56 protein-coding genes (2 of these 56 only partly in view) are annotated in these 55,440 nt (G+C 73.9%); 36 read left to right on the top strand and 20 right to left on the bottom strand.

Going from position 1 to position 55,440, the window contains the following annotated elements; all coding sequences use genetic code 11:
- Nucleotides 1–252: the 5' portion of a cysteine hydrolase family protein gene (locus tag SM611_RS23485; RefSeq protein ID WP_371952049.1), read on the bottom strand. It extends 354 nt beyond the left edge of the window; 252 of the gene's 606 nt are visible here — the first part of the coding sequence; it begins with the start codon at nt 250–252; its stop codon lies beyond the left edge, outside the window.
- 14 nt (nt 253–266) lie between these two features.
- Entirely contained in the window at nt 267–1,433 is a 1,167-nt protein-coding gene (locus tag SM611_RS23490; RefSeq protein WP_371952050.1) for an acyl-CoA dehydrogenase family protein, read from the bottom strand.
- A gap of 103 nt (nt 1,434–1,536) precedes the next feature.
- On the opposite strand from SM611_RS23490, the gene SM611_RS23495 reads away from it, so the two are divergent.
- From SM611_RS23495 to SM611_RS23530, 8 genes are all read left to right on the top strand, one after another.
- The gene (locus tag SM611_RS23495) at nt 1,537–2,406 is read left to right on the top strand and encodes a cupin domain-containing protein (protein ID WP_371952051.1); all 870 of its coding nucleotides are present in this window, start codon (nt 1,537–1,539) and stop codon (nt 2,404–2,406) included.
- Complete coding sequence (locus SM611_RS23500) at nt 2,403–3,212, top strand: alpha/beta fold hydrolase (RefSeq protein WP_371952052.1); 810 nt, start codon at nt 2,403–2,405, stop codon at nt 3,210–3,212. Before SM611_RS23495 ends, SM611_RS23500 begins: the two co-directional genes overlap by 4 nt.
- Entirely contained in the window at nt 3,209–3,994 is a 786-nt protein-coding gene (locus tag SM611_RS23505) for an enoyl-CoA hydratase/isomerase family protein (RefSeq protein WP_371952053.1), read from the top strand. Before SM611_RS23500 ends, SM611_RS23505 begins: the two co-directional genes overlap by 4 nt.
- A complete protein-coding gene (locus SM611_RS23510) occupies nt 3,991–4,389 on the top strand; it encodes a hypothetical protein (protein WP_371952054.1) in 399 nt (132 codons plus the stop codon). Before SM611_RS23505 ends, SM611_RS23510 begins: the two co-directional genes overlap by 4 nt.
- 142 nt (nt 4,390–4,531) lie before the next feature.
- Complete coding sequence (locus tag SM611_RS23515; protein ID WP_371952055.1) at nt 4,532–5,704, top strand: LLM class flavin-dependent oxidoreductase; 1,173 nt, start codon at nt 4,532–4,534, stop codon at nt 5,702–5,704.
- Nucleotides 5,705–5,987: 283 nt separating this feature from the next.
- On the top strand, nt 5,988–6,431 hold the full coding sequence (locus SM611_RS23520) for a nuclear transport factor 2 family protein (protein ID WP_371952056.1): 444 nt from the start codon (nt 5,988–5,990) through the stop codon (nt 6,429–6,431).
- Between the two features lie 3 nt (nt 6,432–6,434).
- The gene (locus SM611_RS23525; RefSeq protein WP_371952057.1) at nt 6,435–7,565 is read left to right on the top strand and encodes an acyl-CoA dehydrogenase family protein; all 1,131 of its coding nucleotides are present in this window, start codon (nt 6,435–6,437) and stop codon (nt 7,563–7,565) included.
- Nucleotides 7,565–8,524, top strand: coding sequence for an acyl-CoA dehydrogenase family protein (locus SM611_RS23530; RefSeq protein WP_371952058.1), 960 nt, complete (start codon nt 7,565–7,567; stop codon nt 8,522–8,524). Before SM611_RS23525 ends, SM611_RS23530 begins: the two co-directional genes overlap by 1 nt.
- Before the next feature lie 63 nt (nt 8,525–8,587).
- On the opposite strand, the gene SM611_RS23535 is transcribed toward SM611_RS23530, so the two are convergent.
- The 3 genes from SM611_RS23535 to SM611_RS23545 are packed head-to-tail and all read right to left on the bottom strand — an operon-like array spanning nt 8,588 to nt 11,536.
- Nucleotides 8,588–9,373, bottom strand: a complete 786-nt coding sequence (locus SM611_RS23535; RefSeq protein WP_371952059.1) for an enoyl-CoA hydratase/isomerase family protein — start codon at nt 9,371–9,373, stop codon at nt 8,588–8,590.
- Nucleotides 9,370–10,500, bottom strand: coding sequence for an acyl-CoA dehydrogenase family protein (locus tag SM611_RS23540; RefSeq protein ID WP_371952060.1), 1,131 nt, complete (start codon nt 10,498–10,500; stop codon nt 9,370–9,372). Before SM611_RS23540 ends, SM611_RS23535 begins: the two co-directional genes overlap by 4 nt.
- Nucleotides 10,487–11,536: an acyl-CoA dehydrogenase family protein gene (locus SM611_RS23545; RefSeq protein ID WP_371952061.1), complete on the bottom strand. Its 1,050-nt coding sequence runs from the start codon at nt 11,534–11,536 to the stop codon at nt 10,487–10,489. Before SM611_RS23545 ends, SM611_RS23540 begins: the two co-directional genes overlap by 14 nt.
- Before the next feature lie 277 nt (nt 11,537–11,813).
- Between SM611_RS23545 and SM611_RS23550 the strand changes: the two genes are divergently transcribed.
- Both SM611_RS23550 and SM611_RS23555 read left to right on the top strand, forming a co-directional pair.
- Nucleotides 11,814–13,403 carry a FadD3 family acyl-CoA ligase gene (locus SM611_RS23550; RefSeq protein ID WP_371952062.1) on the top strand — a complete coding sequence of 530 codons (1,590 nt, stop codon included), beginning with the start codon at nt 11,814–11,816 and terminating at the stop codon, nt 13,401–13,403.
- Between the two features lie 139 nt (nt 13,404–13,542).
- Nucleotides 13,543–14,697: an acyl-CoA dehydrogenase family protein gene (locus SM611_RS23555; protein WP_371952063.1), complete on the top strand. Its 1,155-nt coding sequence runs from the start codon at nt 13,543–13,545 to the stop codon at nt 14,695–14,697.
- A gap of 38 nt (nt 14,698–14,735) precedes the next feature.
- Here SM611_RS23555 and SM611_RS23560 read toward each other — a convergent pair whose 3' ends face one another.
- Both SM611_RS23560 and SM611_RS23565 read right to left on the bottom strand, forming a co-directional pair.
- Nucleotides 14,736–15,887 carry a thiolase family protein gene (locus tag SM611_RS23560; RefSeq protein ID WP_371952064.1) on the bottom strand — a complete coding sequence of 384 codons (1,152 nt, stop codon included), beginning with the start codon at nt 15,885–15,887 and terminating at the stop codon, nt 14,736–14,738.
- Nucleotides 15,880–16,326, bottom strand: a complete 447-nt coding sequence (locus tag SM611_RS23565) for a Zn-ribbon domain-containing OB-fold protein (RefSeq protein ID WP_371952065.1) — start codon at nt 16,324–16,326, stop codon at nt 15,880–15,882. Before SM611_RS23565 ends, SM611_RS23560 begins: the two co-directional genes overlap by 8 nt.
- Nucleotides 16,327–16,551: 225 nt before the next feature.
- Here SM611_RS23565 and SM611_RS23570 point away from each other — a divergent pair, with 225 nt between their 5' ends.
- Entirely contained in the window at nt 16,552–16,938 is a 387-nt protein-coding gene (locus SM611_RS23570) for a nuclear transport factor 2 family protein (RefSeq protein ID WP_371952066.1), read from the top strand.
- A 141-nt stretch (nt 16,939–17,079) separates the two neighbouring features.
- Complete coding sequence (locus tag SM611_RS23575; protein ID WP_371952067.1) at nt 17,080–17,745, top strand: TetR/AcrR family transcriptional regulator; 666 nt, start codon at nt 17,080–17,082, stop codon at nt 17,743–17,745.
- Between the two features lie 42 nt (nt 17,746–17,787).
- On the opposite strand, the gene SM611_RS23580 is transcribed toward SM611_RS23575, so the two are convergent.
- On the bottom strand, nt 17,788–19,002 hold the full coding sequence (locus SM611_RS23580) for an acetyl-CoA C-acetyltransferase (RefSeq protein ID WP_371952068.1): 1,215 nt from the start codon (nt 19,000–19,002) through the stop codon (nt 17,788–17,790).
- Complete coding sequence (locus SM611_RS23585; protein WP_371952069.1) at nt 18,999–20,204, bottom strand: CaiB/BaiF CoA transferase family protein; 1,206 nt, start codon at nt 20,202–20,204, stop codon at nt 18,999–19,001. The genes SM611_RS23580 and SM611_RS23585 overlap by 4 nt, the downstream gene beginning before the upstream one ends.
- A gap of 153 nt (nt 20,205–20,357) precedes the next feature.
- Here SM611_RS23585 and SM611_RS23590 point away from each other — a divergent pair, with 153 nt between their 5' ends.
- The 4 genes from SM611_RS23590 to SM611_RS23605 all read left to right on the top strand — a co-directional run bounded on the left by SM611_RS23590 (nt 20,358) and on the right by SM611_RS23605 (nt 24,187).
- Nucleotides 20,358–21,236 carry an enoyl-CoA hydratase-related protein gene (locus SM611_RS23590; RefSeq protein WP_371952070.1) on the top strand — a complete coding sequence of 293 codons (879 nt, stop codon included), beginning with the start codon at nt 20,358–20,360 and terminating at the stop codon, nt 21,234–21,236.
- Nucleotides 21,233–21,997 carry a 3-oxoacyl-ACP reductase FabG gene (gene fabG, locus SM611_RS23595; RefSeq protein ID WP_371952071.1) on the top strand — a complete coding sequence of 255 codons (765 nt, stop codon included), beginning with the start codon at nt 21,233–21,235 and terminating at the stop codon, nt 21,995–21,997. The genes SM611_RS23590 and fabG overlap by 4 nt, the downstream gene beginning before the upstream one ends.
- A gap of 73 nt (nt 21,998–22,070) precedes the next feature.
- Nucleotides 22,071–23,273, top strand: coding sequence for an acyl-CoA dehydrogenase family protein (locus SM611_RS23600; RefSeq protein WP_371952072.1), 1,203 nt, complete (start codon nt 22,071–22,073; stop codon nt 23,271–23,273).
- Nucleotides 23,274–23,314: 41 nt separating this feature from the next.
- Nucleotides 23,315–24,187: an LLM class flavin-dependent oxidoreductase gene (locus tag SM611_RS23605; RefSeq protein ID WP_371952073.1), complete on the top strand. Its 873-nt coding sequence runs from the start codon at nt 23,315–23,317 to the stop codon at nt 24,185–24,187.
- Nucleotides 24,188–24,251: 64 nt separating this feature from the next.
- On the opposite strand, the gene SM611_RS23610 is transcribed toward SM611_RS23605, so the two are convergent.
- Nucleotides 24,252–24,710, bottom strand: a complete 459-nt coding sequence (locus SM611_RS23610) for a VOC family protein (protein ID WP_371952074.1) — start codon at nt 24,708–24,710, stop codon at nt 24,252–24,254.
- A 302-nt stretch (nt 24,711–25,012) separates the two neighbouring features.
- On the opposite strand from SM611_RS23610, the gene SM611_RS23615 reads away from it, so the two are divergent.
- The 3 genes from SM611_RS23615 to SM611_RS23625 are packed head-to-tail and all read left to right on the top strand — an operon-like array spanning nt 25,013 to nt 29,811.
- Nucleotides 25,013–26,233: an ABC transporter substrate-binding protein gene (locus SM611_RS23615; protein WP_371952075.1), complete on the top strand. Its 1,221-nt coding sequence runs from the start codon at nt 25,013–25,015 to the stop codon at nt 26,231–26,233.
- A 24-nt stretch (nt 26,234–26,257) separates the two neighbouring features.
- Nucleotides 26,258–29,101: an ABC transporter permease subunit gene (locus SM611_RS23620; RefSeq protein ID WP_371952076.1), complete on the top strand. Its 2,844-nt coding sequence runs from the start codon at nt 26,258–26,260 to the stop codon at nt 29,099–29,101.
- Nucleotides 29,102–29,106: 5 nt separating this feature from the next.
- Nucleotides 29,107–29,811 (top strand): ABC transporter ATP-binding protein, encoded by a 705-nt coding sequence (locus tag SM611_RS23625; RefSeq protein ID WP_371952162.1) that lies wholly within the window; start codon nt 29,107–29,109, stop codon nt 29,809–29,811.
- 73 nt (nt 29,812–29,884) lie between these two features.
- Here SM611_RS23625 and SM611_RS23630 read toward each other — a convergent pair whose 3' ends face one another.
- Genes SM611_RS23630 through SM611_RS23645 form a run of 4 tightly spaced genes read right to left on the bottom strand, consistent with a single transcriptional unit; the run spans nt 29,885 to nt 34,584 of the window.
- The gene (locus SM611_RS23630) at nt 29,885–31,045 is read right to left on the bottom strand and encodes an acyl-CoA dehydrogenase family protein (RefSeq protein WP_371952077.1); all 1,161 of its coding nucleotides are present in this window, start codon (nt 31,043–31,045) and stop codon (nt 29,885–29,887) included.
- The gene (locus SM611_RS23635) at nt 31,030–32,076 is read right to left on the bottom strand and encodes an acyl-CoA dehydrogenase family protein (RefSeq protein WP_371952078.1); all 1,047 of its coding nucleotides are present in this window, start codon (nt 32,074–32,076) and stop codon (nt 31,030–31,032) included. The genes SM611_RS23630 and SM611_RS23635 overlap by 16 nt, the downstream gene beginning before the upstream one ends.
- 16 nt (nt 32,077–32,092) lie before the next feature.
- Nucleotides 32,093–33,685 carry an AMP-binding protein gene (locus tag SM611_RS23640; protein ID WP_371952079.1) on the bottom strand — a complete coding sequence of 531 codons (1,593 nt, stop codon included), beginning with the start codon at nt 33,683–33,685 and terminating at the stop codon, nt 32,093–32,095.
- Nucleotides 33,682–34,584: a MaoC family dehydratase gene (locus tag SM611_RS23645; protein ID WP_371952080.1), complete on the bottom strand. Its 903-nt coding sequence runs from the start codon at nt 34,582–34,584 to the stop codon at nt 33,682–33,684. The genes SM611_RS23640 and SM611_RS23645 overlap by 4 nt, the downstream gene beginning before the upstream one ends.
- A gap of 159 nt (nt 34,585–34,743) precedes the next feature.
- Here SM611_RS23645 and SM611_RS23650 point away from each other — a divergent pair, with 159 nt between their 5' ends.
- The 6 genes from SM611_RS23650 to SM611_RS23675 all read left to right on the top strand — a co-directional run bounded on the left by SM611_RS23650 (nt 34,744) and on the right by SM611_RS23675 (nt 40,733).
- Nucleotides 34,744–35,619 carry an acyl-CoA thioesterase gene (locus SM611_RS23650; protein ID WP_371952081.1) on the top strand — a complete coding sequence of 292 codons (876 nt, stop codon included), beginning with the start codon at nt 34,744–34,746 and terminating at the stop codon, nt 35,617–35,619.
- Nucleotides 35,620–35,728: 109 nt separating this feature from the next.
- On the top strand, nt 35,729–37,360 hold the full coding sequence (locus SM611_RS23655; RefSeq protein ID WP_371952082.1) for an AMP-binding protein: 1,632 nt from the start codon (nt 35,729–35,731) through the stop codon (nt 37,358–37,360).
- 14 nt (nt 37,361–37,374) lie between these two features.
- Nucleotides 37,375–37,767: a DUF427 domain-containing protein gene (locus SM611_RS23660; RefSeq protein WP_371952083.1), complete on the top strand. Its 393-nt coding sequence runs from the start codon at nt 37,375–37,377 to the stop codon at nt 37,765–37,767.
- Between the two features lie 67 nt (nt 37,768–37,834).
- Nucleotides 37,835–39,013, top strand: coding sequence for an amidohydrolase family protein (locus SM611_RS23665; protein WP_371952084.1), 1,179 nt, complete (start codon nt 37,835–37,837; stop codon nt 39,011–39,013).
- Entirely contained in the window at nt 39,010–39,945 is a 936-nt protein-coding gene (locus SM611_RS23670) for an LLM class flavin-dependent oxidoreductase (RefSeq protein ID WP_371952085.1), read from the top strand. The genes SM611_RS23665 and SM611_RS23670 overlap by 4 nt, the downstream gene beginning before the upstream one ends.
- On the top strand, nt 39,942–40,733 hold the full coding sequence (locus SM611_RS23675) for a PaaI family thioesterase (RefSeq protein ID WP_371952086.1): 792 nt from the start codon (nt 39,942–39,944) through the stop codon (nt 40,731–40,733). The genes SM611_RS23670 and SM611_RS23675 overlap by 4 nt, the downstream gene beginning before the upstream one ends.
- A gap of 25 nt (nt 40,734–40,758) precedes the next feature.
- Here the strand turns inward: SM611_RS23675 and SM611_RS23680 are convergent, their stop codons facing one another.
- The 3 genes from SM611_RS23680 to SM611_RS23690 form a co-directional block, all read right to left on the bottom strand.
- Nucleotides 40,759–41,598 carry a TIGR03619 family F420-dependent LLM class oxidoreductase gene (locus SM611_RS23680; protein WP_371952087.1) on the bottom strand — a complete coding sequence of 280 codons (840 nt, stop codon included), beginning with the start codon at nt 41,596–41,598 and terminating at the stop codon, nt 40,759–40,761.
- A 57-nt stretch (nt 41,599–41,655) separates the two neighbouring features.
- Entirely contained in the window at nt 41,656–42,447 is a 792-nt protein-coding gene (locus SM611_RS23685; RefSeq protein WP_371952088.1) for an enoyl-CoA hydratase, read from the bottom strand.
- Between the two features lie 230 nt (nt 42,448–42,677).
- Nucleotides 42,678–43,889 (bottom strand): ammonium transporter, encoded by a 1,212-nt coding sequence (locus SM611_RS23690; RefSeq protein ID WP_371952089.1) that lies wholly within the window; start codon nt 43,887–43,889, stop codon nt 42,678–42,680.
- A 231-nt stretch (nt 43,890–44,120) separates the two neighbouring features.
- On the opposite strand from SM611_RS23690, the gene SM611_RS23695 reads away from it, so the two are divergent.
- The 11 genes from SM611_RS23695 (at nt 44,121) to SM611_RS23745 (ending at nt 52,583) form a co-directional block, all read left to right on the top strand.
- A complete protein-coding gene (locus SM611_RS23695; RefSeq protein WP_371952090.1) occupies nt 44,121–45,116 on the top strand; it encodes an urea transporter in 996 nt (331 codons plus the stop codon).
- Nucleotides 45,117–45,168: 52 nt separating this feature from the next.
- The gene (locus SM611_RS23700; RefSeq protein ID WP_371952091.1) at nt 45,169–45,480 is read left to right on the top strand and encodes an urease subunit gamma; all 312 of its coding nucleotides are present in this window, start codon (nt 45,169–45,171) and stop codon (nt 45,478–45,480) included.
- Nucleotides 45,477–46,292, top strand: a complete 816-nt coding sequence (locus SM611_RS23705; RefSeq protein WP_371952092.1) for a sirohydrochlorin chelatase family protein — start codon at nt 45,477–45,479, stop codon at nt 46,290–46,292. Before SM611_RS23700 ends, SM611_RS23705 begins: the two co-directional genes overlap by 4 nt.
- A complete protein-coding gene (ureB, locus tag SM611_RS23710; protein WP_443112139.1) occupies nt 46,282–46,737 on the top strand; it encodes an urease subunit beta in 456 nt (151 codons plus the stop codon). Before SM611_RS23705 ends, ureB begins: the two co-directional genes overlap by 11 nt.
- A 2-nt stretch (nt 46,738–46,739) precedes the next feature.
- Entirely contained in the window at nt 46,740–48,467 is a 1,728-nt protein-coding gene (gene ureC / locus SM611_RS23715) for an urease subunit alpha (protein WP_371952093.1), read from the top strand.
- Nucleotides 48,464–49,174: an urease accessory protein UreF gene (locus SM611_RS23720; RefSeq protein WP_371952094.1), complete on the top strand. Its 711-nt coding sequence runs from the start codon at nt 48,464–48,466 to the stop codon at nt 49,172–49,174. The genes ureC and SM611_RS23720 overlap by 4 nt, the downstream gene beginning before the upstream one ends.
- A 19-nt stretch (nt 49,175–49,193) precedes the next feature.
- A complete protein-coding gene (ureG, locus tag SM611_RS23725; RefSeq protein WP_371952095.1) occupies nt 49,194–49,826 on the top strand; it encodes an urease accessory protein UreG in 633 nt (210 codons plus the stop codon).
- Nucleotides 49,811–50,755, top strand: a complete 945-nt coding sequence (locus tag SM611_RS23730; RefSeq protein WP_371952096.1) for an urease accessory protein UreD — start codon at nt 49,811–49,813, stop codon at nt 50,753–50,755. The genes ureG and SM611_RS23730 overlap by 16 nt, the downstream gene beginning before the upstream one ends.
- Complete coding sequence (locus SM611_RS23735; protein WP_371952097.1) at nt 50,752–51,246, top strand: fluoride efflux transporter FluC; 495 nt, start codon at nt 50,752–50,754, stop codon at nt 51,244–51,246. Before SM611_RS23730 ends, SM611_RS23735 begins: the two co-directional genes overlap by 4 nt.
- Nucleotides 51,243–51,614: a fluoride efflux transporter FluC gene (locus SM611_RS23740; RefSeq protein WP_371952098.1), complete on the top strand. Its 372-nt coding sequence runs from the start codon at nt 51,243–51,245 to the stop codon at nt 51,612–51,614. The genes SM611_RS23735 and SM611_RS23740 overlap by 4 nt, the downstream gene beginning before the upstream one ends.
- A gap of 249 nt (nt 51,615–51,863) precedes the next feature.
- A complete protein-coding gene (locus SM611_RS23745; RefSeq protein ID WP_371952099.1) occupies nt 51,864–52,583 on the top strand; it encodes a hypothetical protein in 720 nt (239 codons plus the stop codon).
- A 116-nt stretch (nt 52,584–52,699) separates the two neighbouring features.
- Here the strand turns inward: SM611_RS23745 and SM611_RS23750 are convergent, their stop codons facing one another.
- The 3 genes in view from SM611_RS23750 to SM611_RS23760 are tightly spaced (each overlapping or abutting the next) and all read right to left on the bottom strand, a layout consistent with a single transcriptional unit that may run on beyond the window.
- Complete coding sequence (locus SM611_RS23750; RefSeq protein ID WP_371952100.1) at nt 52,700–53,425, bottom strand: ABC transporter ATP-binding protein; 726 nt, start codon at nt 53,423–53,425, stop codon at nt 52,700–52,702.
- Complete coding sequence (locus SM611_RS23755; protein WP_371952101.1) at nt 53,422–55,239, bottom strand: branched-chain amino acid ABC transporter ATP-binding protein/permease; 1,818 nt, start codon at nt 55,237–55,239, stop codon at nt 53,422–53,424. The genes SM611_RS23750 and SM611_RS23755 overlap by 4 nt, the downstream gene beginning before the upstream one ends.
- Nucleotides 55,239–55,440, bottom strand: partial view of a branched-chain amino acid ABC transporter permease gene (locus tag SM611_RS23760; protein WP_371952102.1) — the end only. 668 nt of this gene lie beyond the right edge of the window; only the last 202 of its 870 coding nucleotides appear in the window; its start codon lies off the right edge, out of view — the gene reads right to left on this strand; the stop codon is at nt 55,239–55,241. Before SM611_RS23760 ends, SM611_RS23755 begins: the two co-directional genes overlap by 1 nt.

The following is a 55,440-nucleotide window of genomic DNA, read 5'->3' on the forward strand; positions in this document are numbered from 1 at the left end:
CTCCTTCATCGCCGGGACGATGTGGTTCGGCAGCACGCCGCCGTCCGCGTAGTCGGGCTGGAAGACGTACCGGGTGTAGATCACCGGCACCCCGGCCGCGCGGGCGGCGTCGACCAGCGTGCGGCAGCCCGCGATCGCCGGGCGGAGCTCCCGGTGCGGCAGCCCCACCGCGGCCATGGAGCCCTTGTCGTCGAGGAAGCCGTTCTGCATGTCGATGACCAGCAGTGCGGTGCTCTCTCGCGTGATGTCCACCGGGACCTCCGGGCTCAGTAGCTTCTCGGCAGGCCGAGCGACTCGCCGAGGATGTTGCGGATCATGTCGTTGCTCACGGGACTGAACAGTTGGAGCCGGGCGTCCCGGAAGTACATCTGCATCGCCGACTCCTCGGCGAGGCCCTGCGCCGCCATCGCGCGCATGCCGCGGTCGACGACGCGGGCGGTCGACTCCGCCGCGACGAGCTTGGCCATGCCCGTCAGCGCGGTCGACGGCCGGCCGTCCTCGATGGCGCGGACGGCGGTGCCGACCAGCGCGCGGGCCGCCGACAGGTCGGCGATCGAGTCGGCGGCGGCGTGCTGGAGGGCCTGGAACCGGCCGATCGCGCCGCCGAACGCCTCGCGCTCGCGCAGGTGGGCGAGATGCAGGTCGAGGGCGGCGCGCCCGATGCCGAGGCTGAGGCCCGCGGCGAGGACGCGCTCGGCGTCCAGCGTCCGGCCGAGCAGCGCCATCGCCCGGCCGCGCTCGCCGACGAGGTTCTCCAGCGGCGCGGCCGCGTCGTCGAAGTAGATCTCGCAGGTGCCGGCGGCGCGCATCCCGGCGAGGCGGACCCGGCGGACGGTGACGCCCGGCTGGTCGAGCGGGACGGCGATCAGGCTGAGGCCGCGCCCGCGCCGACCGCCCTCGGGCGGGTCGGTGCGGCACACCGTGAACGCGACCCGGGCCTCGTGCGCGAGGGAGATCCAGAGCTTCTGCCCGCGCAGCACCCAGCGGCCGTCCGCGACCCGCGCGGACGTGCGGAGGTTCAGCAGGTCGGTGCCGACGTCGGGCTCGCTCATCCCGAACGAGCAGATCATCGCGCCGGACGCGATCTCGGGCAGCCAGGCGCCGGCGGCCGTGCCGGGCGCGTCGGCCAGCAGCCGCATGGCCATGCCGCAGAGGACGTAGTCGACGGCGAGACTGGGCAGGACGCGGGCGATCTCCTCCACGACGGCGACGGCGTCGCCCACCGTCCCGCCGGTGCCGCCGGCCGGCTCCGCGCCGCCGAGGCCGAGCAGCCCGGCGGCGCCGAGCGCCGACCAGGTGCTCGCCGGGAACGCGCCCTCCCGGTCCAGGGCGAGCGCTCGCTCGCGGGGCAGCTCCCGGGCGAGCAGCGACTCGACCATCGCGCGCAGGTCGCCGCGCTCGGCGCCCTCCTCGAACGGCCTCGTACTGAGCACGCCCCCTCCTTCTCCGTCCCGATAAATCTGAGGTATGACCTCCTTGGATGTCAAGCACCAGGTAGAAGCCGTTGACAGGCTCTTGCCCGGCAAGGTTATCCTTATGTCTGATGTATTCGAACCCGTGGGAGGCGCGGTGCCGGGCGAGGTGACGATCATCGACGGCGGGGCCGTGCCCTGGGTCAGCGGCCGGGAGGTCTACGACTCGATGGAACCGGCCTTCCGGGAGAACCTCGGCGACCCCGAGCGGGTCGGGGACCTGCTCTCCCGGTACTGGATGAGGTCCCTCTGGCACGACCCGGCGACGTCCCGGCGCATCGACCACGTCCGCACGGACCCGGGCTACCGGGACCTGTGCGAGGCCTACCACGACAGCGTGGAGGAGGCCCTGTTCCTCGGCGGCCGGGTGACGCTCACCGCCGAAGGGGACTTCGAGGCCGGGGACTACTTCTGGCGCCCGCCCGGCTGGGTGCACTCGGCCGCCACCGACGAGGGCTTCGAATGCGTCCTGATGATGGAGGGTGAGTCCGCGTCGGACGCGAGCGGCCGCGTCTCCCGGGTCGTGCGCCCGGACGAGGACGCGGGACGGCACGCCCGGCCCGGCGGCGGCGACCCGATCGGGCCGCGCGGCTACGTACGCAGGAAGGAAGCCCGATTCATGGTGTGGCACGAGCACGACGACACGGTGACCCAGCTCGCGGGGCCCGGCGTCCCGGGCCTGCGGTCGAAGACGCTGAGCAGGAACGCCTCCGCGGTGGGCCTGTCCGTGCTCGTCGACATGCCGCCGGGGTGGTCGCAGCCCGTCCCGGCGACCGGGCGCGAGCGGTTCCTCGTCCTGACGGAGGGCGCGCTCACGGCCGGCGGCGTCGACCTCGAACCCTGCTCCCTGATCGAGATCCCCGCCGGAGTGGACGGCCCCCCGCTCGCGACCGCCGCGGGCGCGCGCCTGCTGGTGAAGGTGGCGGAGCGATGAGGACCCGGGGCGGATACGCCGACACCGACTGGGGCCAGGTCCACTACCGGGTCAACGGCGACTCCGGCCCGTGGATCGGCCTTTTCCACGAATCGCCGCTCTCCTGCCGGGTCTACGAGGACGTCCTGCCCCTGCTCGGCCGGCACGCCCGCGCGGTCGCGTTCGACACCCCCGGGTACGGCGCGTCCGACCCCCCGCCCGGGCCCGGCTTCGAGATCCCCGACTACGGCCGCGTGCTCGCCCAGGCCGCGGCAGGCATCGGGATGGAGCGCCCCGTCCTCGGCGGGGTGCACAGCGGAGCGTCCCTGGCGCTCGCGGCGGCCGCCCACCTGCCCGCCGCCGGGCTCGTGCTGAGCGGCGTCCCGCTGTTCGACCCGGACGAGCGGGCCGCCTTCCTCGCGAACTGGACGCCCGACGCGCCCGTCGACGGCGCGGGCGCGCAGTTCGGCTGGGCCGTCGCGCGCTACCTGCGCAGCTGGGGGCCGGACCTTCCGCCCACGATGCTGCACCTGGCCGTGGTGGAGATGATGCGGGTCGCGGACCGCTACGCGTGGGGCTACCAGGCGGCGTTCCGGTACGACCCGTCCGGCGCGCTCGCCGCGGCGGACGTGCCGGTCCTGCTCCTCGACGCCGAGTCCGACCTGCTCGCGCCCAAGGACGCGATCGCGATGGAGCTGGCGCGCGACGCCCGCCTCGTCGTCCTGCCCGGCCTGCCGGGTCAGCCGCACCTGCGCGCCCCGGAGGACTACGCCGCCGCCCTGCTGGCGTTCGCCCGGGAGGCCGCCGGCCCGGAAGGCGGCTCATGACGGAGGTCCGCACGGCGGTGACCGGCACGGTCATGACCATCACGCTGGACGGTCCTGACCGCATGAACAGCCTCTCGCCGGACACCCTCGACGGCCTGGAGGCCGCCCTGGACGCCGCCGAGCGGGACGCCTCGCTGTCCTCCCTGGTGATCACCGGGACGGGCCGGGCGTTCTGCGTCGGGATGGACATCGGCTTCCTCGGCGCGTGCTTCGCCGACCCGCCCGGGGTGTTCCTGCCCTTCATCCGCCGCTACCACGAGTTCCTCGACCGGCTGGAGGCGTGCCCGCTGCCGAGCGTCGCCGCCGTCAACGGCCTCGCCCGCGCGGGCGGCTTCGAACTGCTGCTGGCGTGCGACTTCGTCATCGCGGCCGACGAGGCGAAGGTCGGCGACACCCACAGCGACTTCGGGATCGTGCCGGGCGCGGGCGCGTCCCAGCGCGCGCCGCGCAAGATCGGGGACCAGCGCGCCCGCGCGCTGCTGCTCGCCGGCCGCTGGCTGAGCGGCCCCGAGATGGCCGACTGGGGCCTCGCCCTCGCCAGCGTCCCCCGGGCGGACCTCGCCGGCGAGGTGGCCCGGCTCACCGGTGCGCTCGGCGACCGCTCCCGCGCGGTCACCGGGATCATCAAACGGCTGCTGAACGCCGCCCCCGACGTCACCCTGGCCGAGGGCCTCCGGCTGGAACGCGAGCTGTTCACCCGCTTCCACGAGGAGGTCGCCGACGCCGACGAGGGCTACCGCGCCTACGTGGAGAAGCGCCGCCCGGTCTGGAACGCCCGATGACGCTCTGCACCCCGCCGGTCGAGATCACCCAGGCGCTCATCGACGACCTCGTCCGCCTCGGCGGCTACACCCACCCGCTGTTCGACCCGGCCGGGGACGCTCCCGCGCCGATGCCGGGCCAGGGCGTCCTTCTCCTGATGGGCGGCCTGGTCGAGCGGTCGGGCCTGCTCGACCGCGCGATCGCCCTCCTCGAACTGCGCGAGGTGCGCTTCCTGCGGATGCTCAGGGCGGGCACGACCCTGCACGTCGAGCTCGCCCCGGGGCCCGCCGAACCGACCTCCTCCGGGAAGGTCGTCCAGCACTACGACTGGACGGCGGTCGACGCCGAGGGCGGCCGGATCCTCCGAGCCCGGGCCCTGATGCTCATGCGCCCGCCCGGGGCCCCGTCCCGCTGACATCCGTCCCACGGCGGCCCGGCGTCCGATCCGTCGGATAAGTCACATTGACCGGTGGTGGCGCCGGGGCGCACAATCCAAACTATGCAAGTAGGAAATATGGATAATCGGTGCCGGGCGGCGCCGGGAAAGAGAGCAGCACGTGACCCTCGCCTTCCACTGGTTCCTGCCGACCTACGGCGACTCCCGCTTCATCGTGGGCGGCGGCCACGGACAGCTCGCCGGGGCCGCGTCCGGGGACCGGCGCGCCTCGATCGGCTACCTGTCCTCGATCGTGCGGGCCGCCGAGGAGTTCGGCTTCGCCGGCGCGCTCACGCCCACCGGCGCGTGGTGCGAGGACGCGTGGCTGACCACCGCGATGCTGGCCCGCGAGTCCGAGCGGCTGGCGTTCCTGGTGGCCTTCCGCCCGGGGCTGGTCAGCCCCACGCTCGCCGCCCAGATGGCCGCGACGTTCAGCCTGCACGCGCCGGGGCGGCTGCTGCTCAACGTCGTCACCGGCGGTGAGGCGCACGAGCAGCGCGCCTACGGCGACCACCTGTCCAAGGATGAGCGGTACGCGCGCTGCGACGAGTTCCTGTCGGTCGTCCGGCGGCTCTGGGCCGGCGAGACCGTCACCCACCGGGGCGCGCACCTCGACATCGACGCGGCGCGGCTGCCGACCCTGCCCGATCCCGTCCCGCAGCTGTACTTCGGCGGCTCGTCGGCCGCGGCGGGCCCGGTCGCCGCCGAGCACGCCGACGTGTACCTGACCTGGGGCGAGCCGCCGCGGGCCGTCGCGGAGAAGATCGAGTGGATCCGCGGGCTCGCCGCCGAGCGGGGGCGCAAGCCGCGCTTCGGCATCCGGCTGCACGTCATCGCCCGCGACACCGCCGAGGAGGCGTGGGGGCAGGCCGGGCGCCTCATCGAGGCGCTCGGTGAGGACGCCGTCGCCGCGGCGCAGGCGTCGCTCGCCCGCAGCGAGTCCACCGGCCAGAGCCGCATGCGCGAGCTGCACGAGCGCAGCCGTGCCGACGGGTCGTGGCGCGACCCGCACGCGCTGGAGGTGGCGCCGAACCTGTGGGCCGGCGTCGGGCTGGTGCGCGGCGGCGCCGGGACGGCGCTGGTCGGCGGCCACGCCGAGGTGGCCGACCGCATCGCCGAGTACGCCGAGATAGGCATCGACGAGTTCGTCCTGTCCGGCTACCCCCATCTCGAAGAGCTGTACTGGTTCGGCGAGGGCGTGCTGCCGCACCTCGCGCGGCGCGGCCTCTACCACGGGCTCGCCGACGGCGGCACCGGCCACACCGCGTTCCTGCCCAAGGAGGATGGGCGATGACGGCGCCCGGCCTGAACCTGAGCCGGGTCTACGGCGCCTTCCCGGCCGGTGCGGCGGGCCGGCCGTGAGGCTGAGGCCGTGGACGGCCCGCGCGTCCGCTCCTACGACCTGCCGGCCGCCGCCCGGAGCGCCGCGTGGACGGCGGCCGCCTGACGACCTGCCCGGCGAAGTGGATTTGACGTCGACGTCGAGTTAGGATCTGCGTGTGCGCGGGGAGGAATCCGACCGCGCGCGGCGCGGGCCCGACGGGCGCGCTCGCGAATCCAGCCGAGGAGGTCACCGCGTGGACGGTTCACGCATCGCCGACATCATCGAGATCGAGCAGCTGCTCGCACGATATGCGGCCGGCATGACGATGGACGACGTGGACGCGGTGCTGGCCGTGTTCGCGCCCGGCGGCACGTACAGCGCCTTCGGCGAGAAGTACGGGCCCGGGGACTTCCCGGAGCTCATGGCGGCGGCGCCCAAGGGCGTGTTCTCCGTGAGCACCCCCGCGATCGAGTTCGACGGGCCGGACTCGGCCACGGGCGTCCAGCCGCTGTGCTTCGTCGCCCAGACCGACCACTCGATGCGGATCGGCTACTACACCGACTCCTACCTGCGCACGGCGGACGGATGGCGGCTGCGGACCCGGGCGATGACGTTCCTGCGCCGCAGCGGCGCCCGGGACTCGGGCCGTCCGCACGACCCCCGGCGCCCGGTGCCGGGCGGGAAGTCCGCGGGCTGAGCCATGGATCTGCGGGAGTTTCGCGCCGGCCTAGACGCGTGGCTCGACGAGCACGGGCCGGAGCTCGAACCCCGGCACGGCCCGGACGTCACGCTCGACGAGGAGATGGCGCACCTCGCCAAGGTCAAGCGCCTGGCCTACGACGCGGGCTGGATGCGGTGGGGCTGGCCCGAGCGGGTCGGCGGGTTCGGCGGGTCCACGCTGATGCGCGCCTACCTCGGGGAGGCGCTGGCGTTCCGGGACCTGATCGAGCCGGGCGTCTACTCCATGACCGAGGTGCTGGCGCCGACGATGATCGAGTTCGCGCGCCCGGAGCTGGCGGCGGAGATGGTGCCCCGGCTGCTGCGCGGGGACGAGACGTGGTGCCAGGGGTTCTCCGAGCCGAGTACCGGCAGCAACCTCGGGTCGCTGGCGTGCCGCGCCCGCCGCGAGGGCGGCGAGTGGCGGGTCAGCGGCCAGAAGGTGTGGACGAGCCTGGCCCAGTTCGCCGAGCGCTGCGTCCTGCTGACCAGGACCGGCACGCCCGAGTCCGGGAACAGGGGCATCACCGCCCTGTTCGTCGACATGGACACGCCGGGGATCACGGTGCGCCCGATCCGCGCGATGCACGGGCGGGACGAGTTCTGCGAGGTGTTCTTCGACGACGTGCGGGTGCCGCTCGACCGCACCCTCGGCGAGGTCGACGGCGGCTGGGCCGTCGCGATGGACCTGCTGCCCTACGAGCGGAGCACGTCGCTGTGGCACCGCGGCGCCTACCTGCGCCAGCGCCTGGCCCGCCTGCTCGGCTCGGCCCCGGAGGGCGCGCTGGACCCGGCCGAGCTGGGCGAGGTGGTGCAGCAGGTGTTCGCCTTCCAGGCCCGCTCCCGGGCGACGCAGCACCGGATGGCGCGCGGGGAGCGGCTCGGGCCGGAGACCTCGATCGACAAGGTCATGGTCGCGACGACCGAGCAGGCGGTGTACGACCTCGTCGCCGGCGCCGTCCCGGCGGACATCGCGCTCGGCGACGACGCGGACGGCGACCGGTGGCGCACCGAGTTCCTCTACTCGCGGGCGGCGACGATCTACGGCGGTAGCGCGGAGGTGCAGCGCAACATCATCGCGCGCCGCCTCCTGGACCTGGGGGCGGAGCGATGATGGACGACGAGACCGCCGATCTGCTGGCGCGCAGCTTCGAGCGGGTCTTCGAGGGCGGGAGCGCCGCGGACGTCGAGAAGGCGCTGGACGAGGTGGGCTGGCGGGAGGCGCTCGAGGCCGAGGGCGCCGCCGTCCCGCCGCTGCTGTTCGCCCGGCAGGGCGCGGCGACCGCGGCGTCCGGCGCGCTGGACGACGTGCTCGCCGTGGCGCTCGGCGTGCCGGCCGGGCCCGGTACGGCGGTCGTGCTGCCGGAGTTCGGCGGGCACGCGGCGCCGGGTTCCGTCCGGAACGGCGCCCTGACCGTGCGCGGCCTCGGCACCGTCCGGATGGCCGCGGCCGACGCCGCCGTGGTGGTCGCGGAGGAGGACGGCGTCCTCCGGGCGTTCACCGTGGAGACCGGGAGGCTCCGGATCCGGCGGGTCAAGGGCGTCGACCCCCGGCTCGGCCTGGCCGCGGTGGAGGCCAGCGACGTCTCGCCGGCGGGCGCCGGCGCGGGCGTGGACTGGAGCGGCGCCCTCGCGGCGGGCCGTTCGGCGCTCGCGTACGAGCTGATCGGCGCGAGCCGGACGATGCTCCGCCTCGCGCGCGAGCACGCCCTGACCCGGGTCCAGTTCGGGCGGCCGATCGCCTCGTTCCAGGCCGTCCGGCACCGCCTGGCGGAGAGCCTGTACGCGATCGAGTGCGCGGACGCGGCGGCCGGGGCCGCGGTGCAGGAGACCGACCGGGCGCTGCTCGCCGGCATCGCCAAGGCACTCGCCGGACGCAACGCGCGCACGGTGGCGCGCCACTGCCAGCAGGTGCTCGCCGGCGTCGGGTTCACCGAGGAGCACGAGTTCCACCATTGCCTCCGGCGCGTGCTCGCCCTCGACGGTCTCCTCGGCGACGCCCGGACGCTGACCCGCGAGCTGGGGGAGGAGCTGCTGCGCACCCGGCAGATGCCCGCCGTGCCGCCGCTCTGACCCCGGCACGCGTGCGAAGGAGCCCCTCCCGGCGGACCGGGAGGGGCTCCTTCGTGATCGGCGTCAGCCGGCGTCGCTCCCCTTGGACAGCTGCTTGTCCAGGGTCACCCGCAGCTCCGGCGACAGGAAGGAGCGGTCCTCCGCGGCGAGGGCGAAGTCGAGCGTGGCGAGGACCGCGCGCTCCAGGTGCAGGTTGAGGACGCGCTTGGTGTCCTCCAGGGCGCGGCGCGGCATCGCGGCGAGCTTCCGCGCGCACGCCATCGCGGCGGGCAGCACCTCGTCGTCGGCGCAGACGTGGTTGGCGAGGCCGATCTCCGCCGCCCGGCGGGCGGGGATCCGCTCGCCGGTCAGCGCGTACTCCTTCGCCAGCTGCAGGCTCGTCAGCAGCGGCCAGGTCACCGGGCCGCCGTCGGCGGCGACGAGCCCCACCATGACGTGCGGGTCGGCGAGATGGGCGCTCTCGGCCATGTAGACGATGTCGGACAGGGCGACGAGGCTGCACCCCAGCCCCACGGCGGGGCCGTTGACCGCCGCGACGATCGGCAGCCGGCACCCCACCATGCCGGTGACGATGCTGCGGGCGTCCACGAGGGTCTGCCGGCGCAGGTCGTCGTCCTTGGTGAGCGCGTCGATGTAGGTGAAGTCGCCGCCGGCGGAGAACGCGCGGCCGGCTCCGGTGAGCACCACGGCGCGGGCGCCGTCGTCCGCGTCGAGCAGCGGGAACAGCGCGCCGAGCCCCGCGTGCAGGGCGTGGTTCGTCGCGTTCAGCCGGTCCGGGCGGTTGAGCGTCACGACGCGGATCGGCCCGTCGGCGGTGACCTCGATCTCCGGGGGCAGCCCGCCGCTCACGAGGCCGGGAGCCCGAGGATCCGGGTCGCCACCAGGTTGCGCTGGATCTGCGACGTCCCGCCCATGACGCTCTGCGCCCGGCTGTAGAGGTACATTCTCAGCCACGTGTCCTCCTCCGCGCCGCCGGTCACGGTGCTCACGTCGAGCGCGGCGTGCCCGACGGCCTGTTCGACCCATGTCATCAGGAGCTTGTCCACCGAGCCCTCGGGCCCGTGCGAGACGCCGTCGAGCCGGTCGGAGAGCCGCCGGCAGACGTGCAGCCGCAGCATCTCCGCCTCGACGACCGCCCACGCGACGTCCCGGACGTGCTCGCCGGTGAACCGCTCCGGTTCCGCGCGCAGGCGGGCGACCAGCTCGTTGACCGCCTTGCCGTAGCGCGCGACGTAGCCGAGCTCGCCCGGCTCGCGCTCGTGGCTGACCACCGTCATGGCCAGCTTCCAGCCCTCGCCCGGCGCGCCGATCATGTCGGACGCCCGCGCGACCGCGCCGTCGAAGACGACCTCGCCGAACTCCCGGGTCACCCCGTTGATCATCTTCAGCGGGCGCTGCTCGATGCCGGGCTGGTCCATCCGGACGGCGAACGCCGACAGCCCGCGGTGCTTGGCCACGGCGGGGTCGGTCCGCGCGAGGACCAGGCACCAGTCGGCGCTGTCGGAGTAGCTCGTCCAGACCTTGTGCCCGGTGATCACGTACTCGTCGCCGCGCCGCTCGGCGCGGGTGCGCAGGGACGCCAGGTCCGAGCCCGCGTCGGGCTCGGAGAACCCCTGGCACCAGCGGTCGCGGCCGTTCACGATGCCGGGCAGGAAGCGCCGCCTGACGTCGTCGTTCCCGTGCCGGAGCATGCCCTGGACGAGGTAGCCGAGGCTCGGCCGCGGCGGGGCGCCGGCCGCGGCGAGCTCCTCGTCGACGATCGCCTCGTACACGCTCGGCAGGCCGTGGCCGCCGATGTCCGCCGGCCAGGACAGCGCGAAGAAGCCGGCGTCGTAGAGGGCCTGGTGCCAGGGCGCCTGGCCGTCCCAGTACTCGTCGGCCGTCGAGGACGCCGGGAGCCCGGGGTTGTTCTCGGCGAGCCACGCGCGCAGGCTCCGCCGGAACGCGGCCTCGTCGGGGGAGTCAGCGAAGTCCATCGTGCACGCCTCCAAGCCCGCGGCGGGCGACCACCCGCTCAAGGTTCGTGCCCACGTCGCCGAGGACCTGGGTCGACAGGAAGGCCCGCCGCAGGTGGACGTGGGCGAAGCACTCCCAGGTGTTGCCGATGCCGCCGTGCACCTGCACGGCGGTCTCGCACACCGCGCGCGCGGCGCGGGCGCAGTAGGCCTTGGCGACGGCGGCGGCGTCGAGCGCCTTGTCGGGGGGCAGCGTGTCGGCCGCCCAGGCCGCGTGCAGCGCGATGCTCTTGGACCCCTCCGCCGAGACGAACGCGTCGGCGAGCATGTGCTGGACGCTCTGGAAGGAGCCGATCGTCACGCCGTACTGCTCCCGGACGGTCGCGTAGGAGCAGGCGAGCCGGACCGCGCCGCGCATCGTCCCGACGAGGTCGGCGCAGGTGAGGGCGAGGGCGAGGGCCGTCCAGGCGTCGAGGTCCGCCGCGCCGAGGCGGCGGACCGCGCCGGGCACCCGCTCGAACGGCGCCCCTTCGACGGCGGCGACCGGGCGCGTGAGGTCGCGTCCCGGGGACCCGCCGGCCACCGGCACCGAGACCAGCTCGTGGCCGTCGCCGCTCCGTGCCAGGGCGAGCGCGGACGCGACGCCGCGGGTGTCGACGGCGACGCCCGAGCAGAGCGCGTCCCCGTCTTCCGCGACCGCGAGCCCGGCCAGGTCCGGGCGGAGCAGGACGGTCTCGGGCGCGTCGGACGGGGCGTCGGGGGCTCCGGCCCGGCGCCGCAGCTCGGCGGCCAGGGTCGGGCCCAGGAAGGTCGTGTCGGCCGCGCCGCGCCCGAGCTCCTCCGCCACGATCGCGGCCTCGACGGCCGACGCCAGCGGCGCGCCGCCGTCGGCGGGGACGCGCAGCTCGCGCCATCCGGAGCCGGCGAGGGCCGCGTCCAGCTTGGCGGCGCGGGCCGCGTCGCCGAGCTCGGCGACGGACTTGGGGGCGAGGTCGTCTACGAGCCGCGCCGCGGCCTCGCGCAGCGCCCGCTGCTCCGCGGAAGGACGGACGTCCATCAGCGCTCACTCCGCATGCTGTCTCGCCCGCCGGGCGTCCGCCCGGGGACGGGGGAGGAAGGGGGGTCGGGGTTGGTGATCATGTACCGGCAACCTCGGGAGAAGATGCGCCGGGGCCTTGCGGTCAGGCCGCCGGCGCGGACGTTGCGAAGCGATTTACAGTTCTAGATAAAAGTCTATACTGACGTCGATGTCAATCCTAGGGACCTCGGCCGGGGGTGCCGATCCGGACCGCGAGGCGATACGTTTCGCCAACGGAAAGAGCGGGAGATGCGCCATGAACGAAAGCCGAGAGCCGTCCTGGCCGAACATCGCGGCCATGACGGCGTCCGCCGGGGAGCGATTCGCCGACCGCACCGCGATCGTCGACGGCGATGACCGGGTCTCCTACGCGGAGCTGTACGCGGAGGCGCGCCGGTTCGGCGCCGCCCTGGTCGCCGCGGGCGTCGAGCCCGGCGACCGCGTCGGGATCTGGGCGTTCAACGGCCGCGCGTGGATCGTCTCCCTGCTCGGCCTGTACCAGGCCGGCGCGACGCTGGTCCCGGTCAACACCCGGTTCAAGGGACGGGAGGCCGCCGACATCCTGCGGCGCGCCAGGGCCAAGGTCCTGGTGACGGTCACCGGGTTCCTCGGCAACGACTACGTCGCGATGCTCGCCGGGTCCGGCGTGCCACTGCCCGACTTGCGGACGATCGTCGTCGCCGACGGCGAGCCGTCCGAGCCGGCCGTTCCGTGGGACGCCTTCATGGCGGGCGCGACCCCCGAGGGCCTCGCCGAGGTCGACCGCCGGCGCGCCGCCCTCGGCCCGGACGACCCGTCCGACGTGCTCTTCACCTCCGGCACCACGGGGACGCCCAAAGGCGTGCTGATGACCCACCGGCGCACGATGGGCGTCGGGACCGACTGGGTCGCCATGACCGGCCTCACCGCCGGCGACCGCTACGTGCTCGTCAACCCGTTCTTCCACATGTTCGGCTTCAAGGGCGGCATCCTCGCCTGCGTCGCCGCGGGCGCCACCATGCTGCCGCAGCCCGTCCTGGACGTGGACCGGGTGCTCGGCCAGGTCGCCGAGGAGCGGGTCACGGTGCTGCCCGGCCCGCCGGCGCTCTACCACGCGATCCTGGAGCACGGCGACCGGCGCCGGTACGACCTGTCGAGCCTGCGCGTCGCCGTCACGGGCGCGGCCGACATCCCGGTCGAGCTCATCCGGCGGATCCGCGACGAGCTGCCGTTCTCCGTGGTCGTCGCGGGCTACGGCCTCACCGAGGCCGGGACGGCCACCTCGACCTCGCCCGACGACGACCCGGAGACGATCGCGACGACCGTCGGGCGGGCCCGCCCCGGCTTCGAGGTCCGGATCACCGACGCCGACGGCGCGGACGCCGCCCAAGGCGAGGTCGGCGAGATCGTCCTGCGCGGCCCGACCACGATGGCCGGCTACCTGGACGACCCGGCCGCGACGGAGGCGGTCCTGTCCGCGGACGGCTGGCTGCGCACCGGCGACCTCGGCCGCTTCGACGAGCACGGCTGCCTGCGCATCGCCGGGCGCTCCAAGGACATGTTCATCGTCGGCGGCTTCAACGCCTACCCGGCGGAGATCGAGGCCATGCTCCTCGAGCATCCGGACGTCCGGCAGGCCGCGGTCATCGGCGTCCCCGACGCCCGCCTCGGGCAGGTGGGCATGGCGTTCGTCGTCCCGCGGTCGCCCGCGCTGGACGCCGCCGGCCTGATCGCGTGGTGCCGGGACCGGATGGCCAACTACAAGGTGCCGCGCCTCGTCGAGCTGATCGACGAGCTGCCGCTCACCGAGAGCGGGAAGGTGCGCAAGAACGCGCTGGAGGCGCGGGCCGCCGACCGCCGCGGCTGAGTCCGGCGGGCCAGGCCCCCGGGCCCCGGCCCCCGGCCCCCGGGCCGCTCCGCCGCGGCGCCGCCCGGCCTTCGACTGCCTTTGACTGCCATCGACTGACATCGACATCGGTATTGAAACTTGAACGGAAGGCGACGCCATGCCAGAGCACGACCTCGACCCGCTGCTCGACGCCGTGCGGGACTTCATCCGCAAGGAGGTCATCCCGCGCGAGGCGGAGATCGACGAGAAGGACGAGGTGCCCGCCGTCCTGCGCGAGGCGGCCAAGCGGATGGGCCTGTTCGGCTTCACCATCCCGGAGGAGCACGGCGGCCTCGGCCTCGGCATCGTCGACCAGTGCCGGCTGCTGATCGAGGTCGGCTACACGACCCCGGCGTTGCGCTCGATGTTCAGCACCAACGTGGGCATCGCCGGGCAGGTCATCATGGACGCCGGGACCGCGGAGCAGAAGGCCGGGTGGCTGCCCAGGCTGGCCTCGGGCGAGGCCGTCGCGTCGTTCGCGCTCACCGAGCCGGACGCGGGGTCCGACCCGTCCGACCTCCGCACCAGGGCCGTCCGCGACGGGGACGCCTGGGTCCTCAACGGCGCCAAGCGCTACATCACCAACGCGCCGATCGCCGACGTGTTCATGGTGTTCGCCCGGACGGACCCGGACGCCAGGTCGTCCCGCGGCATCTCGACGTTCATCGTCCCGGCCGGCACCCCCGGCCTCTCGGTGGGCCCCCGCGACCACAAGATGGGCCAGTTCGGCGCCTGGACCGCCGACGTCCACCTGGACGACGTGCGGGTGCCGGCAAGCGCGGTCGTCGGCGGCGAGGCGGGCGTGGACACCGGCTTCCTCACCGCGATGCGCTGCCTGTCGAACGGGCGGCTGCTGCTGGCCGCCGCCTGCGTCGGGATGTGCCAGCGGCTCGTCGACGAGTCGGTGCGGTTCGCGTCCGAGCGCCGGCAGGGCGGGCGCCCGATCGCCTCCCACCAGCTCGTGCAGGCGATGATCGCCGACTCGGTGACCGAGACGATGGCCGCCCGCAGCCTCGTCCTGGAGGCGGCCCGCGCCTACGCGGACGGCTCGGACCGCCGGACCGGGCCCGCCGCCGCCAAGTACTTCTGCAGCGAGGCCGTCGGGCGGGTCGCCGACCGCGCCGTCCAGGTGCACGGCGGCGCCGGGTACATGCGCTCGGTGGCCGTCGAGCGGTTCTACCGCGACGCGCGGCTGTTCCGCATCTACGAGGGCACCAGCCAGATCCAGCAGCTGATCATCGCCCGGCAGACGATCGGGGCGGCCGCGGGCTGACCGCCCGCGCCGCCCCGTCCCGGGTCGCCGCGCCTCCGTCAGGTGGACAGGATGGAGACCGCGGCGACCCCGGGCGCGCCGTACAGCTGGGCGAGCCCGACGCGCGGCGCGTTCGGCACCTGCCGCTCGCCGGCCCGCCCGCGCATCTGCAGCACCAGCTCGCGGACCTGCCGCAGGCCCGAGGCGCCGACCGGCTCGCCGTTGGCGATCAGACCGCCGTCGGTGTTGACCGGCAGCGTCCCGCCGAGGTCCGTGGCCCCCTCCGCGATCAGCTTGTTCTGCTCGCCGTCCGCGCACAGCCCGACCTCGGCCATGTGGATGACCTCGGCGCCCGCGTCGGTGTCCTGGAGCTGGGCGATGCCGACGTCCCGCGGGTCGACGCCCGCCGCCTCGAACGCGGCCCGCGCGGCGTCCACGGTCGGCGCGGGGACGTGGTCGGCCGCGAGGGACGCCGACGGGGTGTGCACCTCGAACGCGCCGTAGCGCCTCGTCCGGGTGACGACGCTGCGCAGGTAGACCGGCGTGTCGGTGTAGCGGTGCGCCACGTCCGCGCTGCACACGACCAGTGCCGCCGCGCCTTCGTTCGGGCTGCAGAACATGTACTGCGTCAGCGGGTGGTTGACCATCCGCGACCCGAGGATCTGCTCGCTCGTCAGCGGGGTGCGCCGGTGGGCGTGCGGGTTGAGGCCGCCGTTGCGGTAGTTCTTCTCGGCGACCGCCGCGAGCGTCTCGGGGGTGATCCCGTGGTCGTGCATGTAGCGGTTGATCTTCATGCCGAAGAACTTCGTGGTCAGGAACAGCCCCATCTCGCCGTACCACGGCGGGCAGCCGTACTCCAGCGGGTTCGCGGTGAAGGCGCCCGGCTCGTGCTTGTCCATGCCGAGGACGAGCCCGATCTCGTGCGTGCCCAGCTCGATCGTCTGGCTCGCGAGCGCCAGCGCGCTGCCGGCCGTCGCGCAGCCGTTGTAGACGTTGGTGAACTGGACGCCGGTCAGCCCCAGCTCGGCGACGACCGCGTCCGGCTGGTCGACCTCGTAGCTGCCGCCCACGGCGAACTGCATGTCCGCCCAGGTCACCCCGGCGTCCGCCAGCGCGTCGCGGGCGGCCTCGGCGCCCATGGCGAGGGCCGGCTTGCCGGGGAACCGGCCGAACCGGTGGATGCCCACTCCGATGATCGCGACGTCAGGCATGGTCTCCCTCTTCCGGGCTGAAGGCGAACGTGATGATCTCGCGGCCGTCCTCGTCCGTGCGGAACGGCATGGTGACGACCCGCATCGGCATGCCGATGGACAGCTCGTCCCGGGAGCAGCCGGTGATGAGCCCCTCCACGCGCAGCTGGCCCGTGAGTTCGATCACGCCCACCAGCCAGGGCTCGAACGGGTCGGTCCCGGCGAACTCGCCGCGGAACGGCGCCTTGGGCGGGAAGCCCTGGGTCGTCCACGTCCAGAGGGTCCCGGTCCGGCTCAGCGGCGTCCGCTCCACGGCGGTCGCCCCGCAGCGCGGGCAGCCCGCCCGGAGCGGGAACGTGTACGCGGCGCATTCCGCGCACCTGCCGCCGATCAGGCCCGGCTCGCCGCCGGGCCCGTCGGGCCAGATGAGCAGATCGTCGGCGATGGGGACAGCTGCCATCTCTTCTCCTTGCTTCCCCCGGCCCGCCGGAACGGGGGCTCACGGGTGTCGAGGCCGCGTACGGCGGGATTTATCTTATACTGACGTCGACATCAAAAGGAAGGCCGCCGACACGCGTGACGTCGGCCTTCTCGGTCTTTGGTGTGATCGGCTCTATAGATATCGACGTCAAAATCGTAAGATGCGAAGGCGGCCCGGAAGAGGGCCCGGAGGGTGAGGCGGGCGATGCTGGACGACGACGCGGACGCGGGCCGGCGGCTGGCCGCGGTGACGCGGCTGCAGGCCGACTACACCCGGTTCGTCGACGACCGCGACGGCGAGGCGTTCAGCCGCCTCTTCGTCGCCGGCGCGACGCTGGTGCTCGGGGACCGCGAGATCGCCGGGGAGCCGGAACTGGCCGCCTTCGCGGGCGGGGCGCCGCGCGCGGTCCATCTGCAGGGCGTGCCGAGCGTCCGGCTCCGTCCGGACGGCGACCTCGACGCCGCCTCGTCCTTCACGGTCCTTATCGCTGGCGGCGACACCCTCGCGGGCCGCTACACCGACCGGATGACCTGGGAGGACGGGCGTCTCGTGTTCGCCCGGCGGCACATCGACATCCGCGTGAAGGGCTGAGCCGCCGCGCGCGCCCGGACGGCCCGCGGACCGGGCGGCCGGCGTGCGCCCGGGACGCCCTCCGGCCGCCGGGCGCCAAGTTGAACGCGGCCGGTTGCGGCATTATGGTTCTGACGTCAAATTCAGCGTTTGGAGGACAGGATGGACGCAGAGCCTCGCTCGGCGAAGGGCCGCCGCACCCGGGCGCGCCTCTTCGAGGCCGGCAAGGTCGTGTTCGAGCGGGACGGCTTCCTCCAGGCGCGGATCACCGACATCGCGGCGGAGGCGAACGTCTCCCACGGCTCCTTTTACCACTATTTCGATTCCAAGGAGTCCCTCTTCCGCGAGATCGCCGAAGAGGTCGAGGTGCGCCTCGTCTCCATGGACGACATCGCGCAGGACCTGGGCGACGGCGCCGGGCCCATCGACCGCATCCGCGCCGCCAACAAGGCCTACCTGAACGCGTACAAGAAGGAGGCCCGCATCATGCGGGTCATCGAGGAGGTCAGCCGCTACAACGACGACGTCCGCTCGGTGCGCTCGAAGCGCGACGACTACCTGGCGGCCCGGCTGGAGTCGGCGATCAAGCGGCTGCAGGCGGAGGGCCTCGCCGACACGCGGATCGACGAGCGGTACGCCGCCACCGCGCTCGGCGGCATGGTCGCCAAGTTCGCCGAGATGATGTTCGTCGGCGGCGCGCGGTTCGACATGCAGGCCGCGGTCGAGCAGCTCACCCTGCTGTGGGCGAACGCCCTCGGCCTCGGCCCGGAGGCCGGGGGCCGGGCGCCCGCCGCGCGCGGGACCGGGGCGAAGAGCGGCGCCGCCTGAGCCTCCCCGGGTCGGCTCAGGCGGCGCCGGGCCGTCCGCCCGTCAGGCCGGGACGCGCTCGAAGACCGCCGCGATGCCCTGCCCGCCGCCGATGCACAGCGTCTCCAGGCCGTACCGCGCGTCCCGCCGCGCCATCTCGTGCAGCAGCGTCGCCACGATCCGCACGCCGGTCGCCCCGACCGGGTGGCCGAGCGAGATCCCCGAGCCGTTGACGTTGAGCCGCTCGAAGTCGGCGGGCCGCAGGCCCCACTCCCGCGTCACCGCGAGGGCCTGCGCGGCGAACGCCTCGTTCAGTTCGATGAGGTCCATGTCGCCCAGCTTCAGGCCGGCGGCGTCGAGCGCCCGCCGCGTCGCCGGCACGGGCCCGATGCCCATCATGTTGGGCGCGACGCCCGCGACGGCGGAGGAGACCACGCGCGCCAGCGGCCGCAGCCCGTGCTCGGCGGCGAACTCGGGCGTCGTGACGAGGCACGCCGCCGCGCCGTCGTTCTGGCCGCTGGCGTTGCCCGCCGTCACCGTCGCCTCGGCGTCCTCCTTGCCCATCACCGGGCGCAGGGCGGCGAGCGCCTCCCGGGAGACGTCGCGGCGCGGATGCTCGTCGGTGTCGACCACCACCTCGCCCTTCCGGGTACCGACCCGGACGGGGACGATCTCCTCCGCGAACGCCCCGCCGTCCTGGGCCGCCAGCGCGCGCTGATGCGACCGGTAGGCGAGTTCGTCCTGCTCCTCGCGGCCGATCGAGTACTCCCGCCGCAGGTTCTCGGCCGTCTCCAGCATGCCGCCCGGCACGGGGTGGGACCGGCCGCCGGCCGTCGTGCGCCCCCGCGTCAGGGTGTCGGTGAGCGTGATGTCGCCGGCGCGCGAACCCCAGCGCGCCGTCAGCGAGTAGTGCGGCGCCTGCGACATGTTCTCCGCGCCGCCGGCGATGATCGCCTGGGCCGCGCCGGAGCGCACCATGGCGGCGGCGTACACCACCGCCTGGAGGCCCGAGCCGCAGCGCCGGTCGAGCTGGATGCCGGGGACGGTGGTGGGCAGCCCCGCGTCCAGGGCGATGACCCGTCCGATCGCGGGCGCCTCGGCGGTGCCGTAGCAGTGGCCGAACACGACGTCGTCGATGAGCGCGCCGTCCAGGCCGGTGCGGGCCATCAGCGCCTCGACGACCGTCACGCCCAGCGTCTGGACGGGGACCGTCCGCAGCGCCCCGCCGAACCGGCCGATGGCGGTTCGCAGGGGCTGGCAGATCACGGCGTCGTTCATGTCTCTCCTCGGGGGAAGTCGTTCGCGTCGAAGCCAAGCTCCGTAAGGATCGCCGATGTGTGCTCGCCCAGGCCCGGGACGTCCCGCAGCGGCGTGCTCCACGCCGGGGTGATGACGGGGGGAAGCAGCGAGGCGAGCGGCCCGGCCGGCGACCCGACCTGCTGCCAGCGCCCCCGGGCGGTCAGCTGCGGGTGGTCGACGACCTCGGTCACCCGGTTGAACTCGGCGTTGCCGATGCCGGCCGCGTCGGCGCGCGCGCACACCTCGGCGAGGTCGAGCGTCGAGGTCCACGCGGCGACGGCCTCGTCCAGCCGGTCGCGCTGCCCGCAGCGCTGCGGGGTGGTGGCGAGGGTCGGGTCGTCCGCCAGGTCCGGGCGCCCGATCAGGTCGCGGGCGAGGCGCCGCCACTCGGCGTCGTTGGTCGTCCCGAGGACGACGGTGCGGCCGTCCTTCGTCGGGTAGGCGCCGTACGGGGCCACGATCGGGGACGACATCCCGATCGGGGCGCGCTCCTCGCCGGTGTAGCGGGCGTACAGGAGCGCGAAGCCGAGCAGGTCGGCGGCGGTGTCGAACATGCTGACCTGAAGCGCGGCGCCCTTGCCGGTGCGGGCCCGCCCGAGGAGGGCGGCCATGATCCCGGCCGCCGCCTGCATCGCGGTGCCGATGTCGGCGACGGGGATGCCCGGCTTGGCCGGCGCGTCCGCCCGGCCGGTCGCCGCGCAGGAGCCGCTCTCCGCCTGGACGAGCAGGTCGTAGGCGCGGCGGTGGTCGAGCGGCCCGCCGGTGCCGTAGCCGGAGATGTCCACCGCGACGAGGGAGGGGTACCGCTCGACCAGCGTCGCCGCGTCCAGCCCGAGGCGGCGGGCGGACCCGGGCGCGAGGTTCTGCACGACGACGTCGGCGCGTTCCAGCAGCCGGTCGAGGACGGGGCGCGCCTCCGGCCGCTTGCAGTCGAGGGCGAGGGACTCCTTGTTCCGGTTCAGCCAGACGAAGTAGGTGGCCATGCCCTCGGCCGCGTCGTCGAACCAGCGGGTGAGGTCGCCGGAGCGCGGGTGCTCCACCTTGATCACTCTGGCTCCGAGGTCGGCCAGCATCCGCGTGCAGTAGGGCGCCGAGACCGCCTGCTCGAAGCTCAGGACGACGGTGCCGGCGAGGGGCGGTTCGGGGCCGGCGTCATGGTCCTGGCCTGACCGATCGTGCATGTGGTCCTCCATGTGCGGCGGGCGCGGGCGCGGCCCCGCCGGCCCGATCCTATGCACAAGCTTGACGTTGATGTCGAGTCATGTCCTCGCTGCTCGTGCGGCTGAGCACCGCGGGATTGACCGGGCGCCCGTCTCATTATAATTTCGACGTCTATGTCAAATAACTGGGATGCGGCGGCGCCCGGCGCGCGGCCGGACGGGCCCGTCGGGACGGGCACCGGGCACCTTCGCGCGTCCCGGGCCGCCGGGGTGCTGACCCTGACGCTCGACCGCCCGGACGTCCGCAACGCCCTCTCGCGGGAGATGCTCGAGGCCCTGGCCGCGATGCTCGACGTCGCCGACCGGGACGAGGACGTCCGCGTCGTGGTGCTGGAGGGCGCGGGCGGCGCCTTCTGCGCGGGCGGCGACCTCGGCCGGCTCGCCGCCGGGGAGAGCATCTTCGGCCCGGCCGGCGAGCCGGGCGTGCGCCTCGCGGCCCAGAAGGCCCTGCAGCGCGCCACGGTCGGCCGGCTCCACGCTCTGGGCAAGCCGACCATCGTGCTGCTCGACGGCCCGGCCGTCGGCGCGGGTCTCGGCCTCGCCCTCGCCTGCGACCTGCGCTACGCCAGCCCCGCGGCGACGCTGCGCACCGGGTTCGGCCGGCTCGGCCTCGCCGGCGACTTCGGCTGCAGCTGGCTCCTGCACCGCCTGGCCGGGCCCGCGCGGGCGCTGGAACTGCTGTACTTCTCGCCGCCCCTGCCGGCGGCCCGCGCGCGCGACCTCGGCCTGGTGACCGACGTGGTCCCCGGCGAGGAACTGCGCGCCCACGTCGCGAAGCTCGCCGGACGCCTGGCGGCCGCCTCACCGGACGCCCTCCGCGCCATGAAGGGCCACGTGGCCCGCGCCCGCGGCAACGACCTGGACACCTGCGCCGACGCCGAAGCCGAATGGCACGTCCGGCTGCTGGAGACCGACGCCCATCGCGAGACCGTCCGCGCGCTCACGCGAGGCGGGACCGCCGACCACAGAGAACACGGAGCTGACTCATCATGACCAACCTCGACGGCCGCGTCGCGCTGGTGACGGGCGCGGCCCGCGGCATCGGAGCGGAGATCGCCCGCCGGTACGCCCGCGCCGGAGCCCGGGTCGGCGTCCTCGACCTCAAGGAGGACATGACCGCCGAGACCGTGGCCGCCGTCGCGGCCGAGGGCGGGCGGGCCATCGGGCTCGGCGCGGACGTCGGCGACGCCGCCCAGGTGGACGCGGCGCTGGAGCGGCTCGTCCGGGAGTTCGGCGGCCTCGACATCGCCGTCAACAACGCCGGGGTCACCCGCGACAACCTGCTGTTCAAGATGACCGAGGACGACTGGGAGACGGTCATGGCCGTCCACCTGCGCGGCACGTTCCTCGTCACCCGGGCGGCCCAGCGGATCATGGTCGAGCGGCGCTACGGACGGCTGATCAACGTCTCCTCGACCGCCGCGCTCGGCAACCGCGGCCAGGCGAACTACTCCGCGGCGAAGGCGGGGATCCAGGGGTTCACCCGGACGACCGCCATCGAGCTCGGGCCGTTCGGCATCACCGTCAACTCGATCGGCCCCGGCTTCGTCGACACCGAGATGACCCGCGCGACGGCCGAGCGCATCGGCGTCCCCGTGGAGCGGCGGCTGGCGGAGGTGGCGGCCGGGCTCCCGATGCGGCGCGTGGGGAGCCCCGCGGACATCGCGAACGCCGCGCTCTTCCTGGCGGCCGAGGAGTCCGGGTACGTGACCGGCCAGGTCCTCTACGTCGACGGCGGGCGCTCGGTGCGCTGACGGCGGCCGCGCCCGGCGCACCGGCGCCGCGCCCGTGACAGACCAGCATCGTGCAAGCCGAGGAGGAACGCCCATGACCGAGAAGCCCGCACCCGGCGCGGCGGACGACGCCGCCGCCGACGAGCGGCTCACCGACGAGGAGCTGCGCACGGCCGTCCGGGAGGTGGCCGGCCGGTTCGACGACGCCTACTGGGCGGAGGTCGACCAGGAGACGCGGTTCCCCTGGGAGTTCTACGAGGCGTTCGCGTCGGCGGGCTGGCTCGGCATCGCGATCCCGGCCGAGTACGGCGGCGCCGGGCTCGGCATCTCGGCCGCGTCGTCCATGGTCTACGAGATCGCCGCGTCCGGGGCCGGCATGAACGGCTGCAGCCCGTTCCACCTCACGATCTTCGGCCTCAACCTGGTGGCGAAGCACGGCGGCGAGCGGCTGTGCCGCGAGCTGCTCCCGGCCGCCGCCACCGGCGACCTGCACGTCTGCTTCGCCATCACCGAACCCGACGCGGGCTCGGACACGAGCCGCATCCGCACCTTCGCCCGGCGGGACGGCGCCGACTACGTGATCAACGGCCGGAAGGTCTGGATCACGAAGGCGGCGCAGTCCCAGAAGGCGGTGCTGCTGGCGCGCACGAGCGAGCCGCGGGAGGGGCGGCGGCCGACCGACGGGCTGTCGATGTTCGTCGTCGACCTCACCGGGGGCGGCATCGAGATGCGGGCGATCCCGAAGATGGGCCGCAACGCGGTGTCGTCCTACGAGGTGTTCCTGGACGACTTCCGGGTGCCCGGGTCGGCCCTGGTGGGGGAGGAGGGCCGCGGGTTCGCCTACCTGCTGGACGGCATCAACCCCGAGCGGATCCTGCTCGCCCACGAGGCGCTCGGCATCGGCCGGGCGGCGCTGCGCCGCGCGGTGCGGTACGCCGGGGAGCGGGTCGTGTTCGGCCGCCCGATCGGGAAGAACCAGGGGATCGCCTTCCCGCTCGCCGAGGCGTCGATGCGGCTGGACGCCGCGGAACTGGCGGCCCGGCACGCCGCCGCCCGCTACGACGCGGGGGAGCCGTGCGGGAAGGAGGCGAACACGGCGAAATGGCTGTGCGCCGACGCCGGTTTCCAGGCGGCCGACGCGGCCGTCCAGACGCACGGCGGATACGGATACGCGCGCGAGTACCACGTCGAGCGCTACTTCCGGGAGTCCCGCCTCATGCGCATCGCGCCGGTCAGCCAGGAGATGGTGCTCAACTACATCGGCGAGCACGTCCTCGGGCTGCCCAAGTCCTACTGAGACCAGGCCGTACGGACGCAGTGACGGAGGAAGGCAACAGCATGCGCATCGCCATTCATTCGGGACTCACCATGCGCGGACGGGTCGACGGCGTCGTCGAGCAGGTGCGCCGGGTCGCCGAGACCGGCCTCGCCGGCTACTGGGCGCCGATGCTCACCGGCCATGACACGCTCACGGCCTTCGCCGTCGCCGGCCGCGAGGTGCCGGGCGTGGAGCTCGGCACGGCCGTGGTGCCGATGCCGCTGCGCCCGCCGTTCGCCCTCGCGCAGCAGGTGGCGACGGTCCAGGAGGTGCTCGGGGGACGGCTGGCGCTCGGCATCGGCCCGTCCCACGAGGCGCTGGTCCGGGACGCGTTCGGGCTGGAGTGGGCGCCGCCGATCGCGGCCACCCGCCGCTACGTGGCGGAGCTGGCGTCCGTCATGGCGGGCGGCGGCCGGCGCGTCGTCGTCGGCGGCGATCCGACGCCGATCCTGCTGGGCGCGGTCAACCCGGCGATGGCCGCACTGGCCGCGGAGGTGGCGGCCGGCGTCGTCACCTGGGCCGCCGGGCCGCGGACGATCACCGACGTGATCCGCCCGGCGCTGCGCGGCCGGCCGCCGGGCGAGCCGTTCCGGATCGTGGCGGCGCTGCCGATCTGCGTGACCGGCGACGCGGCGCGGACGCGCGAGCACATTCACGCCGTGCTCGGCGCCAACGACCGCTTCCCGTCCTACCGGAAGGTGCTGGCACGGGAGGGCGTGGGCGGGGTGGCCGAGCTCGCCATCGTCGGCTCGCCGGACGAGGCGGCCAGGCGCCTCGACGAGTTCGCGGCGAGCGGTGTCACGGACTTCGCCGCCCACGTCCTGGCAGCCACCCCCGCCGACGCCGAGCGCACCTGGGAGTTCCTCGCCGCCCGCGCCTCTGCGCGCGCCTGAGTCCACGCTCCGGCGGCGTCCGGAGGCCGGGGGCACCCGCGGGTCCCCGGCCTCCGCGGCGCGGTCAGCGGTAGTCGCCGCCCGCCAGGTAGCGCTCCAGGCGCGGGGCGCTCGCGGCGCGGGACACGAGTTCCACCCGCGCGCCGAGGGCCGGCAGGACGTGGTAGCAGCCGCCCGCCCGCCGGCCCTCGGCGTCCAGGAGCGCGGCCTCCCACGCGCAGCCGCCCGCTTCGAGCCCCGCGGAATCGCCGGGCACGTCGTCGCTCCACATGCCGAGGTGGTGCAGGCCGGTCCGCTCCCACACGCTGCCGGGCACCCGCACGAGCAGCTCGATGTAGGGCGGGCCCTCCAGGGACAGGACGAACTCCTGGTCGTACGTGCGGGGGCCCGCGGGCGTGCCGAACCCGGCCGCGAACCGCTGCACCCGGCCCCATGTCACGCCCGCCGCGGCGCCGAGCTGCTCCATCGCCGGTTCGAGGGCGTCGACCACGATGCCGACGTGGTAGATCCGGGGCGCGGTCATGGTCGTCTCCTCACACCGGGGTGTTCACCCGTCACTCATTAACGTCGACGTCAAAATACACGGTTGGCCCACTCTGCGGGAGAGGGTAGATTCTTGCCGTCTTCCGTGTCCAACGTGTTGAGAGGGTGCGGATCGGGAGACCTAACTGTTATTGATATCGACGTCAAATCCTGTTAGCTTCATGGCAATTCGCCGCGGCGATCGGTGCCGCCGTCCAGTCCGGACGGCTCCTGCGGCCGCCGGCCGGCCCGGGCGGGTTCATCAGAACGCGCGCCTCCGCGCAGACAGTTGGGAGTTCCACCGTGCGTCGCTTCCTCTCCGTCGCCGCCGTCGCGGCCCTGGCGACGGCCGCCGCCACCGCCTGCTCCGACTCCGGCTCCGATGCCGAGTACGGCAAGAGCCTCGCCGGGGAGCCGATCAACCTGTCGGTGATCGCCTCCGGCCCCGGCCCCATCTACCAGCCCGAACTGCTGAAGGCCGCGCGGGCCGCGGTCAACGCGGTGAACGACGCGGGCGGCGTGAAGCCGGCCGGCGGCGGCGAGGCGCGCCCGCTCAAGCTGATCGACTGCGAGGCCTCGACCGTGACCGACCCCAACGCCGCGGTGAAGTGCGCCCGCGAGGCCATCGACAAGAAGGTGGTCGCCACCGTCGGCAAGTACGTGTCCTCGGACGCGGTCGTCCAGGCGTTCCAGGCGGCGTCGATCCCGCTGGTGGGCACGCAGGTCCAGACCGAGCAGGACTTCGTGAACCCGGCCTCCTTCCCCCTCGAGGGCGGCTCGCCGATGCTGTCGGCGGCCACCGGCGCCGCGCTCCAGGACGCCGGCGCCAAGACGGTCGCCGTCGTGACCGGCGACAGCCCGTCCGGGCGCCTGGTGCCCAAGTACGTCAAGGCCCTGCTCGGCTCGGAGTCCGACCTGAAGGGCGCCTACTACCTGCCGTTCGACGCCTCCGCCGACCTCACCTCGCACTTCAGCCAGATCGTCGGCGACAAGCCGGACGGCGTCGCGCTGCTGGCCTCCACCGACGTCACCAGCAAGACGATCGTGGGCCTGCGCCAGGCCGGCTACAAGGGCAAGATCGCGGTCGTCGCGACCGCGGTGTCCGAGGCGTCGCTGGCGAAGATGGGCGACGCGGCCGAGGGCACCATCGTGATCAGCGACTACGACGCCGCGACCAACACCGCGAACCCGAAGATCAAGCAGTTCCGGGACGAGATCGAGAAGTACGGCGACGGGCAGATCGAGGGCACCGAGTTCGCCATCAACGCCTGGGCGGCGGTCCACTTCGTGGCGGACCGGCTCGGCACCACCAAGGAGATCAGCGGCCCCGCGCTGATGGCCTCGCTCAAGGGCAGCAAGGTCTCCATCGGCGTCGCCCCCGACTTCACCTACGGCACGCCGAACTTCCTCAAGCTGCCGCAGCTCCCGCGGGCGACCGTGCAGTTCCAGGTCGTCAAGGACGGCCAGATCAACGCGCCCGCCGGCGGTGAGTTCACCGACCTGAACGAGCTCGCGAAGAAGTAACCGGACAGGCCGGGAGCCTCGCCCATGAACGACTTGCTCACCTTCGTCATCCTGGGACTGTCCGTGGGGGCGGTCTACGCCCTCACGGCCCAGGGCCTCGTACTCATCTACCGCGGCAGCGGAGTCGTGAACTTCGCGCAGGGCGCCTACAGCATGATCGGCGCCTACCTGTTCTTCCGCGTCGCGCCCGACCTCGGGCTGCCGCAGCCCGCCGCGTGGGCGCTCGCCCTGGGCGTCCCCGCGGTGCTCGGCGGCGCCACCCACCTGCTGCTGATGAAGCACCTGCGGCGCGCCTCGGCGCTGGTGCGGCTCGTCGCGACCCTGGGCGTCTTCGCGCTGCTGGTCGGAATCGGCTACCAGCTGTGGGGGCGGGGACAGGACCTCGTCGTGTCCCCGCTCCCGCACTCGGTCCACCATCTCTTCGGGGACGGCGCCGGGATCGGCGAGGACCGCTTCTGGATCATCGGCATCGCGGGCGCGCTCACGCTCGGCCTCGTCGCGCTGTTCCGCTGGACGTCCTTCGGGCGGACGACCGAGGCGGTCGCGGAGAACCCGGTCGCGGCGGCGGCGCTCGGCAAGTCGCCGGACCTCGTCGCCACGGTCAACTGGATGATCGGCGCCGTGCTGGCGGCCCTCGCCGGCGTCCTGGTCGCGCCGATCCTGTTCCTCAGCGTCGAGGCGCTCGCGCTGATCGTCCTGCGCTCGCTGGCGGCGGCGCTCGTCGGCCGCTTCTACTCGTTCTGGAAGACCCTCGCGGCGGCGCTCGTCATCGGCCTGGTCGAGACGCTCCTCGGCCGCTACATCGTGGACGAGGGCCCGCTGGCGCCCGTCGTCTCCGACGAGCGGCTGCTGTTCGGCGCGTTCACCGCCCAGTCGGTGTCCCACTCGGCCGCGTTCCTGATGATCGTGGTGGTGCTGTTCGTCGCGGGCCGCAACCTGCCCGTCCGCGGCGAGCTGCTCGACCGGCTCCCGGTGCTCGGCTCGGGCCGGATCTCCCTCCCGGGCCTGCTCGTCGCCACCGGGATCACCGCGGTCGTCATCCTGGCGGTGCCGCCCGCGTGGGCGGCCTCGGTCCAGGTCAGCCTCGCCGCCGCGATCATCTGCCTGTCGCTGGTGGTGGTCACCGGCCTGACCGGGCAGATCTCCCTCGCCCAGATGGGCCTCGCCGGCACCGGGGCGTGGATCGCCGGGAAGCTGATCCAGACGCAGTCGTGGCCGTTCGTCCCCGCACTGGTCGCGGCCGTGGCCATCACCATGGTCGTCGGGGTCGTCATCGCGGTCCCGGCGCTGCGGACGCGGGGGGTGAACCTCGCGCTGCTCACCTTCGGGCTGTCGGTCGTGCTGTCCCAGCTGATCCTGCAGAACCCCGCCCTCACCGGCGGGATGGCCGGCATCGACATCGGCACGCTGAGCCTGTTCGGCTGGGCCATCGACGGCTTCGACCATCCGCGCCGGCTCGCCTTCGTCACGCTCGCGCTGCTCATCGCGGTGTGCGTCGCGGTGGCGAACGTGCGGCGCGGCTGGACCGGGCTGCGGATGATCGCGCTGCGCAGCAACGAGCGGGCCGCCGCGGCGCTCGGGCTGGACGGCGCGACCATCAAGGTCTACGCGTTCGCGCTCGGCGCCGCCCTCGCGGCGCTCGGCGGCGTCCTGCTCGCGTTCCGGCAGCGGAACCTGGTGCTCACCGAGTTCTCGCCGTTCTCGTCCGTCCAGCTGGTCGTGTACACGGTGATCGGCGGGATCGGCTTCGTGATCGGCGCGATCGGCGGCGGCACGTTCGCCCCCGGCGGCATCGGCGGGCAGATCATCCATTCCTTCGGGCTCGGCACCAACGCGCTGGAGATCGTCTCGGGCGCGATGCTGCTCGTCATCATCCTCGCCAACCCCAGCGGGATGGCGTTCGAGCAGGTCCGGTTCGCCACGCTGGTGCGCGACCGGTTCAGGCCCGCCGCGCGCGGCGCGTCCCCGGCCGGTGCCGCACGGGCCCCGGCGGCGGGCGCCGCGGACGCGGCTCGCCGGGAGCGCCCGGCGGCGGAGCGCGTCCTGGACGTCGCGGACCTGAGCGTCCGCTTCGGCCGCGTCACGGCGGTGGACGGCGTGCGGCTGCACGTGGGCCACGGCGAGGTGCTGGCGCTGATCGGGCCGAACGGCGCCGGGAAGACGACGGTGATCGACGCGCTGACGGGCTTCGTCCGCCCCGACCGCGGCGCGCGGATCCGGCTCGGCGACGCGGCGCTGGAGGACTGGGGCGCCGCCCGCCGGGCCCGCGCCGGACTGGTCCGCTCCTTCCAGACGCTGGAGCTGTTCGAGGACCTGACCGTCCTGGAGAACCTCCTGGTGACGGCCGGGAGCCCGGCGCCGCTGCGGTACGTCACCGACCTGGTCAGGCCGCGCATGCCGGCGCTGACGGCGGCCGGCGAGGCCGCCGTCCAGGAGTTCGGGCTCGCCGGCGACCTGGACCGGCTCCCGGACGAGCTGCCGCACGGCCGCCGCCGGCTGCTGGCCATCGCCCGCGCGGTGGCCGCCGACCCGGCCGTGCTGCTGCTGGACGAGCCCGCCGCCGGGCTCAGCGAGGAGGAGACCGCCGAGCTGGCCCGGCTGATCCGGCGGCTGGCCGGCGCCCTGGGCATCGCCGTCCTGGTCGTGGAGCACGACATGTCGTTCGTGCGGACGTGCGCCGACCGGGTCGCCGTCCTCAACTTCGGGCGGCTGATCGCGGACGGCGAGCCGGCGGAGATCCTGAGCGATCCGGCCGTGGTGGCCGCCTACCTCGGCACCGCCGCGGAGGCCGGGCCGCAAGAGGCGGTCCCCGGACCGGAGGATGAGGCCGGGCCGCAAGAGGCACGGGCCGAGCGGGAGAGGGCGTGACGGCGATGCTGCTGAGCGTCGAGAAGTTGTCCGCGGGGTACTCCGGCGCGGACGTGATCCGGTCGCTGGACCTGCACATCGACGAGGGCGAGGTCGTGGCGCTGCTCGGGCCCAACGGGGCCGGCAAGACCACGACGCTGCTCGCGCTCGCCGGGGTGCTGGCGCCGACGTCGGGGACCGTCCGGTACCGGGGCGCCGCGCTGCGCGGCGCGCTGCACCGGCGGGCCCGGCGCGGCGTGTCCTACATCAGCGAGCAGGGCTCGGTGTTCAGCCGGCTGACGACGCTGGCGAACCTGAAGCTCGGGCCCGGCCGGGTCGAGGACGCGCTCGCCCTCTTCCCCGAGCTGGAGCCGCTCCTCAAACGCCGCGCCGGGCTGCTGTCCGGCGGCGAGCAGCGGATGCTGGCGCTCGGCCGCAGCCTCGCGGCCAAGCCGGACCTACTGCTGGTGGACGAGCTGTCCCTGGGCCTCGCCCCGCTGATCGTGACCCGGCTGCTGGAGCGGTTGCGCGCCGCCGCCGACGCCGGGACGGCGGTGCTCATCGTCGAGCAGCACGCCTCGCAGGTGCTGTCGGTGAGCGACCGCGGTCACGTGCTGCGGCGCGGGCGGCTGGCGATCTCGGGCACCGGCGCCGAGCTGCTCGCCTCGTCGGAGGCGCTGCAGTCGGCGTACCTGAGCGGCGGGCAGGCGGAGGAATCCGCCGGGAACTGACCCGGCGAAGCGGCGCCGGCGCTCCCTGGGAGGGGCGCCGGCGCCGCTTCGCGTACTCGGCCGGTCCGCGTGCTCAGCGGGGCAACCCGAGCCCCCGGCGGGCGATGATGCCGCGCTGGATCTCGCTCGTCCCGCCGTAGATCGTCGTCCCGAGGGAGAAACGCAGCGCGTGCTCGACCCGGCCGCCCTCCGGGGCGCCGGGGGACAGGTGGCTGCGCACGGCGTCCGGCCCGAGCAGGGCGAACAGGTCCTCGGCCGCACGGGTCAGCGCCTCGGAGCTGAACAGCTTGGACATCGGCCCCTCCGCGGCGGGGACGGCGCCCTGCCGGGCCATCACCGCCGCGCGGCGCTGGAGCAGCAGCGAGACCTCCGCCTCGGCGGCGCACCGCGCGAGCCGCTCCCGGACGTCGGGGTCGGCGATGCGGGGCCGGCCCCGCTCGCAGGCCGCCGTCCGGGCCCAGCCCTCCGCCGCCTCCAGCATCCGCAGCATCGAGGCGCCGAAGCCGGTGGAGTGCTCCTCCTGGAGGGCCTCGCCGAGGACGCGCCAGCCGGCGCCGGCCTCGCCGATCCGCCACGCGTCGTGGACGCGCGCGTCCCGGTAGTAGGTGATGTTCGTCCGCTCGCCGGAGACGGTGCGGACGGCCTGCACCTCGATGCCGGGCTGGTCGAGCGGCACGAGGAACACGGTCAGCCCCGCGTGCTTGGCGGCGGACGGGTCGGTCCGCGCGAGCAGGAACACGTGGTCGCCGATGTGCGCGTTGGTGGTGAACATCTTGGAGCCGTTGATCACCCAGTGGTCGCCGTCGCGGACCGCGCGGGTCCGCGCGGCGGCGAGGTCCGACCCGCATTCGGGCTCGGTGAACCCAAGCACGATGAGGACCTCGCCGCGCACCGCCTTCGGGATGATCTGCCTCCGCTGGGCGTCGTCTCCGCACTTCAGGATGGCGCGCGCCACCATGTGCGTCGTGCTGACCCCGTAGGTGGGGGCGTCGGCGCGGCTCAGCTCCTCCTCCACGACGCACAGGTCGAACGGGTCGCAGGGGCGCCCGCCCCACTCCTCGGGCCAGCCCAGCGCGAGCAGTCCCGCCTCGTGCATGGCGCGGACGAACCCCGCGTCGTGGGCGACGCCGGTGCGGTGGCACCGCTCGGCGAGCTCGGGGGTGAGGTGCTCCTTCAGGAACGCCCGGACCTCCGTGCGGAGCGCTTCGCCGCGCTCTCCTAGACCGAAGTCCACTGCTTCTCCATCCGTTCCATCCGTGCGGGGCCGTAGCGGCGGTCGGCCGCCCGGCGGTAGGCGGCGTTCGGTTCGAGGCAGACACCGGCCCATCCGCGTGCGCGCCGGTAGTACAGCTGGACGTCGTACTCGTCGGTGAACCCGTAGCCGCCGTGGAAGTGGAGGCTGCGGTAGGTGGCGTCGCGCGCGGTCTCGGCCGCGAACGCGAACGCCATGGCGGCGAGTTCGGCGAACCGCGCCGGGTCCTCGGTGGCCGCCCAGGCGGCCTCGTGGACGAGCAGGCGGGCGCCGTCGATCGCCGCCGCCGAGTCGGCGAGCGCGTGGGCGACCGACTGGAAGGAGCCGATCGGAACGTTCCACGCCCGCCGCTCGCTGACGTACCCGACGCCGATCTCCAGGGCGCGGGCCGCGATGCCGACCTGGGCCGCGGCGGTGAGGAGGAGGAACTCGTCCTGCGCCGCCTCGTGGGCGGCCCCGGCCTCCGGCCCGCCGGCGAGTACCTCGGCGTCCCGGCCCAGCGGCAGGTCGGCGAGCGGCATCGACCCGAGGTTCGCGACCGGCGCGCCGCGCGCCGGGACGAGCAGCAGCCGGTCGCCGTCCACGACCAGCGCGTCGTCGGCCGCGGCTCCGGCCGGGACGAGCCGGGCCGTCCCGCCGGCCGCCGGATGGACGGCCACCGTCACGGTGCGCTCCCCGGCCAGCGCCGCGGCCAGCGCGACGCCGGCGCGCGGCGTCCCGATCCGGGCGAGGAGCCGGGCCGCGACCTGGGCCTCGATGACCGGCACGGGTGCGAGGAACCGCCCGTGGACCTCCGCGAGGAGCGCGAGGTCGAGCGGTCCGGCGCCCCAGCCGCCGGCGTCCTCGCCGACCGCCATGGGCACGGCGCCGGCGGACCGGACGGTCTCCCACAGGCCGGCGTCGAAGCCGAGCGGCTCGGCCGCCCGCACCCGCTCCGGCGGCGACGCGCCGGCGAACAGGCCGGTGAAGGATTCGACGAGCTGGTGTTGTTCGGCGCTCAGACCGACGTCCATGCTTCGGGCACCGCCTTCAGATCTCGATGACGCCGCGCCGGGTGGCGCGCAGTCCGTTGACTTCGGCGTCCCACGCGTCCGCCGGGACGCCCGCCTCCCGCAGCGGTCCCTTCATGACCTTGTTGGACGCGGACCGCGGCAGCTCGGGGACGAACGCGATGAACCGGGGCACCGCGAAGTACGGCAGCCGGTCCGCCAGGTACCGGAACAGCTCCGCCGGGTCGGGCGGGCCCTCCGGATGGGCGACCGCGAGCAGCAGGACCTCCTCCTCGCTGTGCTCGCTCGGCACCCCGACCGCCGCCGCGTCGGTGACGCGCGGGTGCGTGTTGGCCTCCGCCTCGACCTCGACCGAGGAGATGTTCTCGCCGCGGCGGCGGATGCTGTCGCGGATGCGGTCGACGAGGAAGAACTCCCCGTCGGGCATCCTGCGGACGGCGTCGCCGGTGTGGAAGTAGGAGTTGCGCCACGCCTCGGCGGTCGCCTCCGGGCGCCCGGCGTAGCCCTGGAACATGGTCCACGGCTCGTGCGGCCGGACGACCAGCTCGCCGATCTGCCCGTCCGGGACGGGCATGTCGTGCTCGTCCACGACCAGGGCGTCGAAGCCCGGCCGCACCCAGCCGAGGCCGCCGGCGCCCGACACCCCGTGCGGGGCGGCGAGCGGCGTCGCGGCCTCGGTGCTGCCGTAGCCGGCGCAGTAGGTGATCCCGAACCGCTCGCAGAACGCGTCGGCGTCGGCGGGGACCGGCGCCAGGCACACCTTCCGCAGGCCGCTCGCCCGGTCCAGCGGGCTCGGCGGCCGCGCCTCCAGGAACCGGGCCATGGCGCCGGTCAGGATGGCGAAGGTCGAGCCGCTGTCCGCGATCTCCCGCCAGAAGCCGGACGCGGAGAACCTGGGGCTGATGTAGGCGCGGGCCCCGGCGATCAGCGCGTTGTAGACGCCCCACAGCTGGCCGCCCACATGGAACAGCGGGAGCGACACGTGGCTGATGTCGTTGTGCCCGACCGCCCCGATGTAGACCGGGCTGGCGTACCCGTACGCCTGCGCGTGGGGGAGGAGCACGCCCTTGCTCGGCCCGGTCGTCCCCGACGTGTAGAAGAGCGCTGCGATGTCCCATGGACGGGCCTCGGCGATGACCGGCTCCCCGGGCGGCAGGTCGAACCGGCCGCGGCCCGTCTCCGCCGGGGCGTGGGCGATGGTACGGCCGCGCAGCCGGCCGCCGTCGGCGGCTTCGAGCCGGCCGAGGTAGTGCTCGTCGGCGATGGCGGCCACGGCGCCGCTGTCGCCGACGACATGGTCCAGGAAGCCGCCGTCGAACGCGGTGTTGACCGGCACCTCGACGGCGCCGGCGCAGGTGAGCCCCAGCCAGGCGACGACCGCGTCCACGTGGTTGTCCATCATCAGCAGCACGCGGTCGCCGGGCCGGACGCCGTACGCGCACAGGGCGCCGGCCATCGCCGCGGCCTCGTCCATCAGGGGGCCGTAGCCCAGCTCGGCGCCGGGCCCGGCGAGCGCGGGGCGGTCGGGGTGGCGCTCGGCGCGCTCGCGCAGGACGTGCGTGACGGTGCGCTCCGCCAGCGGCGGGAGAGAGCCTTCGAACGAGGGTTTCACGGTGCTTCCCAGAGTGCGGGGTCGGGGTGGAAGTGCAGTTCGCCGCGCAGCGCGACGCGGCCGTCGCCGTTGACGGCCCGGGTGCGCACCGTGCCGTCGCCGGCCGGGGCGAAGCCGATCACGAGCCGGTCGGCGTCCGACACGGGCTTCAGGTAGGTGACCGCGGCGCCGCGCAGCGCGCCGGCGCCGAGCCGCGCGGCGTGGCCGACGGCCAGCCGGGCGACGATGCCGAGCGTGACCTCGCCCGGCAGCGCCGGCGCGGGCAGCCCGAGCTTGCGCGACTCGGCCGGGTCGATGTGCATCGCGTCCTGGAGCCCGCCGCCGGCCGCCGGCCCGAGGAGGGTGCGGAAGACGGCGGCCTGGTAGGGCTGGACGGTCTCGCGCACCTCGACCCGCCAGCCGTCGCCGTCCTGTCCGGCCTCCTGCGGGGGCGGGGGCGGGCGCCGCGCGCCCTTCGGTCCCGGCAGGCGGAAGTGCACGTCGAGTGAGGAGGTCGCGAGCGGCTCGCCGCCGGCGGACGTGTCGACGGCGAGCCGGAGCACGAGCCGCCCGGCGGTGTGCTCGGCGACCTCCAGCGTGGCGGAGGCGACGGCGTCGTCGCACTCGGCGGGGAGCGGGCGGTGCACCCGGACGCGGGCGGCGCGCGCGAACGACATGAGGCCGGCGTCCTGCGTGCCGGCGGCGAAGCGGAGGAGGGCGTCGTGCGCGAAGCGCGTGGCGAACGTGGGCAGCGCTCCGAAGCCGGGCGCGGACTCCCAGACGAGCGCCCGGCCGTTGTGCGCGTCGGCGCCGGTCGCGACGGCGTAGGCGATCGTGTCGCGGACCGACCAGCGCACCGGGCCGGCGCGCCGGCCCCAGCCCTCGACGAAGCGCAGGATCTTCGGGACGCCGTCCGGCACGGTACCTCCTCATCGCCCGGTACGCGGTCCGTCGAGCACACATGATTTCGACGTCGTTGTCAATAGGTGTCCGCGCGGCATAGGTTGAGCTGTACGCCGCCGGAACACACCGGTGCCGGTTGTCGATGTGTTCGTCGGATTCGAAGGGGAGTGGAAGCGATGGGGGACGAACGGGCCAGGCCCTGGGACCAGGACGAGATGCTCCGGCTGATGGACGTCCGGCCGGCCGGGCCGGGACGGTACACGGCCCCCGCCCACGGGCCCGCCGGCCGCAACGTGGTGGAGGCCGGCCAGCTCGCCGCGGACGCCGTCGTCGCCGCGGCCAAGGAGATCCCGGAGCAGCGCGTCACGTCCGCGGCGATGGTCTTCTCGCGGGCGGCCCGCCACGACGAGGAGATCACCGTCGAGCTGGACGTCCCGCACCGGGGCCGGACCTACTCCACCGTCCAGGCGCGGGCGGTGCAGCGGGGAAGGCTGCGCGCGACGGGCCTGATCCTGATGGGCGCGGACGCCGCCGACCTGGTCGCCTCCACCGCGCCGATGCCCGGCGTCCCCGGCCCGGACGCGCTGCGCCCGTTCGACCCCCCGGAGATGACGGTCGGCGGCAGGGAGATCCGCGTCGTCGACGACGCCTACGACTGGGACCCGGCGCATGTCGGGCCGCCGGAGCTGTTCGCCTGGATCCGCTTCGCCGCGCCGCCCCCGGCCGGATACCTGCACGCCGCCCTGATGACGCAGTCCACGACGCACTGGACGATCGCCGCCGCGCTGCGCCCGCACGCCGGCTACAGCGAGGCGATGGCCCACAAGACGATCTCCACCGGCATCTCCGCCGTCACCGTGGCCTACCATTCCGACGTCGACGTCACACAATGGCTCCTCTACGCCAACCGGGTCGTGTACACCGGACGGGGTGCGACGCAGAGCGAGGGGCGCGTTTACGGTGAGGACGGGCGCCTGGTCGCGTCCTATACCGTGCAGGGGATGATCCGCCCGCTCGACCGCACCTCCCCGGTGTCGGGGACGACGCTATGAGGCGGCTCCCAGGTATTGACCTCGACGTCGAAACATACTTTGATGGCAGCCATCAGCACCGGCGGGCGCGGACCGCCCGCCGCGAGGACCGACGACTGAAGGCGACACGGTGACCGCACGCACTGCTTTCGAAGGCTGGGGCCTCCGGACGGTTCCCGCCGGCCTCGCCCGGCGCTACCGCGACGAGGGCCGGTGGACCGGGGACTCCCTCGGCTCGGTGATCGCCGCCGGGCTGGCCGGTGCCCCGAAATCCCGCTTCCTCGTCGGATCCGCGGTGCGCCCCTACGACGGCACCCTCGCCGACGTGGACCGGGCGGCGCGCTCGCTCGCCTGGGCGCTGCGGGTGCGCGGCATCGGCCCCGGCTCGGTCATCGTCGTGCAGCTGCCGAACTGGTCCGAGGCCGCCGTCACGTTCTTCGCCGCGGCGTACGCCGGGGCGGTCGTCGTCCCCGTCGTGCACTTCTACGGCCCCAAGGAAGTCGGCTACATCCTCGACGTCGTCCGGCCCGACGTCGTCGTCACCCCCGACCGCTTCGGCCGCACCGACCACCTGGAGCAGTACGCGGAGCTCCTCGCCGGACGGGACGCCGAGCCGCTGTGGCTGGTGGTGAGCGACCGCCCGGAACGGGAGCTGCCCCGCGGCGCGACGCCCTTCCACCGGCTGCTGGACGCCGACCCGCTCCGGGAACCGGAGGCCGTCGACCCCGAGTCCCCGGCGATCGTGGGCTTCACCTCCGGCACGACGCTCAACCCCAAGGGCGTGGTGCACAGCCACCAGACGATCGGCTGGGAGGCGCGCCAGGCCGACTACTTCTACGGCAGGGGCGGGCCGCCGCAGATCGTCGGCACCCCGGTCGGCCACTTCATGGGGATGATCAACGCGTTCCTGCTGCCGCTGCTGCGCTCCGAGTCCGTGCAGCTCATCGACCGCTGGGACCCGGCCGAGGTCCTGCGCATGATGGCCGCGGACGGGCTGGGCATCGCCGGCGGGCCGCCGTACTTCCTGACCAGCCTGCTCGACCACCCCGACTTCACCCCCGCGCATCTGGCGCAGATCCCGTACATGGGGCTCGGCGGCGCGAGCGTGCCGGAGGCGTTCACCGAGCGGGCCACCGGCGCGGGCATCGCGGTCTACCGGTCCTACGGGAGCACCGAGCACCCGTCCGTCACGGCCAGCCTGCTGTCGGACGCGGAGGACAAGCGGCTCCGCACCGACGGCCGCGCCCTGCCCGGCGCCGAGTTCCGCCTCGACGAGGACGGCGAGATCCTGACCCGCGGCGCGGACTGCTTCATCGGCTACACCGACCCGGAGCTGACCGCCCGCGCGTTCACCGCCGACGGCTGGTACCGCACCGGCGACATGGGGGCCGTGGACGCCGACGGCTACCTCACGATCACCGACCGCGTCGCCGACGTCATCATCCGCGGCGGCGAGAACATCAGCGCGCAGGAGATCGAGTCGCTGCTGCTCGGCATGCCGCAGGTCGCCGAGGTCAGCGTCGTGGCCGAGCCCGACGCGCGGCTGGGCGAGCACGCCACCGCGGTGGTCCGCCCGCACGAGGGCGCCGGCCCGGTGTCGCTGGACGACGTCCGGGCCCACCTCGCCGCGGCCGGGCTCGCCCGGCAGAAGTGGCCGGAGTCGGTGCACCTGGTCACCGACTTCCCGCGCACCGCGACCGGCAAGATCCAGAAGTTCCGGCTGCGCGAGCAGGTGCGCGACGGCTCGCTGAGCCGCCCGTGATGAGGGGAGAAGAGATGGAACCGTCGGGCTACGTCGAACGGCCGGACTACCGCGTGGACGTGCGCCGCAAACGGAACCTCGTCCACGTCTCCCTCGACGGGGTGACGCTGGCCGAGACGACGGCCGCGCTCCTGGTCGAGGAGCAGGACCACGGCCTCGTCCTCTACGTGCCGCGCGCCGACGTGCGGTTCGAGCACCTCGCCCCGTCCGACCACACGTCGCGGTGCCCCTTCAAGGGCCGGGCGAAGTACTGGCGGCCGCGGGACGGCGCCGACCCGGTCGCCTGGGAGTACCCCGAGCCGTACCCCCAGGTCGCCGCCTTGCGCGACCACATCGCCTTCTACCAGGACCGGGCCGTCGTCCGGATCGGTGTCGCCGACCCGGCCACCTCCGCCCCCCGTCCCTGACCCGACACCGGCCCGGCCCGCCGGGCGCCCAGCGCGATCACCGCGCGATTTCCGAAAGGTGACTCTCATGCCGTCACGCGAGCTGCCGTTCCCGCTGTTCGACGCGGACAACCACCTGTACGAGACCGAGGACGCCTTCACCCGGTACCTCCCGAAGGAGTACCAGGGCGCCATCGAGTACGTGCAGGTCCGCGGCCGGACGAAGATCGCGATCCGGGGCCAGATCAGCGAGTACATCCCGAATCCGACGTTCGAGAAGGTCGCCCGGCCGGGCGCGCAGGAGGACTACTTCAAGAACGGGAACCCGGAGGGCAAGTCCTACCGGGAGATCGTCGGCAAGCCGATCGAGTCGATCCCCGCGTTCCGGGAGCCCGGGCCCCGGCTGGAGTTGATGGACGAGCAGGGCATCTCCCGGAGCCTGATGTTCCCGACGCTGGCCAGCCTCCTGGAGGACCGGATGCGGGACGACCCGGAGCTCACCCACGCCGCCGTCCACTCCCTGAACCGCTGGCTGGACGACGTCTGGTCGTTCAACTACCGGGACCGGATCTACACCGCCCCGGTGATCACCCTCCCGATCGTGGAGGAGGCGGTCAAGGAGCTGGAGTGGTGCCTGGAGCGCGGCGCGCGCGTCGTGCTGGTCCGCCCCGCGCCCGCGTTCGGCGTCTCCGGCCCGCGCTCGGTCGCGCTGCCGGAGTTCGACCCGTTCTGGAAGCTCGTCCAGGACAGCGGGACGATGGTGGCGTTCCACTCGTCCGACAGCGGCTACCAGCGCTACACCGCCGACTGGGAGGGCAAGCAGCGCGAGTACCTGCCGTTCACCCTGCAGCCCTTCCGCGAGATCGGGCAGTGGCGGGCGATCGAGGACACGGTGGCGTCGCTGATCTGCCACGGCTGCCTGTCCCGCTTCCCCGACCTGAAGATCGCCACGATCGAGACCGGGTCGTCCTGGGTGGGGCCGCTGCTGGAGAAGCTGCGGACCACCTTCAAGAAGATGCCGCAGGGCTTCCAGGAGGACCCGGTGGAGCAGATGCGCCGGCTGATCCACGTGAGCCCGTTCATCGAGGACGACATGGCCGCGCTCGCCGACCTGCTCGGCATCGACCGGGTGCTGTTCGGCTCGGACTTCCCCCACCCCGAGGGCAAGGCCGACCCGATCACCTACGTCGACGACCTCGCCCACCTCGACGAGTCCGCCAAGGCGAAGATCATGGGCGGCAACCTGTCCCGCCTCCTGCCGGTGTGACCGGGCGGTCCGGTCCGCCGGAGCGGGCGCTCGCCGGCCTCTACCTGCCGCAGGTCCGGATGGACTTCGCCGCCATCGAGCGGCGGGTCCGGGCGGCGGAGGAGGCCGGCTTCCACTCCGCCTGGTTCATCGACCACCTGGCCCCTCCGGTGGACCGCGGCCTCGACATGCTGGACGCCTGGACGGTCGCCACGGCGGCGGCCATGCGCACCGAGCGACTGCGCATCGGCCACCTCGTGCTCTGCGCGGAGTTCCGCCACCCGGCGGTGCTGGCGAAGATGGCCGCGAGCCTCGACGCGGTGTCCGGCGGGCGGCTGGAGCTCGGCCTGGGCTGGGGATCGGTCGCCGGCGAGCTGACCGACTACGGGTTCCACGATCCCGGTCCGGCGGCCCGGGCCGGGCGGCTCGCCGAGACGATCGACATCCTCCGCCTCCTGTGGACGGGGGACCCGGTCGACTTCGTCGGCGTGCACTGGACGCTGCGGAACGCGATCTGCCGGCCGCGGCCCCTCGCGGGCCGGGTCCCGATCCACCTCGGCGGCGCCGGCCCGACGCTCACGATGCCGCTGGTCGCCGGTCGCGCCGACTGGTGGAACTGCCCGTCGGGCGCCGTCGACCGGCTCGCCGCGCTCCGCCCCTCGGCGGGCGCGGCCCGGGTCTCGGTGCAGCACCCGATCGGCCTCGCCGCCTCCGCGGCGGCGCGCGAGGAGGTCGTCGAGACGGCCCGCCGCCGCTTCGGCGCGTGGGGCGGGCTGATCGCCGGGACCCCCGACGAGGTCGCCGCCGCGCTGTCCCGCGAGCGCGCGGCGGGCGCCGAGCTGTTCGTCTGCCAGTTCCACGACTTCGGCACGCCGGAGACGATCCGGCTCTTCGCCGAGGAGGTCCTCCCGGCGCTGCAAGGGCCCGTCGACACGAAGGAGCACGGGGAGTGACCATCGGCAACGAGTCGCCGGCGCGCACGTACATGCTCGACGAGCTGGGCTTCGCCACCAGGAAGGACGGCGAGGACCTGCGCGGTTCGGCCTCGATCACCCCCGTGATGCACGCGCCGGGCACGGCACGCCTGCGCACGTCCATCCTGGCGGCGTGGGCCGACATCCTGACCGGCCTGCTGGCCACCCAGGTCACGACGCCCCGCGTGCCGGTCACCCTGGAACTCGACGTGCAGCTGTACCGCCCGGCCCCCGCCGGCGGCGGCGTCGAGGGCGTCGCGAGGGTCGTCAAGGTGGGCCGCTCGGTTTTCGTCTCGTCGGTCGAGTTCACCTCGTCCGCCGGGCCGCTGGCGATCGCGAACGCCTCGTTCATGATGGCGCCCGACCCCGGCCTGAGGCTGCCGTCCAGCTTCGACGTCGAACTGCCCGCGCGCGGGGACCTGCTGGCCGTGCCGTTCGCCGAGCGCGCGGGCTGCGAGCGCCGCGCGCCGGGCGTGGCGGTCCTGCCCCGGTCCGAGGACGGCCTGAACGTCTCCGGCACCGTCAACGGCGGGCTCATCGCGCTGGCCGCCGAGGAGGCGGCGCTGTCGCTGGCGCCGGGGGGCACGCTGTGCTCGCTCGGCCTGCGCTACGTCCAGCCCGCCCGCGTGGGCCCCGTCGTCGCCACCGCCCGCCAGCGGGACGGGCTCGCCCAGGTGGAACTGCGCGACGCCGGCAACGGCGACCGCCTCAGCTGCATCGCCACCGCCAGGACCTTCGAGGGCGCCCGGTCCGCCGGGGACGGGTAGCGGGCCGGGCCGCCGCCCCGGCCCGTCAGGCGAGGAATTCGGCGGCGAAGCGGCGCAGGCCGTCCAGCGCCTCCCGGGACCGGGCCCAGGGGGCGACGATCAGGCGCGTGACCCCGGCCCGGGCGTGGGCCTCGACCTCTTCGGGCCGGGAGATCCGCGCGCCCGGCAGCGTGACCTCGACGGGGGACGTCCGGCCCGCGCGCTCGGCGAGTTCGCCGAGCCGCTCCAGCGAGCGGGGGAGCCGGTCGAGGGTGTGGTTCATCGGCATCCAGCCCGTGCCGACGGTGGCCGCCCGGCGCAGCGCCGCCGCCCCGTCGCCGCCGATGTGCAGCGCGGGCCCCGGCCGCTGCACCGGCTTGGGCTCGAACGCCACGGGGCCGAAGCCGAAGTGCTCCCCGTGGTGCTCCACCACGGGCTCGCTCCACAGCCGGCGGCAGACCGCGAGGGCCTCGTCCATCCGCGCGCCGCGGCGGTCGAAGTCGAGCCCGGCCGCCTCCCACTCCGCCCGCAGCCAGCCGGCTCCGACGCCGAACGCCAGCCGCCCGCCGGACAGCACGTCCGCCGTCGCCGCGGCCCGCGCCGTCACGAACGGGTGCCGCAGCCCGATGTTGTACACGCACGTGCCGAGCCTGATCCGGCTCGTCCGCGCGGCCAGGTGGCACAGCACGCCGAAGGCGTCGAAGACGGGGACGTCCGGGGGGATCGGCGGGTGGTCCGACCCCTCGTGCGGGCTCCCGGCCGCGCCGACCGGCAGGACCAGGTGCTCGGGGATCCACACCGACTCGAACCCCAGCCGGTCCGCCTCCTCGGCCACCGCGCCCCACAGCCGGGGGCTGACGGCGCCGAGCTGCACCCCGAAGTCCATCCGGCCTCCCGACCCGCACGCAAACTCGATATCGATGTCAATGCTTGACGGGGTCGCTCACTGGCTCTTGAGCTTGTCCTTCATGCCGTCCAGTTGCATGAGGACGGGGAAGCCGCTGTCACTGAGGGCGTTGCCGTGGCCGGTCTGGTGGATGTCGAAGACCGACTGGACGGCGGCGTAGAAGCCCTGCACGTCGAGGGTCTGGTTGACGGCGCGCTTGGCCTGCCGCAGTGCGAAGGGGTGCATCCGGGCGATCTGCCCGGCCAGTTCCATCGCGGTGGCGTCCAGGTCGTCCAGGGGCACGACGCGGTTGACCATGCCGACCTTCTCGGCCTCGTCGGCGGTGATGGCGCGTCCGGTGAAGAGGATCTCCTTGGCCTTGCGCGGGCCGAGTTCCCAGGTGTGGCCGTGGTACTCGACGCCGCCGATGCCCATGTGCACGACCGGGTCGGAGAACTGCGCGTTCTCGGCCGCCACGATCAGGTCGCACGGCCAGCACAGCATCAGCCCGCCCGCGATGCACTTGCCCTGCACCGCCGCGATCGACGGCTTGGGGACGTTCCGCCACCGCAGCGAGTACTCCAGGTAGCGGCGCGCCTCGATGCCGTAGATGTACTCCAGGGTGAGCTTCTCCGGGCGGGGGCCGCCGCTCTTCAGGTCGTGCCCGGCCGAGAAGTGCCGGCCGTTGCCGCGCAGCACGACGACCCGGACCTCGTCGTCGGCCGCCGCCTTCGCCCAGGCCGCGTCGAGGTCGTCCAGCAGTTCCATGGTCTGGGCGTTGGCCGCCTCGGGGCGGTTCAGCGTGATGACCGCGACGCGGTCCCTGACCTCGTACAGAATCTGGTCCATCGGTGCCCACCACTCTTGACATCGGAATCGGAATCAATATTCGGCTACCGTCGGGACCGTGTCAAGGCGGCGTCATCCGGGAACGGGGTGCGGCAGCATGCAGACCAGGACGTCCGGCACGTGTTCGCGCACGGCCTCCGCGAGGAGCAGGCTCCGCCGGTCGTAGCGGAACCGGTAGCGGGGACGGCTCGACGGCGGGCTGGCCCGCGCGAGGACCGGCCGGGGCCGGGTCAGTCATCGGCGAAGGCGGCGTCCATTCCGGCGGCCTGCTCCTCCTCGGTCGTCCGCATCCGGAACAGCCGATCGATGACCTTGCCGATGACGAAGGTGGCGACGAACGCGTAGAAGCCGACCGCGAGGACCGCGACGACCTGCTTGCCCAGCACCGAGGCCGATCCGCCGTAGAACAGGCCCGGCGCGCCGCGGCCCCAGCCGGTGGCCAGGAAGCCGAGCGACACCACCCCGACGATCCCGCCGGCGCCGTGGATGCCGGTGACGTCGAGGGTGTCGTCGTATCCGGCGACGAGCTTCAGCTCCACGGCGTACGTGCACACGACGGCGGCGACGACGCCGATGAGGAAGGCCCCCTCGACGCTGACGAAGGCGCAGGACGGGGTGATGGCGACCAGCCCGGCGAGCGCGCCGCTGGTCGAGCCGAGCTTGGTCAGGTGCCGGAACCGGAGCCACTCCACCGTCCGCCAGGCCAGCATCCCGGCGCAGCCCGCGATCATCGTGCTGACGAACGCGCGGGTCGCGAGCGCGCCGTCGGTCAGCGCCGAGCCGGCGTTGAAGCCGAACCAGCCGAACCACAGCAGGCCGAGGCCCAGCAGGACGAACGGGATGTTGTCCGGGCGGGGCCCCTCCCCCCGGCGGAACGCGACGCCCGGCCCCAGCACGAGCGCCATGGCGAGCCCGGAGATGCCGGAGTTCAGCTCGACGACGAGGCCGCCGGCGAAGTCCATCACCCCCCACTTGCTCAGCCAGCCGGAACTGGCGAACACCCAGTGCGCGATGGGGATGTAGACGAGCGTCACCCACACGATGACGAAGAGGATCCACGGCCCGAACCTGGCGCGGCCCGCGATCGAGCCGCTGATGAGCGCGACGGTGATGATGGCGAACGTCAGCTGGAAGCAGACGTAGATCTGCTTCGGGATCCGGCCCTGCAGCGTGTCCGGGGTGATGCGGCCGAGGCGCCAGTCGCCCCAGCCGATGAGGCCGAGGCCGCCGGCGTCCTTGCCGAACGTCATTCCGTAGCCGTAGAGGAACCACAGGACCGTGACGAGGCTGATGCAGATGAAGCTCATGTAGAGCATCGACAGCATGTTCTTCGAGCGGACCATGCCGCCGTAGAAATAGGCGAGCCCGGGAGTCATCAGGAGCACCATCGCGGTGCTCACCATGAGCCAGGCGGAATCTCCCGTATTGAGGCCCGTCGACATATGCGAACCAATCGTCGATCCGTCTTCCGCCGACGCGCGGCGGGAACGCTTCCGCTCTTATGTTTCGCATTTGCGTTGTGCGCCAAACTCGATATTCCAGGGCTTGACCAATGATTTGCGATTACTGATTTTTCGCGATGCGAGAACGCGGGAAGTGTGCCGGTTGTCCATACACGCGAGCGCCGGTCACAGGCCCGTTCCGTGCGGGTCCCGGGCGATGGGAGAGGGTCGATGGCGCCACCACCGCCGTCCGCGGACGCGCCATCGGCGGATGCGCGCGGCGCAGGACGCGCGCCCGCGTCGCAGCGGGCGCGGGAAGCTCTCCTGACGATTCCCCGGGGCGTCGCCCAGGTCGACTTCCAGCCCAGCGTCTGGACCGGGCTGCTCTTCCTCATCGCGCTGTTCGTCGGCGGTTGGCAGTTCGGCGCCTTCGCGCTGCTGGGCGTCGTGACCGCGACCGCGACCGCCCACCTGCTCGGCGTCACCTGGGACCGCGTCTCGATGGGCCTGGAGGGCTTCAACGGGACGCTCATCGGCGTCGCGTTCGTGCTCTACCTGGGCGCGACCTGGTCGACGGTGGCGGTGGTCGTCGGCGGGGCGGTGGCCGGCAGCGTGCTCACCGCCGCGCTGAACGCCGTGCTCACCCCGTACAACCTGCCGACCTTCACCGCGCCGTTCTGCGTCGTCGCGCTGGTCATGGCGATCGGCGCGCCGTCGTACGGCCGGGTGTGGGGCGACCACGCCAACACCGCCCCACCGTCGGCCGCCGACCCCGGCACCGCGATGACCTGGCACGACTTCTGGCAGGGCTTCTTCAACGGAATCGGCCAGGTGTTCTTCCAGGACAAGTGGTACGTGGGGCTGATCTTCCTGATCGGGCTCGCGGTGTCGAGCCGGGTGGTCGCGGCGGCGGCGGCCGTGTCCAGCCTCATCGGCCTGCTGACCGGCTGGTGGCTCGGCGCGCAGGCGGCCGACCTCGGCGCCGGCCTGTACGGCTACAACGCGGTGCTGACCGGGATCGCACTGGGCGGGACGTTCGTCGCGCTCAGCCCGGCGGGCGCCGTCTACGCGGCGATCGGGGCGGCGACCGCCGCCGGACTGACCGCCGGTCTCACCAACCTGTTCAACGTGGTCGGCGGCCACACCCTGACCTGGCCGTTCGTGCTGGTCGCCTGGGTGTTCCTGGCCGCCGTCCCGATCTTTTCCAAGATCCGGCGGGCCGCGTGAGGACGCGCCGCCGTCCGCGTTCCGGCCGCGTCCGGGCAGAAGGGGGCATTCGATGAACCTGTCACCACGAGAAATCGACAAGCTGCAGATCTTCACCGTCGCGCAGATGGCGGAGAAGCGCCGGCAGCGCGGCCTGAAGCTCAACCACGGCGAGACGGTGGCGCTGATCAGCTCCGCCATCGTCGAGGCCGCGCGGGACGGCAAGTCCGTCGCCGACTGCATGGAACTGGGCAAGAAGGTCGTCGGGCCGGACGACGTGATGCAGGGCGTGCGCGGCATGCTGCCGCTGATCCAGGTCGAGGCGGCGTTCGACGACGGCACCAAGCTCGTCTCCTGCCACGACCCCGTCGGCGGCGGCAAGTGACGGGACCACCCGGACGCGCCGTCCTGCCGGTCGGCGGGCACGAGAGCCGCGGCCCGCTCCCGGACGGCGCGGCCGCGTCCGTCCTGCCCGGCGCGGGTGAGATCCGCGGACCCGGGCGGGGACTGCGGACCGCGCTGCGCGACAGCCCGCGCGCCGTCGCCGTGCCGATGACGCTGGGCCGCGACGCGGACCTCGTGCCCGCCGCCGCGCAGACCCTGGCCTGGGCCGCCCGCGACCGGTCGCCGGGCGACCTGCTGCTCGCCGAGCCGCTCGGCACCCTGACGCACCTCGTGGGCTGGATCCGCGCGGCCGTCATGCGGGTCGCGCGGGGCGGGGACGACGCGGGGGCCGTGCTGCTGGTGGCGCCGGCCGCCGGACCCGACGCCGACGCGGAGCTGTTCAAGGTCGCGCGGCTGGTCTGGCATTACCTTCCGGTCCGCCGGGTGGAGGTCGCCCTGGACGGCGGCGAGCCCGACGTGGTCGAGGGGGTGGAGCGCTGCCGCCGCCTGGGGGCCCGCGAGGTCGCGCTCGTCCCCGCCTCGCTGGTCCCGCCGCCGCCGTGCCCCGGGGCCGTGTCGGCCGGGCCGCTGCTCCGGCCGGCGGCCGTCGCGGCCCTGATCCGCGAGCGCGCCGCGGAGGCCGAGCGGCGCTGGGACCGCGCCGGCGACGACGGCCTCGGCGCGGCCGCGGGCCACGGGCACGGCCATGGGCACGGGCACGGACACGGGCACTCCCATGGGCCGCAGCATCACCACGCTTTCACCGAGAACACCGAGACGATCCTGGAGGGGGCGGCCGCTCATGGCGGATGACATCTACATATTCGGTAAAGGGGAAATCGAACTGAACATCGGTCAGCGAAGGGAGACGCTGACCGTGCGGAACACCGGTGACCGGGCCGTGCAGATCGGTTCGCATTTCCATTTCTTCGAAGTGAACCGGGCGCTGAGCTTCGACCGCGAGAAGACCTTCGGAATGCGGCTCGACATCCCGGCCGGCACCGCCGTCCGGTTCGAGGCCGGCGACACCAAGAAGATCCAGCTCGTCGAGTACGGCGGCGGCATGCGCATCGTCGGGTTCGGCGGCCTGCTCAATGGCAGCGTCCGGTCCCGCGCGGCGCGGGAGGCGGCGTTCAGCCGGATGCACGAGTGGGGCTACCTGGACAGCGAGGTCCCGAGCGGCGACGGAGCCGGCAACGGGCACCGGGCCGGCGCCGGGCGCTCGAAGGCGGGCGCCGGCCGATCGAAGAGGGGATGACGATGGCGACGACGATCTCGCGCCAGAAATACGCGAGCATGTACGGCCCCACCGTGGGCGACCGGATCCGCCTGGGCGACACCAACCTCGTCATCGAGGTGGAGAAGGACTACAACGAGGGGCACTACGGGGACGAGACCCAGTACGGCGGCGGGAAGACGGCCAGGGACGGCATGTCCGCGGACCCGGCCTCGCTGAGCGCGACGACCACCCTGGACACGGTGATCACCAACGCCGTGATCATCGATCCGCTGCTGGGCATCGTCAAGGGCGACATCGGCATCAAGGACGGGCGGATCGCCGGCGTCGGGAAGTCCGGCAACCCGCACACCCAGAACGGGGTGGACCGGCGGCTCATCGTCGGCCCCGGCACCGAGGTGATCTCGGGCGAGAACCTCATCGCGACGGCCGGCGCGATCGACAGCCACGTCCACTTCCTCGCGCCGCAGCAGGCGCAGCACGCGCTCAGCAACGGCATCACGACCCTGCTCGGCGGCGGGACGGGGCCGGCCGACGGAAGCCGCGGGACGACCTGCACGCCCGGACCGTGGAACATCTCCCGCATCCTGCAGGCCTACGAGGGCATCCCGGTCAACATCGCCGTCTACGGCAAGGGCAACGGCAGCCTGCCCGGCCCGCTGGACGAGCAACTGCGCGCCGGCGCCTGCGGCCTGAAGGTCCACGAGGACTGGGGGACGACGCCCGCGGTCATCGACTGCGCGCTGCGGGTCGCCGACGACCACGACGTGCAGATCTCCATCCACACCGACACGCTGAACGAGGCCGGGTTCGTCGAGGACACGATCAGCGCGATCGACGGCCGCGCGATCCACACCTACCACTCCGAGGGCGCCGGCGGCGGGCACGCGCCCGACATCCTGCGGATCACCTCGGAGCCCAACGTCCTGCCGGCCTCGACCAACCCGACGCTGCCCTACACGATGAACTCGGCGGACGAGCTGCTGGACATGACGATGGTCTGCCACCACCTCAGCTACGACGTCCCCGAGGACATCTCGTTCGCCGAGAGCCGCGTCCGCGCCGAGACGATCGCGGCGGAGACGGTGCTCCACGACCTCGGGATCATCAGCATCATCGGCTCGGACTCGCAGGCGATGGGCCGGGTCGGGGAGTCGGTCACCCGGGCCTTCCAGGTCGCCCACCACTGCAAGGACAAGCGCGGCCCGCTGCCCGAGGACTCCTCGCGCAACGACAACCACCGGGTGCTGCGCTTCCTGGCCAAGGTCACCATCAACCCGGCCCGCACCTGCGGCATGGCGAACGAGATCGGGACCCTGGAGGACGGCAAGCTCGCCGACATCGTGCTGTGGCCGGTCCGCTCCTTCGGGGCGAAGCCGGCCATGGTCGTCAAGGGCGGCCTGATCAGCTGGGCGCAGATGGGCGACCCGAACGCCTCGCTGCCCACCCCGCAGCCGGTCTACTTCCGGCCGACGTACGGGGCGATGGGCACGGCGCTGGGCGCGACGTGCGTGACGTTCATGTCGGACGCCGCGATCTCGTCGGGCGTCCCGGAGAAGCTCGAGCTGAAGCGGATCATCCGGCCGGTCCGGCAGTGCCGCACCGTCGACAAGCGGCACATGATGTACAACTCGACGCTCGCCGAGGTCAGGGTGGACCCGGAGACCTACCGGGTCACCGTGGACGGGGAGCCCGTGTCCATCGAGCCGGCGCGCGAGCTGCCGCTGAACCGGCTGTTCTACATCGCATGACGAGCACGCCGCCGGGAACCGGTGGGCTGGAGGCGCTGCTGGCGCAGCTCCAGCTCACCGACTCCGGCTTTCCCAGCGGGCTCTACACCCTGTCGCACGGGCTGGAGGGCCACGTCCAGCTCGGCGCGGTCGCGGCGGAGGACCTGCGCGGCCTGGTGTCCGACCTGGTGCGGGCGGCGGGGACCGCCGACGCGGCGGCGCTGGCGCTGGCGCACCGGGCGGTGACCGCCGGCGACTGGGACCTGCTGGTGGAGACCGACCGCAGGCTCCACGCGATCAAGCTGAACCGGGAGCAGCGGACGGCGTCGGTGCGCACCGGCCGGCAGGTCCTCGACACCGCCGCTCCCGCGTTCGGGTCCGTCCCGGCGGCCCGGCTGGCCGGTCTCGTCGCGGACGGCGCGACGCCGGGGACGCACCCGGTCGTCGTGGGAACCGTGCACGCGGGCCTCGGGGTGGCCGTCCGGGACGCGGTGGCGAGCGACCTGTACGCCTTCGCGGCGAGCTGCGCCGCGGCGGCGGTGCGGCTCGGCCGGATCGACTTCCGGCGGGCGCAGGCGCTGCTGCGCGAGGTGCGGCCGGACCTCGTCCGGGCGGCCGGCGCGGCGCTGGCCGCCCGGGACCCGCGGGACCTGCACGCCTCGACGCCCGCCGCCGACGCGGTCGCCGCCGTGCACGAGCGGGCCGAGGCGCGGCTGTTCATCACCTGACCGGACGATGGGGGACGACATGGAAATGGAGCAGGTGTACAAGATCGGCATCGGGGGCCCGGTGGGCTCGGGGAAGACCGCGCTCATCGAGGCGCTGGTCCCCGTCCTGGTGGAGCGGGGGCATCGGCCCGGCGTGATCACCAACGACATCTACACGCAGGAGGACGCCGAGCACGTCCGCCGCACCCTCGCCGGCACGCTGGACGCCGAGCGGGTCGTGGGCGTCGAGACGGGGGCGTGCCCGCACACGGCCGTCCGGGACGACCCCACGATGAACCTCGCGGCGGCGTCGGAGATGCTCGACCGCTTCCCCGACATCGACGTGCTGCTCTTCGAGAGCGGCGGCGACAACCTGACGCTCACCTTCAGCCCGGCCCTCGCCGACGTGTTCGTGTTCGTCCTGGACACCGCCGAGGGCGAGAAGATGCCGCGCAAGCGCGGGCCGGGCACCACCGACTCCGACCTGCTGGTCATCAACAAGATCGACATCGCGCGGTACGTGCGCACCGACCTCGCGGTGATGGAGGGCGACGCGCGGAGGGTGCGCGGGCCGCGCCCGGTCGTGCTGACCGACTGCCTCACCGGGACCGGCGTCGCCGACGTCGCCGACTTCGTCCTCGCGCGGCGGGAGGCGATGTGCTCACCGGCGTGATGAGCGCGCCCGGCGGGTCCGCCGGCCTCGCCCGGACGGCGCCGGAGCGCTGCGCCCCGGCGTGGCTGCCCGCCGAGGTGGCGCGGCACGCCGGGGCGCCGGACACGCTCCCGGTCGGGGCGCCGGGCAAGGTCGGCGTGCTGGAGCTCGGCTTCGCGGTGGCCGGCGGCCGGACGGAGCTGACCGGCTGCTTCCAGAAGGCGCCGCTGCACACCACGCGTCCCCTGTACCCGGACGCCGACCGGCCGGACACGCCGCACGTGCTGTTCATGACGTCCGGGGCCGGCGTCCTGCAAGGCGACCGGTTCCGCATCGGCCTGGACTGCGGGCCGGGGACGTCCGTGCACTTCACCACCCAGACCGCCACGCGGATCTACCGGATGGAGCACGACTACGCCACGCAGGTCGTCGACCTCGCCGCCGGGCCGGGCAGCCGCGTCGAGTACCTGCCCGCGACCACGATCCCGTTCGGGGGGTCGCGGTTCTACCAGCGCATGAGCGTCACCGCCGACCCGGAGGCGACCGTCCTCCTCGGCGAGAAGCTGATGGCCGGGCGGCTGGCGCGCGGCGAATGGCACGCCTATACCGCCTACTGCGCCGACCTGGAGGTCCGCGACCCGGACGGCCGGCTGCTGTTCGCCGACCCGCTCCGGCTCGTCCCGGACGAGCACGCGGTGACCGGCCCCGCGGTGATGGGCGGCTTCGGGCTCATGGCGTCCCTGTACGTCATCACGCGGGCGAGACCCGCGCGGGAGGTCGCGGACGCCATGCACGAGGCCGTCGCCGGGACGGGCCTGCGCGGCGGCGCGAGCGTCCTGCCCGGCGACAGCGGAGCGTGGGCCCGGATGCTCGGCGACCGCTCCCCGGCGGTGGACGCGGCGTTCCAGGACACGGTCGACGCGGTCCGCCGGCTCCTTCCCGCGCCATGACGGAGCCGCTGCGGGGACGCCTGCACCACCGCGAGCGGGCCGAAGCCCGTGTGCTCCATCCGCACAAGGGACCGCCGCCCCTCCCCGGCCTGAATCCGCGGGTGATCGCCGACATCTCGGTGGGAGGCGCGCTCGGGGCACTCGCGCGATACGGGCTCGGCCGGGCGATTCCGGCGGCGCAGCTCGGCTTCCCCTGGAACACCTTCACCGTCAACATCCTCGGCTGCCTCGCCATGGGGATCCTGACGAGCTACCTGCTCGGCGGCCGTCCGCACCCCTGGGCGCGCCCGCTCGCGGTGACCGGCTACCTGGGCGGGTTCACCACGTTCTCGCACCTGATCGACGGGATCTACACCCTCGGCGACGGCGGCAGGGCCGGCCTCGGCATCGGCTACGCCGCCGCCAGCGTGGTGCTCGGCTGGATCGCGATCGCCGCCGGCCTCGTGCTCGGCCGGAGGATCCCCCACCACGACCCCGGGGGAGCGCCGTGACGACCCTGGTCGTGTCGGTCCTGGTCCTCGCGGGCGGCGCCGTGGGGGCCGTGCTCCGCTATGTCGTGGACGGCTACGTCAAGGCGGCCGCGGGGAAGTCCATGCCGTGGGGCACGCTCTCCGTCAACCTCCTCGGCGCGGGCGCCTTGGGCGCCCTGCACGGGGCCGGGACCGGTACCTATGTCGAGGCGCTGATGGGCACCGGCCTGTGCGGCGCGCTGACCACGTTCAGCACGTTCGAGCTCGACACCGTCCACCTGATCCAGGACGCCGCGTACACCAGGGCCGCCGTCAACGCGATCGGCAGCCTCCTGCTGGGCTTCGCGGCGTTCCTCGTCCTGCACGTCGCCTTCCAGCACCTCACCTGACGGGCCCGCGCAGGCGGAACCTGGGGAGTCCTTGCCGCGGTCCGGGCCGAAACCCGTCCATGAGCGCCATCGGTCTGCCCTCCGGCGGTACGCACGAGCTCGTGCAAGTCAAGGTCAGACTTTTCAAGGTGTAACGGAAGTCGTGGGAGGAAGACGGGGTGGAGCGGCGTCGACTGCCCACTCAGTCGCCGGGGTGGTGCGCCCGCCATCAGCCTTGACCTATATACATCAGACAAATAGATTCACCGTGTGATCGACGCGGTGCACGGCCTGGATCTCCACAGCATGGCGGTGCTGCTGCACCTGCTGCTGTTCGTCTACTGGCTCGGCGGCGACCTCGGCGTCTTCTACGCGAGCCGCTTCATCCTGCGCCCCGACCTGTCGCCCGAGGCGCGCGCGGTCGGGGCCAGGGTGATGAGCGTCGTGGACATGGCGCCGCGCGTCTGCCTGGTGCTGTTCCTGCCGAGCGGCGTCACGCTCATGGCGGCCGGCCCGTTCGGGCGCGACCTGCTGCCCGGCTGGACGGTCGCGCTCGCCTGGGCGGGCGGGCTCGCCTGGCTGGCGCTGGTGCTCTACGACCATGTGCGGGGCGCCACCCCGCTCGGCCGGGTCGCGCGGTTGCTGGACCTCGCCGTGCGCGGCGGGCTGGCCGCGGGGCTGCTCGGCGTCGCGGCCTACACGATCGCGGCGCCCGAGCCGTTCGGCGTCACCACGAACCCGAGATGGCTGGGCGCCAAGGCGGGGGCGTACGCGCTGTGCATCCTCGGCGGCGTCATGATCCGGTGGCGGCTGCGGCCGTTCGGCCCGGCCTTCGCGCGGCTCATGGCCGCGGGCTCGTCGCCCGAGGTCGAGCGCGACATCCGCGCATCCGTGCGGGGGTGCCTGCCCTACGTGTACGCGGTGTGGGCGATGGTCCTGCTGGCGGCGTTCCTCGGCGTGGTCAAGCCCGGGACGACTGCCTACGGGTGAACGGCTCGCGGACGCCGTGCGCCGCCCGGCGCCGTGGCGGCGGCGCGGGGGGATGCCCGCCGTCCCGGCGCCGCCGACGACCACGATGTCGTCCTGCGCGCCCGCTCCGTCCCGGTTCAGCCGGGGACCGGGCCGGCCCCCAGGTACACCGCCTGCACGGCGGGGTCGGCCGCGACGTCCTCCGCCGGGCCCGACAGCGCGATCGCGCCGCGCTCCATCACGTACGCGCGTTCGGCCAGCCGCAGCGCGACCAGCGCGAGCTGCTCCACCAGCAGCACCGACAGCCCGCGCTCGGTGTGCAGCCGCTTGACGTGCCTGAACACCTCGGCGGCCTTGAGCGGTGCCAGGCCGAGCGACGGCTCGTCCAGCACCAGCAGGCGCGGTTCGCCCATCAGCGCGCGGCCGACCGCGAGCATCTGCGCCTCGCCGCCGGACAGCGTTCCGGCGGGCTGGTCGCGGCGCTCGGCCAGGCGGGGGAACAGCTCCAGCACCTCGGCGAGCAGCTTCGCCTCCCGGCGCCGCACCGGGAACGCGCCGAGGCGCAGGTTCTCCAGCACCGTGTGGTCCGGGAAGATCCGGCGGCCCTCCGGCACGTGCCCGATGCCCAGCCCGGCGCGGCGCCAGCCCGGCACCCGCGTGATGTCCCGCCCGCCGAACCGGACCGCGCCCCCGGTGGGCTTCACCAGGCCGGACAGCACCCGGAGCGTGGTGCTCTTGCCCGCGCCGTTCGGCCCGAGCAGGACGACGAACTCGCCCTCCTCGACGGTCAGGTCGATCCCGCGCAGCGCCCGGACGCCGCCGTACCCGGCGTGCACCCCGGCCAGCTCCAGCAGCGCGCTCACTCCGCCGCCTCCTCGACCAGCTCCGGGTGGCCCAGGTACGCCTCCAGCACGGCCGGGTCGCCGCGGACCTCGTCCGGCGCGCCGGCGGCGATCACCCGGCCGCCGTCGATGACGGTGATCGCGTCGCAGATCCCCATGACGAACTCCACGTTGTGCTCGATCAGCACGACCGCGAGCCCGCGGTCGCGGAACGCGCGGCACAGCCGGGCCAGAGCCTCGATCTCCGAGCCGGTCAGGCCGGTGGCGGGCTCGTCCAGGATCAGCACCCGCGGCCCGGACGCCACCGCCCGCACCACCTCCAGCAGCCGCTTCTGCCCGTGCGACAGCGACCCGGCCCGGCGGTGCGCCCGCTGGGCGAGTCCGGCGAACGCCAGCAGCCCCGCCGCCTCCGCCCGGCTCTCCCGGTCGCGGCGCCGGTAGGCGGGCAGCCGCAGCACCGCCGCGGGCCAGCCGTAGTGCTCGCGCCGCCGCATCCCCGTCAGCACGTTGTCCAGCACGCTCTGCTGCTCGAACAGGTGCGGGACCTGGAAGACTCGGGTGACGCCCAGCGACGGCACCGCCCACGGCCGCGCCGGCGCGGGATCGCCGAAGACCAGCACCTCGCCCGCGTCCACCTGGTGGAACCGCGTCAGGCAGGACACCGTGGTCGACTTGCCGGACCCGTTCGGGCCGATGATCCCGTGCACGGTCCCGGCCCGGACGGCGATGTCGACGCCGTCCACCGCCCTCACGCCGCCGAAGTGCTTGACCAGCCCGCGGCCCTCCAGCGCCGGGACGTCCGGCGCCGCCGGCTCCGGGAGCACCGCCGGGAGCTCCTCCGCCGGGGACTCGGGCTCGTCGTCGGCGTCGTCGACCCGGCCGAACCGGCCGGCCCGCCAGGTGCCGACGACCCCGCGCGGCAGCAGGATCATCGCGGCCAGCAGCGCCAGCCCGAGGATCAGCGTGGTGTACCGCGCGTAGTCCTTGATCAGCTCGACCAGGACCGCGACCAGGGCCACGCCCAGCACCGGCCCGGCCAGCGTGCCGATCCCGCCGACGAACAGCCCGACGAAGAACACCAGCCCGTTGTCGAGCAGCCCGACGTCGGGATTGACGAACCCGAGCTGGAGCGCGTACAGCCCGCCCGACAGCCCGGCCACCGCGCCCGACACGGTGAACACCAGCAGCTTGGTGGTGGTGGGGCGGATCCCCATCGCGGACGCGGCGTCCTCGCTCTCGCGCACCGCGAGCGACGCGCGCCCGTAGCCGCTGCGCACCAGGTTCCGCTGGAACACGTACGCGAGCACCAGCAGCGCGAGCACCACGTAGTAGAAGGCCACCTTCGACAGGCCGCCGGGCGCGACGCCGGTCAGGCCGTTCACGCCGCCGGTGAGGCCGTCCCAGTCCCGGCCGACCTCCAGCACGATCAGGTTGGCGGCCATCGTGATCATGCCGAAGTAGAGGTAGGCGGCGCGCAGGCTGACCGCCAGGACCAGCGCGGACGCCGCCGCCGCGACGGCGATCGAGCACACCGGGCCGAGGTACCAGGGCAGCCCGGCCTTCACCACCAGCGCCGCCGTCGCGTACCCGCCGAGCAGTTGCAGCCCGGTGTGCATCATCGACAGCATCCCGCCGTAGCCCATCGACAGGTTGAGGGCGATGGTGAGGATGGCGCTGATCGCCGCCGCCGCGACGATCCCGTTGTAGTAGTTCGCGTTGTAACTGTAGAAGTCGGTGATCGCGGGCCAGGCGAGGAGCACCGCGGCGGCGATCGCGGTGAGGACCGGGGGCAGCGCCCCGCCGATCCGGGCCGCCGGAATCCGTGCGCGGGCCATCAGTGCGCCTCCGTCCGCTTGCCGAACAGGCCCGAGGGGAACACCACGAGGATCAGGCCGAGCAGCGCGAACGCCACCAGGTTGCCCGCGGTCGCGTTCACCAGGTTGCGCACCACGGCGTCCAGCAGGCCGACGATCATCCCGCCGGCCAGCGCGCCGCGCGGCGAGCCGACCCCGCCGATCACCGCGGCGGTGAACCCC

The organism is Actinomadura monticuli (assembly GCF_041463655.1).
In the GTDB taxonomy this organism is placed as follows: domain Bacteria; phylum Actinomycetota; class Actinomycetes; order Streptosporangiales; family Streptosporangiaceae; genus Spirillospora; species Spirillospora monticuli.

Coding starts and splice junctions, on each gene's coding strand:
- SM611_RS23495 (WP_371952051.1), top strand. CDS start 1,537: ATGTCTGATGTATTCGAACCCGTGGGAGGCGCGGTGCCGGGCGAGGTG.
- SM611_RS23500 (WP_371952052.1), top strand. CDS start 2,403: ATGAGGACCCGGGGCGGATACGCCGACACCGACTGGGGCCAGGTCCAC.
- SM611_RS23505 (WP_371952053.1), top strand. CDS start 3,209: ATGACGGAGGTCCGCACGGCGGTGACCGGCACGGTCATGACCATCACG.
- SM611_RS23510 (WP_371952054.1), top strand. CDS start 3,991: ATGACGCTCTGCACCCCGCCGGTCGAGATCACCCAGGCGCTCATCGAC.
- SM611_RS23525 (WP_371952057.1), top strand. CDS start 6,435: ATGGATCTGCGGGAGTTTCGCGCCGGCCTAGACGCGTGGCTCGACGAG.
- SM611_RS23530 (WP_371952058.1), top strand. CDS start 7,565: ATGGACGACGAGACCGCCGATCTGCTGGCGCGCAGCTTCGAGCGGGTC.
- SM611_RS23540 (WP_371952060.1), bottom strand. CDS start 10,500: ATGGACTTCGCTGACTCCCCCGACGAGGCCGCGTTCCGGCGGAGCCTG.
- SM611_RS23545 (WP_371952061.1), bottom strand. CDS start 11,536: ATGGACGTCCGTCCTTCCGCGGAGCAGCGGGCGCTGCGCGAGGCCGCG.
- SM611_RS23550 (WP_371952062.1), top strand. CDS start 11,814: ATGAACGAAAGCCGAGAGCCGTCCTGGCCGAACATCGCGGCCATGACG.
- SM611_RS23555 (WP_371952063.1), top strand. CDS start 13,543: ATGCCAGAGCACGACCTCGACCCGCTGCTCGACGCCGTGCGGGACTTC.
- SM611_RS23560 (WP_371952064.1), bottom strand. CDS start 15,887: ATGCCTGACGTCGCGATCATCGGAGTGGGCATCCACCGGTTCGGCCGG.
- SM611_RS23565 (WP_371952065.1), bottom strand. CDS start 16,326: ATGGCAGCTGTCCCCATCGCCGACGATCTGCTCATCTGGCCCGACGGG.
- SM611_RS23570 (WP_371952066.1), top strand. CDS start 16,552: ATGCTGGACGACGACGCGGACGCGGGCCGGCGGCTGGCCGCGGTGACG.
- SM611_RS23575 (WP_371952067.1), top strand. CDS start 17,080: ATGGACGCAGAGCCTCGCTCGGCGAAGGGCCGCCGCACCCGGGCGCGC.
- SM611_RS23580 (WP_371952068.1), bottom strand. CDS start 19,002: ATGAACGACGCCGTGATCTGCCAGCCCCTGCGAACCGCCATCGGCCGG.
- SM611_RS23585 (WP_371952069.1), bottom strand. CDS start 20,204: ATGCACGATCGGTCAGGCCAGGACCATGACGCCGGCCCCGAACCGCCC.
- SM611_RS23590 (WP_371952070.1), top strand. CDS start 20,358: ATGTCAAATAACTGGGATGCGGCGGCGCCCGGCGCGCGGCCGGACGGG.
- fabG (WP_371952071.1), top strand. CDS start 21,233: ATGACCAACCTCGACGGCCGCGTCGCGCTGGTGACGGGCGCGGCCCGC.
- SM611_RS23600 (WP_371952072.1), top strand. CDS start 22,071: ATGACCGAGAAGCCCGCACCCGGCGCGGCGGACGACGCCGCCGCCGAC.
- SM611_RS23605 (WP_371952073.1), top strand. CDS start 23,315: ATGCGCATCGCCATTCATTCGGGACTCACCATGCGCGGACGGGTCGAC.
- SM611_RS23610 (WP_371952074.1), bottom strand. CDS start 24,710: ATGACCGCGCCCCGGATCTACCACGTCGGCATCGTGGTCGACGCCCTC.
- SM611_RS23620 (WP_371952076.1), top strand. CDS start 26,258: ATGAACGACTTGCTCACCTTCGTCATCCTGGGACTGTCCGTGGGGGCG.
- SM611_RS23625 (WP_371952162.1), top strand. CDS start 29,107: ATGCTGCTGAGCGTCGAGAAGTTGTCCGCGGGGTACTCCGGCGCGGAC.
- SM611_RS23635 (WP_371952078.1), bottom strand. CDS start 32,076: ATGGACGTCGGTCTGAGCGCCGAACAACACCAGCTCGTCGAATCCTTC.
- SM611_RS23650 (WP_371952081.1), top strand. CDS start 34,744: ATGGGGGACGAACGGGCCAGGCCCTGGGACCAGGACGAGATGCTCCGG.
- SM611_RS23660 (WP_371952083.1), top strand. CDS start 37,375: ATGGAACCGTCGGGCTACGTCGAACGGCCGGACTACCGCGTGGACGTG.
- SM611_RS23665 (WP_371952084.1), top strand. CDS start 37,835: ATGCCGTCACGCGAGCTGCCGTTCCCGCTGTTCGACGCGGACAACCAC.
- SM611_RS23680 (WP_371952087.1), bottom strand. CDS start 41,598: ATGGACTTCGGGGTGCAGCTCGGCGCCGTCAGCCCCCGGCTGTGGGGC.
- SM611_RS23685 (WP_371952088.1), bottom strand. CDS start 42,447: ATGGACCAGATTCTGTACGAGGTCAGGGACCGCGTCGCGGTCATCACG.
- SM611_RS23690 (WP_371952089.1), bottom strand. CDS start 43,889: ATGTCGACGGGCCTCAATACGGGAGATTCCGCCTGGCTCATGGTGAGC.
- SM611_RS23695 (WP_371952090.1), top strand. CDS start 44,121: ATGGCGCCACCACCGCCGTCCGCGGACGCGCCATCGGCGGATGCGCGC.
- SM611_RS23700 (WP_371952091.1), top strand. CDS start 45,169: ATGAACCTGTCACCACGAGAAATCGACAAGCTGCAGATCTTCACCGTC.
- ureB (WP_443112139.1), top strand. CDS start 46,282: ATGGCGGATGACATCTACATATTCGGTAAAGGGGAAATCGAACTGAAC.
- ureC (WP_371952093.1), top strand. CDS start 46,740: ATGGCGACGACGATCTCGCGCCAGAAATACGCGAGCATGTACGGCCCC.
- SM611_RS23720 (WP_371952094.1), top strand. CDS start 48,464: ATGACGAGCACGCCGCCGGGAACCGGTGGGCTGGAGGCGCTGCTGGCG.
- ureG (WP_371952095.1), top strand. CDS start 49,194: ATGGAAATGGAGCAGGTGTACAAGATCGGCATCGGGGGCCCGGTGGGC.
- SM611_RS23735 (WP_371952097.1), top strand. CDS start 50,752: ATGACGGAGCCGCTGCGGGGACGCCTGCACCACCGCGAGCGGGCCGAA.
- SM611_RS23755 (WP_371952101.1), bottom strand. CDS start 55,239: ATGGCCCGCGCACGGATTCCGGCGGCCCGGATCGGCGGGGCGCTGCCC.